This window comes from Cellulosimicrobium sp. CpK407, from assembly GCF_051844275.1.
In the GTDB taxonomy this organism is placed as follows: Bacteria; Actinomycetota; Actinomycetes; order Actinomycetales; family Cellulomonadaceae; genus Cellulosimicrobium; species Cellulosimicrobium cellulans_G.
The window spans coordinates 1-43,947 of the sequence record NZ_JBGNYC010000039.1 but is presented as its reverse complement, the minus strand read 5'-3'; the positions used below and the strand labels follow the sequence as shown (position 1 = coordinate 43,947).

Sequence of the window (43,947 nt, the reverse complement as noted above, 5' to 3'; positions counted from 1 at the left end):
GCCCGCGAACGACAACCCGTCCTCACGATGGCGCCGCGCCAGCTCGTCGTACACCTTCAGCGGCGACGAACCCGTCGCCAGCCCCAGCACCGACTCCGGCTTCGACCGCACCACCTTCTCGATCGCGTCCGCAGCCAGCACCGCCAACCGCTCTGCCGGAGCGATCACGACCTCCATCACTTCACCTTTCGACGGCCGACGAGGGCAGCGCCCACCGCGGCGACGGGGACGTCCGCCGGAGCGAGCGAGACCCGCTCGGCGAGACGCAACGAGGACAGGAACGGGGACGTGCTCGACTGCGCGTCGAGCGCAGCGCGCACGGCGTCGAGGAGCGGCTGCCCCAGGGCGGACACGCCGCCGCCGAGCACGACGTGACGGACGTCGACCGTCAGCTCGAGGATCCGCACCGCCGAGGCGACGGCGGACGCGAACTCGTTCTTGATCCGGATCGCCTCCGGGTCGCCCGCGGCGGCCGCCTCGAAGAGCTCCGCCGGCGCGGGTCGACCGTGGCGCGACGGCCACCGCGCGGACACCGCGGAGCCGGAGGCGTAGACCTCGACGCACCCCCGCTGGCCGCACGCGCACTCGGGCCCGTGCGGGTCGATCGGGATGTGCCCGATCTCGCCCGCCGCGCCGCTCACGCCCCGCCGCAGCTCACCACCCAGCACGATCCCGGCAGCGAGACCGGTCCCCAGCGCGAGGAACGCGAGGTCCGACCCGTCGTCCCCGCGCAGGTGCGACGCACCGAGCGCGGCGACGTTGAGGTCGTTGTCGACCTGGACCGGGACACCACCGAGCTCCGCCGACAGCGCCTCGGCGAGCGCGAAGCGCCCACCCTCGATGCCGAGGTTGACGGCGTGCATGACCGAGCCGTCCTCGGGGTCCACCAGTCCCGGCACGCCGACGCCGACGCCGTCGACGTCCTCGAGCTCGGCACCCGCGCGGCGCACCACCTCGCGGACGGCACGGGCCGCGCTGGACACGACGCCCTGCGGCCCGCGCACCGTCGGCAGGCGCAGGGTCTCCCGCGCGACGCCGTCGGGCCCGAGGAAGGCGGCGAGCACCTTGGTCCCGCCGATGTCGAGACCGACCGCGCTCCCGGTCCCCGAGCCGTCGCACCGCGACGTGTCCTCGGGGCCGGAGCGTCCGGCCAGGGCTGCGGCTGCCTCGCCGTTCAGCGAGGCAGCCGTGCTCAGGTCGCTCACGTCAGCCCTTCACCGCACCCGAGACGAGACCACCGGTCATCCGACCCTGGACGATGAGGAAGAAGACCACCACGGGAACGGCGATGATCACCGAACCTGCCATGAGGGCTCCCCAGTTGGTCGCCTGGGTCGCCTGCTGGAACGTCCGCAGCCACACGGGCAGCGTCATCGACTCGGGGCGGTTCATGATGATCAGCGCCATGACGAACTCGTTCCACGCCTGGATGAAGGCGAACACGCCCGTCGCGACGAGGCCCGGGGCGAGGAGCGGGAACGTGATCTTCCAGAACGCCCTACCGCGCGAGCAGCCGTCGATCATGGCGGCCTCCTCGAGCTCGGCGGGCACGCCGTTGACGAACCCGCGCAGCGTCCAGATCGTGAACGGCAGCACGCCGGACACGTACACGATGCCCAGACCGACGATCGTGTTGAGCATCTGCCAGCCGTCGATGATCCGGAAGATCGAGATCATCATCGCCTCGCCCGGGATCATCTGGACCACGAGGACCGCGATGATGAAGGCGCGACGACCCTTGAACCGGAACCGCGTGACCGCGAGCGACGCGAGGAAGCCGAGCACCATCGCGATGACGAGGGTGAAGAACGTCACCATGATCGAGTTCCCCATCGCCGGCGGCAGCGGGGCGCGCGAGGTGTCGGTCCACGCCGACACGTAGTTGTTCAGGGTGAAGACGTCCGGCGTCGGGAAGAAGTGGAGGTCCGTGCCGCGGATGAGGCTCGACGGCAGGAACGAGGTGTTGATCATCCAGTAGACCGGGAAGATCGAGGCCACGAAGACGATGATCGCGATGATCGCGAAGCCGACGTTGGCGGCCTTCTTGCGCTGCGTCTCGCGGTTCTTGCGCTGCGTCGGCTTGCCCGCGACCGAGGCGTGACGTACCGCGGCCCGGGGGGTGGTCGAGATGGTGCTCACAGTTCTTCCTCCCGGATCGTCTGACGCACGTAGTAGAAGGAGATGGCGAGCATGATGAAGACGAAGATCACCGAGATCGCGCTGGCCAGCCCGTAGTGCCCCTGCGCCATACCCATCTGGTAGATGTACACGCCGATGGTGTTCGTCTTCTCGCGGTCACCGCCCACGCCCTGGAGTGCGTAGATCTGTGTGAACACCCGCAGGTCCCAGATGATCGACAGCACGATGAGCACCGTGATGATGCTGCGCACGTAGGGGATCATGATGAGACGGAAGCGCTGGACCGGACCCGCGCCGTCGAGCTGCGCGGCCTCGAGCACCTCGCCGGGGATCTGCGTCAGGCCCGCGTACATCGTGAAGGCGACGAACGGGACCGCTCCCCAGACGATGACGATCGTGGCGATGAGGAAGAACTGGAGCGGGTTGAGGAGCCACGAGTGGCCCATCCAGTTGTCGCCGGTGATCTTCGTCAGGAGGTTGTTGATCACGCCGTACTGGGTGTCGAAGATCCAGCCCCAGACGATCGTCGCGGCGAGAGCGGGCATGGCCCAGGCGAGGAGCAGGCCGACCGAGACCAGCAGGCGGAAGCCCTTGCCGAGCCGCATCATGAGCAGAGCGATGAGCGTGCCCAGGAGCATCGTGAGCGCGACGCAGACGACCATGAAGAAGAAGCTGCGCATCAGCACGGTCCAGAAGCCGTCGACGTCCGTGAGGACCTGGACGTAGTTGTCGAAGCCGACCCACTCGGCGGGCTGGCCCATGAGCTGGGCCCGCTCGTACTCCTGGAACGACATGACGATCAGTCGGACGATCGGGTACCCGACCAGCACCCCCAGCACGACGAGGCTGGGGACGAGGAGCGTCCAGGGCAGGACCGGTGGACGCCGCTTCTTGGGGGGGCGCACGGGCGCGCCGGGGCGCTCGGTGCGGGGTTCGAGGGTGGTTGAGCTCATTTCCTCACTCCGTCAGGGGTGCGCGGTGGTGCGCGGGGACGTGCCGACGGCCCGTCATGGGAAGGGGTGGGGGCTCCCACGAGGAGACCCCACCCCTGACGGCTCGAGCCTCCGGTGGCGCCCGGACGAGCCGGGCGCCACCGGACGGGCTCAGCTGTTGAGGATCTCCTCGATCTTTGCGTCCAGGTCCTTGGCGACGGTGTTCACGTCGTCACCGTTGGCGATCCGCGTGAAGGCGGTCTGGAGCACGTTCTGCGCCTCGACGTCGGCCCACTTGGGCGACGGCGGGGTGAGGCGCGCGTTCTGCGCGGCCGCGACACCGGCCTGGGCGATCGGGTCCTCCTGCGGCACCTCGCTCGCGAGGGACTTCTTCGCCGGGATCATGTTCGCCTGGGCGAGGATCGTCTGGTACTCGTCGCTCATCATGATCTCGAACGCCTTGTACGCGAGCTCGGGGTTGTTCGACTTCTGGGCCACGGCGATGTTCGAGCCACCGGCGAAGACGGCCGCCGGCTCACCGGCGGTCTTGCCCGGGAGCGGGAACGCCGCGAGGTCGGAGCCGTAGGTCTCGACGCAGCCAGGCGTCGCGTTCGGGTCCTCCGGCGCCTGCGGGGACTTGATCGTTCCGGCGATCCAGGTCGGAGCCGACACGTACGCGACCGTGCCCTCGCAGAACGGCACCTGGAGGTCGGTCTCCTGACCGTCCTTCGGGGCGTGCGACGCCGTGGTCATGAGGTCCTGGACCTGAGCCAGGCCGGCGAGGCCGCCCTCGGTCGAGAAGCCCGCCTCCCACTCGCCCGAGTCGGCGTTCTGCTCGGCGATGAAGCCACCGTTCTCCCAGATGAACGGGAGAGCGTTGTACCAGTCCTGGCCGGGCCAGTACACGCCCGAGACGGTGTCCGTGGTCAGCGCCTTCGCGCTCGCGACGTAGTCGTCGAGCGTCGCCGGGATCTCCGCGCCGCCGGTCACCTGCGGCGTGTAGAACACCGCACGCGAGCCCGCGTAGTACGGCAGGGCGTAGTGCTTGCCGTCCCAGTCGCCGGCCTCGACGAAGCCGGGGAGCAGGTCGTCGCCGCCCAGGGACTCGAACTCCTCCGCGGTGATCTCACGGAAGTAGCCCGCGGACGTGAACGCCGGGGACTGCGTGTTGCCGACCTCGACGACGTCCGGGCTGTCCGACCCGGAGAGCGACGTGGTGAGCTTGTCGACGAGACCGGTCCAGGACTGCTCCTCGATCGTGAGGGTGCTGCCCGGGTTCTCCTTCTCGAAGGTCGTCTTCAGGTAGTCACGGGCGGCGTCGGGCGTGTCCGAGCCGTTGAGCCAGACGCGGATGTCGCCGGTCGCAGCCTCGGTCTCGCCGGAGCCGTTGTCGTCGCTGCCGCCGCCGGTGCTGCAGGCGGTCAGCGCGAGCGCCAGGGTGATCGTCGACGCCACGGAGGCGACGACGAGACGGTTCCTCTTCACTGGGTGCTTCCTCTCGGTGATTCTTGGTGGCGGCGTCGGTGACGCCACCGGAGGTGTGGCAGGAGTCCTGCGTAATCGAGCGCATGCAGGGGTACTGCGTTCCTGGGGGTGCTGCTCTGGGGTTCCCCAGGAGGTCTGAGGGGCTGGGGCGGGCCCGGCCCCGGTCGGGCGGTGGGGGTCAGTCCGAGCGTCGTCGGCTCATGAGACCCCCAGCTGTCCGGACAGGACGAGGACGGCTGCCCCGGCAAGGACGACGTCTTCGTCGAGCGTGGCCATCCGCACCTGGAGCCCGCTGCCGATGACCGGCATCGTGCGGGAGCGGATGGTCTCGAACGCCGCCTCGCGCAGAGGCCCGTCGAGCAGGTCCGCAGGACCGCTGACGAGCACCTCCGCGAGGTTGAGCGCACTGACGACAGGTGCCAGAGCGATGCCCAGCGTCCTGCCCACCGACGCCAGGACGGCGTCGGAAGCCTCGGTGTCGAGCCCGTCCACCGCGCGGCGCAGCGCCGGCACGGACAGGACGGTCTCCAGGCAGCCGCGGCGCCCGCAGGCGCACGGCTCGCCGTCGTCGACGACGGTCACGTGACCCAGCTCGCCGGCCGCGTCCGCGTGCCCGCGCACCCGTGCGCCGTCGACCATGATCCCGGCGCCCACGCCCTCGCCCACGGTGAGGACGAGCAGTCCGTCGCCGGCCGCGCCGCCGAACGTGAACTCGCCGAGCGCGGCGATGTTCGCGTCGTTGGCCACGTGGACCGCGAGGCCGAGCCGCTCGGTGAGCTGCGCGGCGAGCGGGACGTCGTACCAGCGGCGGTTGGGAGCCTCGATGACGCGACCCTCGGCGTCGACGACGCCGGGCGAGCCGATCCCCACGCCGATGACCGGCTGGGTGGCGGACGCGATGAGGCCGCGGCAGAAGCGCGTGAGGAGGTCGACCAGCTCGGTGCCGGTGCGGCCGTCGACCGCCAGGCTCTGCCGGACGACGAAGTCGCCCGTGAGCGTGAGGACGGCGCCGCGCAGCACCTCGTCGTCGGTGAGGTCCACGGAGACGATCTGGTACGCGCTGGTGCGCATCCCGACGAGGATCGCGGGCTTGCCGACGCGCTGGCCCGGGCGGACGCCGAGCTCCTCGACGAGGCCCTCCGCGATGAGCACGGACACGAGGTCCGAGATCGTCACCCGGGTGAGGGACGTGGCGCGCGCCAGGTCGGCGCGCGAGGTGGGTCCCTCGTGGAACAGGTGCTGCAGCACGAGGGACCGGTTGTGGGCCCGAGCGTGCTCGGGCAGCACCTTCGAGGTCGGCCTGAGCCCTGTGCTCAGACGCCTCCTCGGTGCTCCGGTCCCGGTGACTGCCGTTGTCATGTTTGTTAGTAGACTGCCTTTACTAAGTGGCTGTCAACTTTCTCGCGGCTTCGTGACCGAAACGTTGCCGATCGGCCCGCGCTGCGGGACCTGGGTCCCGCCCCAGGTGGCCCGTAGACCCGCCCGTCCCCTCAGGACGTCGCCGCGTCGACCCAGCCCCGCGCGCCCGGATGCTCCACCGAGCGCGAGGCCACGACGACCGCCTGCTCGAGCGCGGCCCGCCACGACGCACCGCGCGACACCGCCGCCGCGAACGCGCCGTGGACCACGTCACCGGCGCCGAGGGTGTCGACGACGCGCTCCGGCTCGGGGACCGCGAGCTCGTAGCGCTCCCCCGCGTCGAGCACCTCGACGGGACGCGGGCCGCGCGTCCGGGCGACGAACCGCGGGCCGAGCGCCGCGACCGCGGCGAGCACGTCCCCCGCCCCGACCCCCGGAGACCGGAAGTCCGCCGACACCACCACCGCGTCGCACAGTCCGATCATCCGGGCCGCGTCCGGCTTCCACGACCCGCCGTCGAGCACCACGGCCGCGCCCCGCTCGCGCGCCTGCCGAGCCATCTCGAGCGCGAGGCCCGGCAGGTGCCCGTCCAGCAGCAGGACGTCACCCGGCCCGACGCCGTCGAGGAGCCCCGGGCCGTCGACCGTGGCGCGGGCGGCGAGATCGTCGAACCCGGACGCGTTGGTGCTCACGACGGCGCGCTCGCCCGTGCCTTCCGTGACGAGCACGGTCGAGACGGCGAGGCGCCCGCCGGCCGCCTCCCCCGCGGCGTCGACCAGGTCGACCCCGCAGTCCGCGAGCTCGCGCCGCACGACCGCGGCGAACGGCCCGCCCCCGACCGCGGTGACGAGCCGCGTGGGGACTCCGAGCGCGACGGCCGTCGCGGCGGCGTTGGCGGCAGGCCCGCCGAAGGTCGCGGACAGCGACCGCGCGACGACCTTCTCGTCGGGACGCGGCAGCGCGTCGACCACCTGGACGACGTCGAGGGTCACGAGACCGCAGCACACGAGCACGCGACCATCCTGCCGTGCCGGGGCTCCGGAGCGCGCCGCCGTCCACGGTCGGGGACGTCGCGCTGCGGTTGGATCACGGCCAGTTCACAAGACGGTCACGATGTCGCGCACGGTGTCCGGTTCGCGCGCTTGGCCCCCTACTCTCGCAGCATGCGGACCACTCGCCCCTTCGCCGTCGTCGTGGCGCTCCTGCTCGGCGGCGCCCTCCTGGCGGGCTGCTCCGCCTCCTCGGGCGACATGGCGTCGTACTCCGTGGACGACGGCGGCGCGGTCTCGGAGGTCGCGGAGAGCGGCGCGGCCGACGGCCCCGGCGACGCGTCCTCGGGGATCGCTCCCGGGGACGAGGGCGCCGTCGCCGCGGCCGACCGGGAGATCGTCACCACGGGGTCGGTCACGGTCGTGGCCGCCGACCCGTCGGCGGCGGCCGACGCGGTCGCCGACCTCGCGGAGAGCGCGGGCGGCCGGGTCGAGGGCAGGCGGCAGTCGGAGCCCGAGGGCGACGCGCGCGCGTCGGCCGAGCTCACGATCCGCGTGCCGTCGGCGCAGACGACCGCCACCGTCGACGCGCTCGACCAGGTGGGCGAGGTGCGCGACCTGTCGATCGAGGCGGTCGACGTGACCGGGACCGCGCGCGACCTCGACGCCCGCGTCGACGCCCTGACGACGTCCGTCGAACGGCTGCGCACGCTCATGGGCGACGCCGCCACGACCGCGGACCTGCTCGCCGCGGAGCAGGAGCTCACGACGCGCCAGGCCGAGCTGGAGTCGCTCCAGTCGCAGCGGGCGGCGCTCACGGACCAGGTCTCGATGTCGACCCTGCACGTCACGCTCGTGCAGGTCGCGCCTGCCGAGCAGCTCGCCCCCGGCGGCTTCCTCGGGGGCCTGCAGAACGGCTGGAACGCCCTGCTCGCCACGCTCAACGGGCTCGTCGTCGTCCTCGGTGCCCTGCTCCCGTGGCTCGTGGTCGCCGGAGCGGTGCTGCTCGTCGTGCGCTGGGTCCTGCGCCGGTCGCGGCGGCGAGCCCAGGACGGCGGCACGCCGCCGGAAGACGCCGACCGCCCGGGGCCCGACGACGGCCCCGACGCTCCCGCGGCGAGCCGCGGGCCGCTCGTCGGTGCGTCCACCCATGACTGACCCGACGATCGCCGAGACCCCGCCGACCGGGCGCGTCGCCCGCCTCTGGCACGACACGGACGACGGCGAGCCGCGGCTGGTCGGGCACCTCGTGACGCGCGTGTGCACGCACTGGGACACCGTCGGCCCGTCCGCCTTCCCGCGGCACGTCAACCCCGAGCCGCGCGTCCAGTGGCGTGCCCACCTCGACGACGCCGACCCGGCCCTGGCCGAGGACCTGTACAGCGACGACCCCGAGGCGCCGCCGCTCCCCCGCGAGGACGACGACGGCCTCGTCGTGCGGGGACGGCGGCTGCGGCTCGAGTGGCTCGACGGCGAGGAGGCGGCCGCCGCATGGGCGCAGCACGGGTGGTGACGGGCGCCCCGCTCCGGGCCACGAAAGGACCCGCTGGACGACGACGGCCCGCACCCTCGAGGGGTGCGGGCCGTTGCCGCAGGGGTGGAGGTGCGGGGAATCGAACCCCGGTCCGGTGACGCCGATCGAGGACTTCTCCGGGCGCAGTCTGCTGTCGTTTTTCTCGGCCCCCGCACTCACGCAGACAAGGTGCGGACGGGCTCAGTCACCTGAAAGTCCCCGCAGCCCCGATGACGAGGACTACGAGCAGTGGCTCTCTAGATGACGCCAGGATCCGAGTCGAGAGCTAGCTCGGGCTGACGGACTTCGGGGCTCGCTCAGGCGGCGAGGGCGAAGTCGGTGCGCTTGTTATCGGCACCTGTGGTTTGCAGACATCGTTAACGAGATAAGCCTGCATCCTCGGCCCGCTTCTCCTCGAAGCACGACCACCGTCGAAACCGATCACCCCCTGTGGAGTTGTCAACCACTGCGCGGCTCCCGGGCGGACCCGGTCCTCGCTCAGCGGGACAAGCCTACGGGATGAACGCCGGCCGCCGCACCGATATTTCCGCACCTCCCGGACGAGGCTCGGTGCGCGTCGCCGGCGCCTACTTCTTGCGGCTCAGCGCGTCCACGAGCAGACCGCCCGCGATCCCGAGGAGGAACACGTCCTTCGCGAGCCCGGTGCCCTGCTCGGTCGGGCGCACGCCGTCCTCGCGCGTCATGCCCGGGGTCTTCAGGTACATGCCCACGAGCCCGGCCGAGAACACGCCCAGGCCCACGGCCACGAGCCCGGTGGGGACGAACGGGGCGACGAGCGCCGCGCCGAGCGCGATCTCCGTGGTCGAGAGCGCCTTGGTGAACTGCCTCGGCTCGACGTCCCCCAGGAACGAGTACGTCCCCGCCGCCATGCCGTGGATCCCCTGCGCGGTCGCCTCGTCCGCGCCGCGCTTGTTCAGGCCGGAGTTGAGGATGTACGCACCCGCCGCGAGGCGCGGGATGTACTGGCGGAGCTTGACCATGGGGCCTCCTGGTTCGTGGTCGACGTCTCGTCCTCGACCGTACGTCGAGGGCGGCGACGCCACCAGCGGGTGAGGCCGTCGTCGGACCCGACGCGCCCGGGTCAGCGCAGCTCGCGCTGCCGCATCGCGCGCTGCGCCTCGCGGTTGTCCTGCTTCTCGCGCAGCGCCTGGCGCTTGTCGTACTCCTTCTTGCCGCGCGCGAGCGCGATCTCGACCTTGGCCCGGCCGTCGAGGAAGTACAGCGCCAGGGGCACGATCGTGTGCCCCTTCTCGCGCGTCTTGGACTCCAGGCGCAGGATCTCCTCCTTGTGCAGGAGCAGCTTGCGCTTGCGCCGCGGCGCGTGGTTGTTCCAGGTGCCCTCGGTGTACTCGGGGATGTGGACGTTCTCGAGCCAGGCCTCGCCGCGGTCGACGGCGACGTAGCCGTCGACGAGCGAGGCGCGCCCCATGCGCAGCGCCTTGACCTCCGTGCCCGACAGGACGATCCCCGCCTCGTACACGTCCTCGATCACGTAGTCGTGGCGTGCCTTGCGGTTGCTGGCGACGACCTTGCGGCCGGTGTCCTTCGCCATCCGTGTCCTACCGTCCTTCGCTGTCGTGTCGTCGCCGGCGCACCAGCGTACGGGTGCCCGACGACGCCCGGTACCGATTATCCCCCGCGCGCGGGGCGGCGGGGGGTCGGGCACGCAGCGCACGACGAGGCGGGCCGGATCAGCCCAGGACCGACATCGGGTCGATGGTGGACCCGTTGACGTACACCTCGAAGTGGAGGTGGCACGCCCCGGACAGCCCGGTGTTGCCCGAGTAGCCGATGACGTCGCCCTTGTTGACCGCCTGCCCGGAGGAGACCGCGAACCGGGTGAGGTGGTTGTAGCTCGTCATGAGGTTCGAGCCGCCGACGGTCCCGTGGTTGATCAGGACCTGGTTGCCGAAGCCGTTGCGCCACTGGGCGTGCACCACCGTGCCCGGACCCGCGGCCATGATCGGGGTCCCGCAGTAGGCGCGCAGGTCGGTCCCCGCGTGCAGGCGGTAGTACCCGAGGATCGGGTGCAGCCGCATCCCGTAGCTCGACGTCACGTACGGCACGGCGGTCGGGAACGAGAGGAAGCTCGAGATGCTGCCGCGGTCTCCCCCCGAGGAGGAGCCGCCGCCACCACCACCGCCGCCCGACGAGCCGCCCCCACCGGAGGACTGCCCCTGCTGCTGACGCCGGGCCTCCTCCTCCGCGGCCTTGCGGTCGCGCTCCGCCTGCTCGGCGATGATCCCCTTGATCTCCTGCTGCAGCGACTGCTGGGCGGCCTCGTTCTCGGCGACCTTCGCCTCGGCCGCGGCCTTGCGCGCCTCGATCGTCGCCTTCTTCGCCTGCTGGTCGACGATGAGCTGCTCGACCTCGGCCTTGCGGTCCGCCGCCGCCTTGCGCGCGGCCTCGGCGGCGACGACGTTCTCGTCCGCCTGCTTCTTCAGGTCGGCGACCGTCTCCCGCACCGCCTGCAGGCGCGCCTCGCGGTTGCGCGCGACCGACTCGGCCTCGAGGAGGTCCTGGAGAGACCGAGACTGGCTGCGCGCCGCCGTCGACGAGACCGCGTACTCCTCGATGAACTCCTCGGTGCTCTGCGCACCCGTGACGATGCCGAGGCTCGAGACGTCGCCCTGACCGCGGTACGCCTGGCGCGCCATCTCCGCGATGCTGGACTTCGCGTCGGCGACCTCGGTCGCGCCGCGCTCGATCTCGGCGCTGATCGCGGCCTCCTGTCCGAGCGCGTCCTCGAGCCGCTGCGCGAGCAGCTCCGCCTCGCGCTGGGTCCGCTCGACCTCGGCCTCGGCGGCGTCCAGCTCGGCCTGGGCGACCGGCAGGCGCGCCTCGATCGCCTGGAGGTCGACCACCGCCTGCGCGAGCTCGGCGTCGGTGTCCTCGAGCTGGGACTGGAGCTGCTCGCGGTTGCCGAGGATCTCGGACTGGCGGCGTTCCGCGGCTGCTCGGCGGTCGTCGATGTCGTCGGCGGAGGCCGACGCGACACTCCCCACGAGGAGCATCGTCGTGGCGATCAGGGCCGCGGTCGCGCGGCGGAGGTCCCGGGTCATCTCACACCCTCGTGTGGCGGTTGAGCGTGACGACCGAGGAGACGGCCGCCAGGAGGAACGCGATACCGACGAGGACGGGCGCGATGCGCAGCACGTCCGACTCGTCGACGTAGGCCACCCACGTCACGGACTGCGACAACCAGTCGGTGACGAGGTACTTCACCCCCACCCACAGCCCGCCGACCGCGAGGAGCGCACCGAGCACGGCCGCGATCGCCCCTTCCAGCAGGAACGGGAGCTGGATGAAGAGATTCGACGCCCCGACGAGCCGCATGATGCCGGTCTCACGGCGCCGGCTCAGCGCCGACAGCCGGATCGTCGTCGTGATGAGCAGCACCGCGGCGAGGAGCATGACCGCGGCGAGGCCGGCGGCGAGGAGCGACGCGCGGTTGAGCGCGAGGAAGAGCGAGTCGAAGATGCGGCGCTGGTCCTCGACGACCTCCACGCCCGGGCGCCCGGTGACGACGTCGTTGACGACCTCGTAGTTCTCCGGGTTGGTGAGCTTGAGGCGGAAGGACGCCTGCATGTCGTCGACGGTGAGCTGCGTGCCGAGGTAGCCGTCCGGGTACCGCTCCTGGAACGCGGCGAACGCGTCGTCCTTGGACTCGAAGTACACGGTCTGGATCTCGTCGGCGAGCTCGGACTCGAAGACGTCCTCGAGGGCGGCGATCTGGTCCGGGGTCGCCTCGCCCGCGGCGCAGGTCGGTGACGGCGAGCCGGTGGGGCACAGGAAGACGGAGACCTCGACCTTGTCGTACCAGTCGTCCTTGAGCTTCCCGATCTGCGCCTGCAGGAGCATCGACGCGCCGACGAACGTCAGCGAGACGAAGGTGACGAGGACGACGGAGACCGTCATCGAGACGTTGCGGCGCAAGCCCTGACCGAGCTCCGCGAGGATGAACTGGAGTCGCACGCCGATCACTCCCCCGCCGTCGCCTCGACGTGGCGGCGCACCGAGCGTCGCGACGGCGGCTCGGCCGGCTCCTCCTCGGCAGCCGACCGAGCCGCAGCCGGCTGCACGCGCGGGACGGCCGTCGTCGGCGCCGACTCGGGCGCCGCGCCGGGCGCGGTGCCCGGGGCGTCCCGGTCAGGGTCCGGGATGACCTGCCCGCGCGCGCCGTAGGCGCCGTGCGCCTGGTCACGCACGAGCGTCCCGGTGTCGAGCTCGATGACGCGACGCCGCATCTGGTTGACGATCTCCTCGTCGTGCGTCGCCATGACGACGGTGGTCCCGGTGCGGTTGATGCGGTCGAGCAGGCGCATGATCCCGAGCGACGTCGTGGGGTCGAGGTTCCCGGTGGGCTCGTCGGCGAGCAGGATCGGCGGGCGGTTGACCATGGCGCGCGCGATGGCGACGCGCTGCTGCTCGCCGCCGGAGAGCTCGTGCGGGCGGCGCTTCTCCTTGCCCGCGAGCCCCACCATCTCGAGCGTCTCGGGGACCGTGATCGCGATCGTGTGCCGCGGCTTGCCGATGACCTGGAGCGCGAACGCGACGTTCTCGAACACCGTCTTGTTCGGCAGGAGGCGGAAGTCCTGGAAGACGACCCCGATCTGGCGCCGCAGCTTGGGCACGTTCCAGCTCGACAGCGACCCGAGGTCCCGCCCCGCGACGAAGACCTTCCCCTTGGTCGGGCGCTCCTCGCGCAGGACGAGGTGCAGGCACGTCGACTTGCCGGAGCCCGACGCGCCGACGAGGAAGACGAACTCGCCGCGGCGAACCTCCATCGACACGTCGTCGACGGCCGGCCTCGCGCCGCGCGCGTAGACCTTGGTGACGTTCTCGAAGCGGATCACAGCGGCACGTTCCTCGGGTCGGGGGTCGATCCGTGGACGAACGAGGTTCGTCGCACGATCCCGAGGGTAGGCACGCGCCTCCGGCCCGGCGGGGCGGACACGCCGCACCCGGGCGCATCGATCCGTTGCTCGGATCAATCGGCCCCGGGGCAGCCGCCGAGGGTCAGGCCTCCTTCTGCACCCCGCGGCGCCAGCGGATCCCCGCCTCGATGAAGTCGTCGATGTCGCCGTCGAAGACCGCCGACGGGTTGCCGACCTCGTGCTCGGTCCGCAGGTCCTTGACCATCTGGTACGGCTGCAGCACGTAGGAGCGCATCTGGTCGCCCCAGCTCGCCTTGATGTCGCCCGCGAGCTCCTTCTTCTTCGCGTTCTCCTCCTCCTGGCGCACGAGCAGCAGGCGGGACTGGAGGACGCGCAGCGCGGCGGCGCGGTTCTGGATCTGCGACTTCTCGTTCTGCATCGACACGACGATGCCGGTCGGGATGTGCGTCATGCGCACCGCGGAGTCCGTCGTGTTGACGGACTGCCCGCCAGGGCCCGAGGACCGGAAGACGTCGACCTTGATCTCCGACTCCGGGATCTCGATCGAGTCGGTCTGCTCGATGAGCGGGATGACCTCGACGGCCGCGAACGACGTCTGGCGACGCCCCTGGTTGTCGAAGGGCGAGATGCGCACGAGACGGTGCGTGCCCGCCTCGACGGACAGATGGCCGAAGGCGTACGGAGCCTTCACCTCGAACGTGGCGGACTTGAGGCCCGCCTCCTCGGCGTAGGACGTGTCGAGCACGGTGGTCGGGTAGCCGTGGCGCTCCGCCCAGCGCAGGTACATGCGCAGGAGCATCTCCGCGAAGTCGGCCGCGTCCACGCCACCCGCGCCCGCGCGGATCGTGACGACGGCCTCGCGCGCGTCGTACTCGCCGGCGAGGAGCGTGCGGACCTCGAGCTGGTCGAGGTCCTTGCGGATCGCCGCGACCTCGGCCTCCGCCTCGACGAGGGTGTCCTCGTCCTCCATCTCCTGGCCCATCTCGACCAGGGTCTCGACGTCGTCGATGCGCTGGCCGAGCTTCTTCACCCGGTCCAGCTCGGACTGCGCCGCGGAGAGTGCCGACGTCACCTTCTGCGCGGCGTCCGGGTCGTCCCACAGGTCGGGGGCCGACGCCTTCTCCGAGAGGTCCGCGATCTTAGCGCGCAGCACCTCCGGGTCGCTCACGCTCTCGATGGACTCGAGCGTGCTGCGCAGCGCCTTGATCTCGGTCGGAAAGTCGATGGTGGCCACGAGGTTCAAGGTTACGCGACACCGCGCGCGCTCCGCGCCGCCGGGCCGGCAGACCCGTGCCCGGCGGCGCGGAAGGTCAGGCCTTCGGCTCGCCCTTCGCGGCGGGCGCACCCGTGCCCGACGTCGCGGGCTCGCTCCCGGCTGCCTGCTGGCGGCCCTCGTCGCGCGCCCGGGCGAGCATCGCCTCGAGACGCTGGCGCCGGCGTCGGCGGTCGTCGCGGACGCCGACGATCAGGACCACGACGATCGCGATCAGCAGGAGCTGCGGCCACGGGACGGCCCAGGTCGTCACGGTGACCGTGACGGGCTCGAGCGGCGCGTCGACCTGGTCGTCGTCCACCACCGTCGGGGTGACGGTGATCGTCGACCGGACCGGGCCGAGCGGCCAGACGTTCGGCGTCTCGACGCGGGATCGCTGCGAGCCGCCCGGCAGGACCTCGGGGATCTGCGTCGCCGAGCGGTCCGTGGACAGCAGCCCGAAGAACCCCGACGTCGCGACGTCGCCATCGGCACCGAGACGGACGTTGCCGTCGTTCGTCACGTCGTAGGAGACGGTCATGTCACCCGCGGCGAACGGGTTCCACGACGGCGTGTAGGACGCCTTGACGTTCTCGACCGTCAGGACCGGCTCCACGTCTCCCGTGACGCGCGTGGAGACACGGAAGCCGACGCGGCTCTCCACGCCGACGCTCGTCCCGCCCTCCCCCGCACCGGTGCTCGTCATCGTCGCGGCGATACCGGCGACGTGGTCGCCGGGCGTGGCGTTGTCCGGGACCGCCACCGTGAACGGCACGACGACCGTCGCGTCGGGCGCGACCTCGACCGAGTCCTGGACCTCGATCCAGGTCCCGGCCCCGGTCGACTCCCGGTCCGACGGCAGCATGTTGAACCGGCCCTTGGGGTTGATGTACCCGTCCGCGGCCTGGATCGAGAAGGTCACGGGCACGTCGCTGAAGTTCGACACGGCGAGATGCTCGGACGCGGATGCCCCGGGGTCGAGCACCAGCTCGACGCGGGACCGCCCGTCCGGGCCGTCCGCGTCGGCGGGCTTGACGCCCCAGGTGATGACGTCCTCGGTGTCGAGCGGCAGGACGCCGCCGGACGCCGCGCCCGCCGGCAGCGCGGGCGCGAGCGCTGCGACGAGCGCCGCTCCGGCCGCGGCGACCCAGCGGGCCGGGCGGCGCAGTCCGTGGCTCAGGTGTGATGCAGGGTTCACGCAGGTGCTCTCTCCGTACGACGGCGGGCCGCCCACCCGATCCGACCTCTGTCGGACGAGTGGAGCGGCCCGCCGTGGACTGCTCGGTCGACGGCCGACCGCGGCCGGCCGTCAGGTCACGAGGACCGTGTGCTCAGTCCTCGAAGAGGGAGAGCGTGATCGTCGAGGAGTAGGCGCCGGCGGCGACGTCCTCGGCGGTGCGGAGCGTGAGGCCCGCGGACGCGGTCCACGAGCCCTCCGGGTTGACCTCGGCCGAGTCGTAGGCCGAGACGAGGAGGTCCTGCTCGACGAGGCCGACGCCACCCTCGAGCTCGGGGTCGACACCCTCGCCGGCCTCGACGAGGCCGCTCTCGCTCCCGCTGACCAGCGACGGCGCCCAGCCGAGGTTCTCCGCCCCGATGGTGCCCGCGTCGCCCGTGAAGTCCTCAGCGACACCGACCACGTACCAGAACGCCCCGGCGGGGACCTCGGTGCGCGTGTCGGTGACCGTGACGTTCGGGAGGTTGCCCGTGAACTCACGGGTGCCGTCGACGGTCGAGTCCTGCTCGGTGAGCGTGGTCGCGTTCGAGGCGACCGAGAGCGCGAGGTTGCCCGGCTCGACGTTCGACTCGATCTCGACGGAGACGTCGACACCCTGGCCGTCGCCCACCTGGTCTGCGGAGGCAGCGGACGCGAGGGCGACCGTGCCGATGAGCATCGCGCCGAGGGCACCCCCGGCGACGAGCTTCTTCGTTGCTCGTGCGTTCATGTTGTAGCTCTCCATCGTTGGAGTTGTTGTCGGACCGGATCACCATAGCGGCGAACCTGGGGTTTTGACAGAGAGGAACCAGAAGTGGCCATCCAAAGTTAAGAAAGTAAACAAAGGCGCGGGAGCATGCTCGCGCGTCGTTGCGTACCGTCCCTTCCTGGATGCTCGTCGTCGAACAGCAACAGGTGCTCACCACGCTCTGGCACGTGACTCTGCACGCACGATGATGCCATCACTCCACGCCTGGGTCACCCAGCTGATCATCGCGGGTCGTGCCCGGGCGGCGAGACGCACCGTCGCGGTGCGGCCGTCGGCGGTCGACGCCTCGGTCACCACGACGTCGTGCAGGCCGTCGAGCGCACCGGGATTCCGGTCCAGGTAGTCCTGGACGTCCGACCGGATCGACGAATCCGTGAGCGTCAGGACGCCGCTCTCGACGGGTGCGGTCGCGGCGCCCGTGTAGAACGACTCGGGCGTCATCGAGTCTGCTGCCGTGAGCGCGAGCGCGTCCGCGAGCGCGTACAGCCGCTTGCGCTCGAGGTGCACCTGCGTCGCGCTGACCACGACCGTGACCAGCAGCAGCGCGAACGCGACGAAGGCCGTCGTGAGGAGCATGATCCGACCGTCCTCCGGACCGTCGCAGGACGTGCACCGTCGCCACGGATCGAGGCGCGCGCGCCTCACGGCCGCCTCGCCGCGTACTCGTCGACGGGCGCGACGTGCTGGGCCTCGACGGGGACCGCGAGGGGCACCGCTGCCCGGACGAACGGCGGGACGAGCGGCAACGGCACCTCGAACTTCACCCGCGCGACCACCTCCGCCCCGGGCTCGAGACAGGGCGTGGCCGAGCACGAGATCGTCAGCACGTCGGCACCGGGCTCGAAGCCCTGGTCGTCGAGCGCGAGCCTGACGGCCGCTTCGGCGAGCCGCGCACCGTCGGCCACGGACGGCGCGGTCACGAACGCGCGCGCCGCCTCCCGCGAGGCGCCCTCGACCGCGAAGGTGGCCGCCTGCAGCCGCCCGACCGTCAGCACGAGGTACGTCACCGGCAGCAGCAGCACGAGCGCGACGCCGAGGAACTCCACGACGGCGCTCCCCCGCTCCGCCCTCCGCTCGCCCCCGGTGAGGCGAGCGAGCAGCGCCCGCAGCCAGCGGCTCACGGCGCTTCCTCGAGCGCGTGCCCGTCGACGGTCACCACGCCCGCCGGACCGAGGAGACCCACCACCGGGAGCGGCGCGGAGACCGTCACCTCGACGACCGGGAGGCCGTCGACGACCGTCTGACGCGCCACGACGTCCTGCGCGTACCGGGACGAGAGCGCGGCCGTGATCAGGTCGCGCGTTCGGGCAGCTCCGTCCTGCGGGCCACGGTCGGCACGGCCTGCGACCCGAGCACCCTCTGCGGCACAGTCCACGAGCGTCGCCCGCACGTGGACGGCGAGCGCTACCTGGACGACGCCGAGGAACAGCACGAGCACCAGGACGGACACGAGGGTGAAGTCGACCACCGCCGACCCGCGCTCGGGGTCCGTCGTCACCGTGCCGCGACCGACTCCGTGCGCCACCTCAGGGCGCGCCCACGCTCGAGATCGCGTTGCTGAAGGCCTGCGTCAGCGCCGGACCTGCGACAGCCCACAACGCGATGACGAGGCCCGCGGTCATCAAGGTGATGAGCACCCACCCCGAGACGTCGCCGCGTTCCGCGTCCCCGCCCACCAGGCGTCCGAGCGCCTCGCGCCCCGCTCGCCGTGCCTCCGTCGTCCTGCGTCCCGACCCCTGCATGGTTTCCCCTCGTTCGTCCGTCGTGAGTCGTGTCGTACGTGAGCTGTGGGGGCGCCGGACGCGCCCTAGGAGCCGCGCGCTCAGAACCCGAGCCGCAGCGTGGCGAGCGACGGAAAGACGGCGAAGACGACCGTCACCGGGAGGATGAGGAAGACGACCGGGATCATCATCGCCACCTCCTTCTTTCCGCCCGCCTCCATGAGTGCGCGACGCCCGGACTCGCGCACGTCCTGCGCCTGGGCGCGCAGGACGTCGGCGAGCGGAGTCCCGCGCTCGACGGCGACGGCGACCCCCTCCGCGAAGCGGGTCAGGCTCGGCAGGCCCGTCCGGTCGGCGAGCTGCTCGAGCGCCCGCGCGAGCGGCGTGCCGGCGCGCACGGACGCGAGCATCGCGCGGAGCTCGCCCGAGAGCTCTCCGTGGGCCGTCGTGGCGACCCGTTCGAGCGCCGCCACCGGGCCCTCGCCGGCGTTCACCGCGAGGGCGAGCAGCTCCGCGACGGTCGGGAACTCCGCGAGCATGCGTTCCTCGCGGCGTCGCACGGCGCGCGTCAGGGCGTGGTCGCAGGCGAGGACGCCACCCACCCCGCACAGCAGCGCGAGCAGGACGAGCAGCACGACGGACGAGCCCCGCGTCGCGGCGAGGACCACCGCGACGAACGTGCCCAGCGCGAGCCCGACGACGCCCCACACCAGCTGGCGGGCACGGAACTGCTCGACGCTCTGACGCCGGCCCGCACGCTCGAGCCGACGGCGGACGTCGGAGGACGTCGAGCCGAGCCGTTCGAGCGCCCGACCCGCGTCCGCGAGCACCGGGGCGACCAGACGCTCGACCGTCGGGAACGGCGTCCGGGTCGGCTGGTCGCGGAGCAGCACCGACGTCCGGTCGTGCGTCCGCAGGTAGGGCGCGAGGCGCTCGTCGAGCCGGATCGCGCGGCCGCGGACGCCCGCGACGACGAGCAGCAGCCCCACGGCGCCGAGCGCGCCGATCGCGGCTCCCGTCAGCGACACGTCGAGCGCGTTCATCGGAGCACCCTCTCCTCCTCGGGCAGCCGCCCGATCCGCAGCATGAGCTGGTACGCCGCGGCCGAGCAGGCTGCGCCGACGCCGAGGACGAGCGCACCCGACAGCGAGTTGTACGCCGCCGCCGTCTCGGGTCGGGTCGCGAGGAAGCCGAGCACCACCCACGGGCCCGCGACGGCGAGCCGCGCACCGTTGACCGTCCAGGACTGGCGCGCCTCGAGCTCGCCGCGGGTCCGCGCGTCCTCGCGCAGGAACGTCGAGAGGGTGCGCAGGAGCCGCCCCAGGTCCGTCCCGCCGACGTCGCGCGTCAGCCGGAGCGCCTCCACGATGCGGTCGGCCACCGGGTCCGCGAGGCGGTCCTTGAGCCGGTCCAGGCACTCCCCGAAGCGCCCCGACGCCCGGTAGTCGACCGCGAACCGGACGAACGGCTCCCGCAGGTCCGCCGGGCCGCGCTCGCCCAGCTGTCCGACGGCCTCGGGGAGCGACAGGCCCGCACGGACGCCGGAGGCGAGGTGGTCCAGCACCTCGGGCCAGACGTCGCGCAGGCGCGCCCTCCGGCGCCGGGCACGGGAGCGCACGACGAGCGCCGGCACGGACGCGGCGATCGCACCGAAGCACGTGGCGATCGTGACCGACCCGGCCAGGACCGTCGCGACGAGGAGGATCACGAGCCCCAGGCCCACGCTCGTCGCGACCAGCGCGCCCGGCGTCACGGACGGCGCACCCGCCTGCACGAGGAGGTCCTGCGTGCGCGCCGTCCAGCCGTCCGACCGGCGCTCCCGGCGCGGGCCCGGCGTCCAGAACGACCACCAGACGCAGAACAGGCCCGCGCCGAGCAGGAACCCCACGACGACGCCCACGTCAGCTCGCCCCCGACCACGCCGTGCTCGCCGAGGCGCTCCCCGAGCCGGCGGGGACGCGCGAGCGCTCCGGGTGGAGCACGGCTGCCAGGTCGATCCCCGCGCGCGCGAACCGGTCCGCGCCCGGCGGGAACCCGTCGGCACGCACCAGCCGGTCTCCCGTCCGGACGAAGATCTCCGCCGCCTCGACCACGCCCTGCTCGACCCGGCCCGTGACCCCCAGGATCTCGCGCACGACGCGCCGCCCGTCGGCGTCGACGCCGAGGTGGACGACCACGTCGATCGAGGACGCGACGGTCGGCACCACGAAGCGGTCCGAGACGTTCTCGCCCGCGAGCAGCGGCAGCGTGCACATCTTGGTGATGGCCTCGCGGGCCGAGTTCGCGTGCAGGGTGCACATCCCGGGAACTCCAGCGTTGAGCGCGACGAGGAGGTCGAAGCTCTCCGCCTCGCGGACCTCCCCGATGACGATCCGGTCCGGGCGCATGCGCAGCGCCTCCTTGACCAGACGGCGCAGCGGGATCTCGCCCGTCCCCTCGAGGCTCGGCTGCCGACACTGCATGGAGACGACGTCCCGCACGGCGAACCGGAGCTCGAACACCTCCTCGCACGTCACGACGCGCTGCGTGGGCGGCACCGAGCCCGCGAGGGCGTTGAGCATCGTCGTCTTGCCCGCCTGGGTGGCGCCCGCGACGAGGATGTTCAGCCCCGCGCGGACGGAGGCGTCGAGGAACGTCGCCGCCTGCGGGGTGAGCGACCCGAGCCGGACGAGGTCGTCGAGGTGCGACGCACGGACGACGTGCTTGCGGATGTTGACCGCCCAACTGCTGCGCGTGACGTCGGGGATGACGACGTGCAACCGCTCGCCACCGGGCAGCGAGGCGTCGACGAACGGGCTGGACAGGTCCAGCCGGCGGCCGGACGAGCGCAGCATCTGCTCGACGAGGTCGCGCACCTGCTCCGCGGTGAGGATCGTCGTCGTGAGCTCGGACCGGCCGCCCCGCGCGACGAAGACCTGCGAGGGCGCGTTGATCCAGATCTCCTCGATCTCCGGGTCGTCGAGGTAGGGCTGGAGCGGCCCGAGGCCGGCCACGGAGTCGACCACCGCGCGACCGGCGGCCGTCGGGTCGGCGAGCGGCGCGACGGCTCCGAGCGCGCTCCGCGTCTCGTAGTCCGCGACCACCTCGCGGACGAGCTCGTCGACCGCCGCGCGGTCGCGCACGGGGTCCACCCCGCGGCGTCGGACGAGCTCCCGCACCTCGCCCTCGAGCACGCCGACGGCGTGCGTGTCCGTAGACATGTCGAGCATTCCCCCTGCTCTGCTGGCCGGCTGCCCCGCCGGACCGAAAGACCTGACCGAGAGAGTAGGGCATCCGCGCGGCTCGCGGGAGTGCCCTGTGGACACCCGTGCCCGGAGCCTCGGGATCTGGGCCGTACCCCTCGGTGAAACCCGCCCGCGCCGTCCCACATCGTGGGCGCGGGCGCCGATAGGGTCGGGTCATGACCGACCTCCCGCCCGGCCGCTGGCAGGCCGCCGCCCGTGCCACCGGCCTCCTCGGCGCGGACGGCGCGGTGGCGGCGACGGTCTTCGCCGAGATGACGGCCCTCGCGCACCGCACCGGGGCGATCAACCTGGGGCAGGGGTTCCCCGACGTCGACGGCCCGGCGACGGTCAAGCACGCCGCGGTCCGCGCGATCGAGGAGGGCCACAACCAGTACCCGCCCGGCCCGGGGATCCTCGAGCTGCGCAACGCGGTCGCGAGCCACCAGTACCGGCACTACGGGCTCGACCCCGACCCGGAGACCGAGGTCCTCGTGACGACGGGCGCGACGGAGGCCCTCGCCGCGACGATCCTCGCGCTCGCCGGCCCGGGGGACGACGTCGTGACGCTCGAGCCGTTCTACGACTCCCACGCCGCGTGCATCGCGCTCGCGGGGGCGAACCACGTCACCGTCCCGCTCGTGCCCGGCCCGGACCGCTTCCGCCTCGACCTCGACGCCCTGCGCGCGGCCGTCACCGACCGCACGCGGCTCATCCTCGTGAACTCGCCCCACAACCCGACGGGAACGGTGCTCGACCTCGACGAGCTCGACGCGATCGCCTCCGTCGCGCGCCGCCACGACGCGGTCGTCGTGACGGACGAGGTCTACGAGCACCTGACGTTCGACGACGCCCGGCACGTGCCGATCGCCACCCTCCCCGGGATGCGGCAGCGCACGGTCACGATCTCCTCGGCGGGCAAGACGTTCTCGTTCACCGGCTGGAAGATCGGCTGGCTGCACGGGCCGGAGCCGCTCGTCACCGCGGTGCGCACGGTCAAGCAGTTCCTCACCTACACGTCCGGCGCGCCGTTCCAGCCCGCCATCGCCGACGCCCTGTCCGACGACGAGACCCCGCGCGCGCTCGCCGACTCGCTCGCCGCGCGTCGGGACCTGCTGTGCGAGGGCCTCGTCCGGGCCGGGTTCGACGTCGTCGTCCCCCAGGGCACGTACTTCGTCATCGCCGACGGCGCCCCGCTCGGCGTCGAGGACGGCGTCGCCCTGTGCCGTGAGCTGCCCGCCCTCGCGGGCGTCGTCGCCGTCCCCGTGAGCGCGTTCTGCACGCCGGGGTCGACGACGGCCCGCGCGCTGGCCTCGCGCGTGCGGTTCACCTTCGTCAAGCGCGAGGACGTGCTCCGCGAGGCGGTGGGCCGGCTCGCCCGCCTCGGCGCCACGCGTCGCTCCTGACCGCGCCCCGACCCGTCACCGGGGCGGCTGCCGGACCGGCTCAGCCGCAGACGCCGGGCTGCAGCTCCTCGACCGGGGTCTCCGGCGTCGTGCCGGGGTCCGTGGTGCCAGGGTCCGTCGTGCCCGCCCCCGGGTCGGTCGCGCCGGGGTCGGTCGCGCCGGGGTCGGTCCCGGTCCCCGGGTCGGTCGTCCCGCCCGCGGGCGCCGTCGCGTCGTCGCGCGGGTCGGCGACGGCCTCGTGGCCGGGCGGGGGCGCGTCGTCGATGAGCCGCTGCCAGATGGCGTCCGCCTCCGACGTCCACTCGACGCGGTTGCGGTCGCTCGCCGCCTCCACGACGGGGACCTGCGTGAAGACGACCTCGGAGGGCTTGATGGCGCGGAGGCTGAACGCGAGTCCCGCGAGCGCCGTCGGGTCCGCGATCGTGGGGTCGGCGCTGATCGAGCCGAGCACCGCCTCGATGACGCCGTAGAGCTGGGGCGAGTTGGTGATGATGTTCTGGGAGAGCAGCTCGCGCACGGCCGAGTCGATGAACGCCTGCTGGCGCGCGATGCGCGTGAGGTCGGACCCCATCTCGAGCCCCATGCCCGTCCCGTGGCGCGCCCGGAGGAAGCTGATCGCCTCGTGGCCGTTGAGCGTGTACTCCCCGGCCGGCAGGTCGAGGGTGCCGTACCGCGGGCTCTCCTTGACGGGCTCCGGGAAGCACATGGTGACGCCGTTGATGGCGTCGACGACACCGATGACCCCGGTCATCTTGACGACGACGTGGTTGGTGATCGGGACGCCCGTGAGGTCCTGCACCGCGGTGATCGTGCACGCGGCGGCGTAGGTCATGTCGTCGACGCCGCCCGACCCGATCTGGAACGCCTCGTTGAACATCGTGTTGCGCCGCGGGCCCGACATCGACCCGTCGGGCAGGTTGCACGCCGGCAGGTCGACGAGCGAGTCGCGGGGGATGGACACGACCTCCATGCGCGTGCGATCACCGGACACGTGCACGATGAACGTCGTGTCCGAGCGCATGCCCTCCTCCTCGCCGGCGATCGCGGCGTTCTCGGCGTCGCGGTAGTCCGTGCCCATGACGAGGATGTTGAGCGACTTGCCCGCGAACGGGTCGGACGGGTCCTTCGGCGGCTCGACCGTCGGGCCGCCGACGACGAGTCCCGACACGTCGCTCACGGTGATCTTCGACTTGAGATCGAGGTAGACGGCTCCCGCTCCGACGGCGACGAACACGAGGGCGCCGGTGAGGACGAGCCCGACGGCCCGTGCGACGCGGTGCGTGCGCAGCGCGCGCGCATGGTGCGGGCCGCCGGAGGGCTTGTCCTCCCCGCCCTTCCGGGAGGGCGTCGTCGGTGTCGCACGGGGCCGCGAACGCGGGGACGACGAGGCGGGAGCGGTCGTTGGCACGGTCCGAGGGTAAGGGGTCCGGCGTGGACGCGTGCGCAGAACCAGCAGGAGGACGTGTGAAAGGGCGGCGAAGGCCGGCCGTGGCGTCAGACCGGCGTGTGCCAGCCGCCGCGGCGGAACGCCGGCGTGGCGAGGGCGAGCACGAGCAGGGACGCGACGACCGCGCCGAGCATCACGGTCGCCATCGCGACGGCGTCGCCCCCGAGGACGCCGACGAGCGGGCTCACGAGCCCGGCGACCCCGGACTGGAACGCCCCGATGACGGCGGCCGCGGTCCCGGCGATCTCGCCGTGCCGGGTGAGCGCGAGCGCGGAGGCGTTCGCGGGGATCATGCCCTGCATCGACAGGACGAGGAACAGGGCGGCGACGATCCCGACGATCCCGCCCGCGCCGGTCACGGCCACCACGAGCAACCCCGCGGCGAACACCCCCTGCACGACGAGCGCGGTCCGGAGCAGCCGCACGGGCGCGACGCGCCGGACGAGGGCGGCGTTGGCCTGCGCGGAGAGGACGAGGCCGATGCCGTTGACCGCGAAGAGGAGCGCGAACTGCCCGTGGCTGAGCCCGTACCCCTCCTGGAGCACGAACGGCGACCCCACGACGTAGCTCATGAGCACGGCCTGGCCGAGGCCGGGCAGGACGGCGAGCGCGACGAAGTGGCGGTCGCGCAGGAGGCTCGCGTAGCCGCGCAGGACGGTGCGCGCACCGGCGGGCCGCCGCCGCTCGACGGGCAGGGACTCGGGCATCCAGAGCAGCACGATCGCCCCGAGCGCGATGCCACCCAGCGCCAGCACCCAGAACACCGCGCGCCACGTCGCGTGGGCACCGATAAACGAGCCGATCGACGGTGCCAGGAGCGGGGCGAGCCCGATGACGAGCATGAGGCGCGACAGGATGCGGGCGGCGTCCGAGCCGGTGAAGCGGTCCCGGATCGCGGCGATCGCGACGACGGAGGCGGACGCGTTGAAGAACCCCTGCAGCACGCGCAGCCCGATGAGGATGCCGATGTTGGGCGCGAGCGCGCACAGGAGCGAGGTCACGACGTGCAGCGAGAGCCCGACGAGCACCGGGAGGCGCCGGCCGTAGCGGTCGGAGAGCGGCCCGATGACGAGCTGGCCGACCGCGCCGCCGAGGAGCATCCCGGACAGCGTGAGCTGCGCGAGCGAGTCGGGCGCCCCGAGCTCGGCGCCCACCTCCGGCAGCAGCGGGAGGTACATGTCGACCGTGAGCGCGGGGAGCGTGGCGAGCGCGCCGAGGAGCAGCACCCAGCGGGCGGACGATCTCGGTCGGGGCAGGGCGGGGTCGACCGAGGACGAGGACATCTGTCCATCGTATCGATTCGATCGGGCCGGACCCGGCCGCGCGGGAGTGAGCCTCCTCTCCCCGGCTGCGGCCCGCGCACGGCCCTGCCGACCCCCATGACGCCCGCGCCCCGCGTGTGGGTGGCGTGCGGCAGGCTGGAGGCATGTGCGGACGCTATGCCTCCTTCCGGGACGCGCAGGACCTCGCGGACGAGTTCGCGATCGCGGACGTCGCCGACGACGCGCGGCTCCTCCCGCCGTCGTGGAACCTCGCGCCCACGGACCCGGTGCGGATCGTCGTCGAGCGCGCCGCGAAGGACACGGGCGAGGTCCGGCGCTCGCTGCGGGTGGCGCGCTGGGGCCTCGTGCCGTCGTGGTCCAAGGACCCGAAGGGCGGCGCGCGCATGATCAACGCGCGCGCGGAGTCGATCCTCGACAAGCCGGCGTTCGCCAAGCCGTTCGGCGTGCGGCGCTGCCTGGTCCCGGCGGACGGGTACTACGAGTGGCGCGTCCTGCCCGACGGCGCGTCGCCGGCAGGGTCCGCGGGCGCGTCGCCGCGCCGGGGGAAGGTCCCCAAGCAGCCGTACTGGATCGCGCCGAGCGGCGGCGAGAGCGCCGCGTTCGCCGGGCTCTACGAGTTCTGGCGCGACCGGACCAAGGCCGACGACGACCCCGACCGCTGGCTCGTCTCGACGACGATCGTCACGACCGACGCCGCGCCGTACCTCGCCGAGATCCACGACCGCATGCCGCTGGTCCTCCCCGCCGACGCGTGGGACGCGTGGCTCGACCCGGCGGTCGACGCGCGCGGGGCGGCCGACCTGCTCGGCCTCGGCGGCCCGCACGACGACGTCCCCCTGGTCGCGCGCGAGATCTCGACCCTGGTCAACTCCGTGACGAACGACGGGCCCGGACTGCTCGAGGCCGTCTGACGACCCGGCCTCGGGACGCGAGCGCGGCGGTCAGCCGCGGTAGGCCCACTGCAGACGCACGGGCTCGATCGTGCCGAGCCCCTGGACCTCCGTCTCGGGCTGCGCCGTGAGCGCGAAGCGCTGGTCGCCCGCGAGCAGACCCGCGGTCTCGCGGTCGACGAGGACCGTCGTCGGCTCCGCGATGTCGACGAGGCGGGCGGCGAGGTTGACGCTCGGCCCGAACACGTCGCCGAACCGCGAGAGGACCCGGCCCCACACGAGGCTGACCCGGACGGGCGGGACGTCGACGTCCTCCTCGCGCCCGCCGGCCTCGGCCAGGCCGAGCGCGACCCGCGCCCCGGTCGCGACGTCGTCGGCGACGTAGAGCACCGCGTCGCCGATCGTCTTGACGACGCGCCCGCCCGCGGCGGTGATGACGTCGCGCGCGCTGGTCTCGAAGAGCTGCACGAACTCGGCGAGCTCGCTCGACCCCAGCCCGCGCGTGCGCTGCGTGAACGAGACGATGTCCGCGAACCCGACGGCCCGCGGGAGCGGGAGCTCGTGCTCGTCGACCGCGGTGGCCCGCGCGTCGGAGAACTCGACCGCGAACCTCCCCGCGACCGCGGCGAGCTGGCGGCGCCACGCGTGCAGGAGCTGCTCCTCGAGGACCGGGGCGAGCTCGGGGAGCCGGTCGAGGACGAGCAGGCGCGCGCTCGTGTCGTCGAGGTCGAACCGGCGCGTCAGGTGCTCGACGAGCGCCTCGACCTGCCAGAGCACGAGCCGCTCCGTGGTGTGCCCGGTGGACCGGATGAGCGTCGTCAGCGCGCGCTCGTCGAGCCGCTCGGTCGCGGCGAACGCGAACACGTCCGCGAGCGCCTGCGCGTCCTTCTCCGTGAACGCGTGCTCCTCGCCCTCGGTCAGGGGGAGGCCGAGCGCCTGCCAGTAGGCGCGCACGCGGTCCGTCCCGACGCCCGCGCGCTCGGCGAGCCGCTCGACGGTCAGGGTGCGGGGCCCGCCGAGGAGCGCCTCGTCGAGCACCGCCTCCGTCGCCTCGGTGTCCGGGGCCGGCTCGCCGCCCTCCCCGCCGTCCGGAGACGGGGTGGTGGGGACGGGCACGTTCTGCTCAGGGTCCACGGGCACCCGGCGATCCTATTCCTCGGCCCGGGCCGGTGAGATCGGCGGTCGTGACCGAGATCGGCAGTGGCGCGCGAGATCGGCGGTCGTGACCGCCGACGTCGTCCCGGACTGCCGATCTCGGCCGGAGCCCGTCACCCGTGCGGGCGCAGGTGGTGGACGTCGCCGCTGTGGTGGACGCTCGTCGTGCCGTCGTCCTCGCGTACCACCAGTCCGCCGTCGGGCGCGAGCGCGGTGGCGAGCCCGACGACGTCGCCGCCCGCGACGCGCTCGACCCGCACGCGCGTGCCGAGCGTGGCGCTCACCTGCGCGCAGTCGGCGTCGAGCCCGGCGGCGTGCGCGTCGCCGCCGGCGTCCTGCCAGCGCGCGAGGACCTCGCCGAACGCCTCGTGGAGGGCGACGAGCAGGACCTCGCGGTCGGTCGTCGCGGCACCCGCCAGGGCGAGCGAGGTGGCCGTGGGGACGGGCAGCTCCGCGCGCTCCTGGGAGACGTTGAGCCCGACGCCGACGACGACGCCGCCGTCGGGCAGCACCTCCGCGAGGATGCCGGCGACCTTGCGCAGGGGCGGGTGGCCGCCGACCGCCGGCGTCGCGACGTCCTGCGGAACGGGCGCGGCGCCCGGGTCCGGCACGAGGACGTCGTTCGGCCACTTGACGACGGCGTCGACCCCGGCGGTCGCACGCAGCGCGCGGGCGGTCGCGAGCCCCGCGAGGAGCGGGAGCCAGCTCAGCGCCTCGCGCGGCACCTCGGGGCGCAGGAGGAGCGAGCCGAGGAGCGCGGCGCGCGGCGGCGTCGTCCACGAGCGCCCCAGCCGGCCGCGACCCCCGGGCTGGTGCTCGGCGACGAGGAGCGCCGGCGCCGGCCAGGCGTCCGGGTCGGCCGCGACCGCGCGCGCGAGCTCGGCGTTCGTCGACGCCGACTCGGGGACGACCTCGATCCGGGCGAGGGGCCCTGCGGGCGCCACGAGCAGCTCGCGCAGGAACTCCGCCCGCAGCGGGGGCCGCCCGTCGCCGTCGGGCCTGGTCTCGTCGTCGCGCGCGCTCGCCATGCCCGCCATCCTCCCGCACGCCGACGGCCCGGCACGAGGGACGCACGGCCGGTCGGACGCCGCGGACGGACGTCACCGGCGCGCCGCCGGGTTTGTCGACACCCACCAAGACCCGCCCCGGGCGTGCTGGCGTCGCCCGCATCGAGTTGGCGCCACCCGCCAACTAGGCTCGGGTCCGTGACGGACTCTGCGACCACCTCGCCCGCGACGCCCGAGGCACCCCCGACATCGCCCGACGCGCCCCACCTCGTGGGCACCGCGGCCAAGCTCGCCGACCTCGACCGTCGCCGCGCCGAGGCGACCGAGCTGCCCGAGCAGGCGGCGCGGACCAAGCAGCACGCGCGCGGCAAGAAGACGGCGCGCGAGCGCATCGAGGCGCTGCTCGACGAGGGCAGCTTCGTCGAGCTCGACGCGTTCGCGAAGCACCGCTCGCACAACTTCGGGCTCGAGAAGAAGCGCCTCGCGGGCGACGGCGTCGTCGTCGGGCACGGCACGATCGACGGCCGCCAGGTGTGCGTGTACTCCCAGGACTTCACGGTGTTCGGGGGCAGCCTCGGCGAGGTCCACGGGCAGAAGATCACCAAGGTGCAGGACCTCGCGCTGCGCACGGGCGTGCCGTTGATCGGCATCTCCGACGGCGGCGGCGCGCGCATCCAGGAGGGTGTCGCGGCGCTCACGCAGTTCGCGGAGATCTTCCGCCGCAACGTCGCGTCGTCGGGCGTGATCCCGCAGATCTCGCTCATCCTCGGTCCCAGCGCGGGCGGCGCGGTGTACTCCCCCGCGCTGACCGACTTCATCGTCATGGCGGACAAGACGTCGAACATGTTCATCACCGGCCCGGACGTGATCCGCGCGGTGACGGGCGAGGACGTGGGCTTCGAGGAGCTCGGCGGCGGCCTGACGCACAACGAGAAGTCCGGCGTCGCGCACTACCTCGGCGCGGACGAGGACGACGCGATCGACTACGTGCGCCACCTCGTGTCCTACCTGCCCCAGAACAACCTCTCGGACGCGCCGTCGTTCCCGCCCGACGACGTCGACCTCGACGTCACGGAGGAGGACCTCGAGCTGGACGCGCTCGTGCCCGACTCGGACTCGCAGCCGTACGACATGCGCACCGTGATCGAGCACGTGCTCGACGAGGGCGCGTTCCTCGAGGTCCAGCCGCTGTTCGCGAAGAACGTGCTCGTCGGGTTCGGGCACGTGGAGGGCCAGTCGGTGGGCGTCGTGGCGAACCAGCCGCTCGCCATGGCGGGCACGCTCGACATCGACGCCGCGGAGAAGGCGGCGCGGTTCGTGCGCACGTGCGACGCGTTCAACATCCCGGTGCTCACGCTCGTGGACGTCCCCGGCTTCCTGCCGGGCGTCGACCAGGAGCACCAGGGCATCATCCGGCGCGGGGCCAAGCTCATCTACGCGTACGCCGAGGCCACGGTCCCGCTCGTCACCGTCATCACGCGCAAGGCGTACGGCGGGGCGTACATCGTCATGGGATCCAAGCAGCTCGGTGCCGACGTCAACCTCGCGTGGCCGACGGCGCAGGTCGCGGTCATGGGCGCGGGCGGCGCGGTGAACATCCTCCAGCGGGCGGCGCTCAAGCGCGCGGCCGACGCGGGCGACGACGTCGAGGCGGAGCGCGCCCGGCTCGTCGCCGAGTACGAGGACGCGATCGTCAACCCCTGGGACGCCGCCGAGCGCGGCTACGTGGACGCGGTGATCCGCCCGTCCGAGACGCGCGTGCAGGTGGTGCGGGCGCTGCGGGCGCTGCGCACCAAGCGCGCGACCCTGCCGCCCAAGAAGCACGGCAACATCCCGCTGTGACCGCGAGCGAGCCCCAGCACCCGACGAACCTCGCGAGGGAGGACCACGCATGAGCCACGACGACGCCACGCACGGACCCGTGCCGCTCGGGTCCGTGGACCCGGCGCCGCTGCACGCCGCGGTCGACGCGCTCACGGCGGCGCTGCACGAGTACGTCGAGACCGCGGTCGGGGTGCGGGCCGAGTTCGGGGCGTCCGAGGCGGACGAGGACCCGCGCGTGCTCGCGCTCGAGGGCCGCATCGGCACGCTCAACGCGCGGCTGTTCGACGAGCTGCACGGCGCACTCGGCATCCACGCCGACCTCACGACGTCGGTGTGGGACCCGGGCGCCGACGAGGAGGTCGACGACGACGCCTCGCCGGCGGACGTGCAGGACGACACCTTCACGCTCGACTACGTCGTCATGACGCACCCCGGCGGCCCGGACCTCGACGACGTCGTCGGGCTCCTGGACCGGTGGGGCCACGAGGCGCGCGAGCGGCTCGTCGAGGCGGGCTACGCCGTCCCCGAGTGGGGCGTGGGGCGCGGGGCGGACGACGACCACGACCACGACGAGGACGACGAGTGAGCACGGCGGGGTCCGGCGCTCCGAGCGTCCGCGTCGTGCGCGGCGCGCCGGACGAGCTGGAGGTCGCCGCGCTCGTCGCCGGCCTCGCCGCGGCGGCCGCCGCGAGCGGGCTGCCCGACGACGTCGCGCCCGTCGACGAGTGGACCAACCGGGCGCGCGGGCTGCGCGGGACCGGGGACGGCGCGACCGCGAAGAGCTTCGGCGGGCGCTCGGGCCGGCACAACGCCGACTCGTGGCGCTGGAGCCTGCGGTCGTGACGACGCCGAGCGCGTCGCCCCGCACGCGCCGCCTGCCCGAGCGGGGCGTGCTCGTCGAGCTCCCCGCGACCGCCGACGAGGTCGAGACCGACCCGACGAGCCTGCCGGGCGTGGAGCCCGTGCCGGGCTGGCGCCGCTGGGCGTGGGCCGTGGCGTTCGTGCCGACCGTCGCGCTGCTCGTCTACCAGCGCCTCGCGTCGGGGCGCGGGTGGTCCGTGCCGGACGCCGTCGTGGTCGTGGCGACCCTCGGGCTGCTCGTCACCGCGCTGCTCGCGCTCGTGCGCTACCTCGACGACCGCGTCGTGGCCGGGCTCGCGCGCGGGCGGGACGCGCTGCTCGCCGCGCCGGTCCGGGCGACCGGGACGCTCGTGCTCCCCGGCGTCGGTGCCGCGGACCTCGCGGCGGGCACGGCGGAGGGCTCCACGGAGGACACCGCCACGGGCACGCGGACGACCGGGCCCACGGTCGTCCCGACGACCCTGGTCGTGACCACCGCGTCCGGCGCGCGGACCGCACGACCGGCGCGCGTCGTCGTGCCCGACGGCGTGGCGGGCCCGCGCCCGGGCGACCCGGTCGCCGTCTGGCACGCCGCGGACGACGCGGACGCGTCGGGGGTGCTCCTGCTGCGCTACCACCGCGCCTGGGCGGACGACCTCGTGGCGGCGCTGCGCGGCCGCGCCGGCGCCGCTCCCGACGCAGGACCGCCCGGGGACACGCCCGGCGCGCCGACCGAGGAGGACCGCGGCGAGAGCCCGGAGAATCCGGCAGACCCGCGTCCGGGCGCCGAGTAGTCTCGTCCGGGTGAGCGACACCACCACCACACCCGCCGGCGCATCCGCCGGGACCCCCGACCGCACACCCACGCCGATCGACGCCGTCGCCGAGGCCTACGTCACGCGGATCGCCGAGCTCGACCCGATCGCCGCGACCGCGATGGGCCTGTCCGGCTACGACCACCTCGTCTCCGACCTCTCGCCCGCCGGGCACGACGCGCGGGCCGACGCCGACCGCGCGGTGCTGCGCGAGCTCGAGGGCCTGGAGCCCGTCGACGACGTCGACCGCGTCACCCTCGCCGCGATGCGCGAGCGCGTCGGCCTGCAGCTCGAGCTGCACGAGGCGGGCGAGCCGCTCGCGAGCCTCAACAACATCGCGTCGCCGGTGCAGGAGCTGCGCGACGTCTTCGACATCATGCCGACCGGGACGGTCGAGGCGTGGGAGAACATCGCCTCCCGCCTCAACGCCCTGCCCACGGCGATCGACGGATACATGGCCTCCCTCACCGAGGCGGCGGCGCGTGGCAACGTCGCCGCGATCCGCCAGGTGCGGATCGGCGTGCAGCAGTCGCGCGAGCTCGCCGACGCGAAGGGCTCGTTCTTCACGACGTTCGTCGCCGGCCCCGAGGCGAACGCCGTCCTCGACGACTCCTCGGCGTGCTCGCTCGTGCGCAAGGAGCTCGAGCACGGCGCCGCCGCGGCGCGCGAGGCCTACGGCCGCCTCGCGGACTTCCTCGAGACGACGCTCGCGCCGCAGGCACGCGAGCAGGACGCCGTGGGCCGCGAGCGCTACGGGCTCTTCTCGCGCACGTTCCTCGGCGCGCAGGTCGACCTCGACGAGACGTACGCGTGGGGGCTCGAGGAGCTCGCGCGCGTCGTCGCCGAGCAGGAGGAGATCGCGCGCCGCATCGCCGGGCCGGGCGCGAGCGTCGAGGACGCCGTCGCCGCGCTCGACGCCGACCCGGCGCGCACGCTGCACGGCACGGACGCGCTGAGGTCGTGGATGCAGGAGACGTCGGACGCCGCAATCAGCGCGCTGAACGGCGTCCACTTCGACGTCCCGACGCCGGTGCTCGACCTCGAGTGCATGATCGCGCCGACGCAGACGGGCGGGATCTACTACACGCCGCCGAGCGACGACTTCTCCCGCCCGGGCCGCATGTGGTGGTCCGTGCCGTCGGACGTCACGGAGTTCAACACGTGGCGCGAGAAGACGACGGTCTACCACGAGGGCGTCCCCGGCCACCACCTGCAGTGCGGCCAGGCCGTGTACGCGCGAGCGACGCTCAACACGTGGCGCCGGCTCGCGTGCTGGGTCTCGGGCCACGGCGAGGGCTGGGCCCTGTACGCCGAGCGCCTCATGGCGGACCTCGGGTTCCTCGACGACGACGGCGATCGACTCGGCATGCTCGACGCGCAGCGCATGCGTGCGGCGCGCGTCGTGCTCGACATCGGCGTGCACCTCGGCCTGCCCGCGCCCGAGCAGTGGGGCGGCGGGACCTGGGACGCGGACAAGGCGCTCACGTTCCTGCGCGCGAACGTCAACATGCCCGACTCGTTCGTCCGGTTCGAGCTCGACCGCTACCTCGGCTGGCCGGGTCAGGCGCCGTCGTACAAGGTCGGCCAGCGCCTGTGGGAGGCCACGCGCGACGACGCGCGTGCGGCAGCCGCGGCCCGCGGCGAGGCGTTCGACGCCAAGGCGTTCCACGCGCGCGCGCTGAACCTCGGCTCGGTCGGTCTGGACGTGCTGCGCGACGCGCTCTCCTCGTGACCCGGTCGTCCGCCCGGCCCGGGTCGGCCTCGCGCCGGCCCGGGCGGGGCGGGCCCGCCCTGGGGAGCTGACGCGTGGGCGCCGTCCTCACCGGCTTCGCCATCATCGCCGTGGTCGTGGCGGCCGGGTACGTCACCGCGCGGCTCGGCATCGGGGGCCCCGACGCGAGGACCGCGCTCAACCGCATCGGGTTCTTCGTCGCGAGCCCCGCGCTGCTGTTCACCGTGCTCGCGCGGGCGGACGTCGGCGCGCTCTTCCAGGCCCCGCTCGCGGTCGCGGCGGTCTCCGCCGTCGTGACCGCGGGCGCGTTCGTGCTCGTCGACCGGCTGTGGCTGCGGCTCCCCGCCCCCGAGGCGACCATCGGGGCCGTGGGCTCCGGCTACGTGAACGCGAACAACATCGGCCTGCCCGTCGCGGTGTACGTGCTGGGCGACGCGACCGCCGTCGTGCCGGTGATCCTGCTCCAGCTCCTCGTGCTCGCACCCGTCGCGCTGCTCGTCCTCGACGCGACGACGAGCGGGCGCCTGTCCTGGCGCTTCGTCCTCGCCCAGCCCGTGCGCAACCCGATCATCCTCGGGTCGTTCGCGGGCGCCGTCGTCTCGGTGACCGGTTGGACCCCGCCCGTCGCGGTCATGGCTCCGCTCGAGATCCTCGGGGGTGCCGCCATCCCCATGATCCTGCTCGCGTTCGGCATGTCGTTGCACGGCACCAGGCCGCTGCGGCGCGGCGAGCCCCGCGCGGCCGTCGGGGTGGCGAGCGTCGCGAAGCTGCTCGTCATGCCCGTCGTCGCGTTCGTCGTCTCCCGGCACGTCCTCGGGCTCGACGACGCCGCGGTCGCCTCGGCCGTCACGCTCGCCGCGCTGCCCACCGCCCAGAACGTCTACAACTACGCGGCACGGTTCGGGCGGGGCGAGATCCTCGCGCGCGACACGATCCTCGTCACGACCCTCGGCTCGCCCGTCGTGCTGCTCGTCGCGGCGCTGCTGGTCGCGTAGGACCGCTCGGCGCGCGCCGTCCGGCTCGCCGGTCGCGCCGGTGCTCGACGGGTAGTCTGCGCGGGTGCTCCGACTCGTCCTCGCCTCCCGCTCCCCCGCCCGCCTCGCGACGCTGCGCGCGGCCGGCGTCGAACCCCTCGTGCGCGTCTCGGGGGTCGACGAGGACGCGGTCCTGCAGGCCGCCGCCGCGGAGCGCGGCGGGCTCGACCCCGTGGACGCGGTGCTCGTCCTCGCCCGCGCCAAGGCCGAGGAGATCGTGCGCACGCTCGCCGACGACGGGACCGGCGCGCCGGTCGACGACCCCGCGCTCCTCGTCGGGTGCGACTCGATGCTCGAGCTCGACGGCGAGGTGCTCGGCAAGCCCGTCGACGCCGACGACGCCCGTGCGCGCTGGCGCGCGATGCGCGGCCGGGCCGGCGTCCTGCACACCGGCCACTGGCTCGTCGACCTGCGTCCGCTGCCCGACGGCGGGACGGGCACCGCGACCGGGGCCACCAGCTCCACGACGGTGCACTTCGCCGACCTCACGGACGACGAGATCGACGCGTACGTCGCGACGGGCGAGCCCCTGCACGTCGCGGGCGCGTTCACGGTCGACGGCCTCGGCGGGCCCTACGTCGAGCGCATCGAGGGCGACCACCACGGCGTCGTCGGGATCAGCCTCCCGCTGCTGCGGACGCTGCTCGGCGAGGCCGGGGTCGCCTGGCACGAGCTGCGGTCCTGACCCGACGGGGCCGCCGTCCGTCGTCGGCGCTCGCCGTGGTGCCGTTGTGGGTGCCGGACAACCCCAGGCGCCGGGCGAGGCCCAGGGGCGCGCCGCTATGGAGGTTTCCTCCAACCACCCTCCGCGCGCCTTGGCTTCTTCTCCAATTTTGTCCGGTACCCGGCCCGGGAGCGTGAACGGCGCCCCGCGCACGCGTTACCGTGAGCCGTGCCCGCGAACCCCACCCGCCCCCTGAGCAAGGTCCTCGTCGCCAACCGTGGCGAGATCGCCGTCCGGATCGTCCGTGCCTGCGCCGACGCCGGCATCGCGTCCGTCGCGGTCTACGCCGACCCGGACCGGCAGGCCCTGCACGTGCACCTCGCCGACGAGGCGTTCGCGCTCGGCGGCGCCCGGGCGGCCGAGACCTACCTCGACATCGCGAAGCTGCTCGACGTCGCACGCCGCTCCGGCGCCGACGCGGTGCATCCCGGGTACGGCTTCCTCGCCGAGAACGCGGAGTTCGCCCAGGCCGTCCTCGACGCCGGCCTCGTCTGGATCGGGCCCCCGCCGGCCGCGATCGACGCTCTCGGTGACAAGGTGAGCGCACGCCACATCGCGCAGCGCGCCGGCGCTCCGCTGGTCCCCGGCACGCCCGACCCCGTCGCCGACGCGAGCGAGGTGCACGCCTTCGCCGCCGAGCACGGGCTGCCCATCGCGATCAAGGCGGCGTTCGGCGGCGGCGGGCGCGGCCTCAAGGTCGCCCGCACCGCGGACGAGATCGACGAGCTCTACGAGTCCGCGGTCCGCGAGGCCACGGCCGCGTTCGGGCGCGGCGAGTGCTTCGTCGAGCGCTACCTCGACACGCCCCGCCACGTCGAGACCCAGTGCCTCGCGGACGAGCACGGCACCGTCGTCGTCGTGTCCACGCGCGACTGCTCCCTCCAGCGCCGCCACCAGAAGCTCGTCGAGGAGGCCCCCGCGCCCTACCTCAGCGCCGCCCAGGAGGCCGAGCTCTACAAGGCGTCCGAGGCGATCCTGCGCGAGGCCGGCTACGTCGGCGCGGGCACGTGCGAGTTCCTCGTCGGGGCCGACGGCACCATCTCCTTCCTCGAGGTCAACACGCGCCTCCAGGTCGAGCACCCGGTGTCCGAGGAGGTCACCGGCATCGACCTCGTCCGCGAGCAGCTGCGCATCGCCGCGGGCGAGCCCCTCGGCTACACGTCGACGCAGGTGCGCGGCCACTCGATCGAGTTCCGCATCAACGGCGAGGACCCCGCCGCGAACTTCCTCCCCGCCCCCGGCCGCATCTCGCGCCTGCGCTTCCCGTCCGGGCCCGGCGTGCGCGTCGACTCCGGCGTCGTCGAGGGCGACACGATCTCCGGCGCGTTCGACTCCATGATCGCCAAGGTCATCGTCACCGGCGCCACGCGCGAGCAGGCTGTCCAGCGGGCCCGCCGCGCGCTGCGCGAGCTCGAGGTCGAGGGCATCCCCACGGTCGTGCCGTTCCACCGCGCCGTGCTCGACGCCGAGGCGTTCGTCCCCACGGACGACGCGCCGTTCCGTGTGCACACCCGCTGGATCGAGACCGAGTTCGCGGACCAGCTCGCCGCGCTCGCGCCCGCCCCGGCCGCCTCCACCGACGAGGACGACGAGCCCCTCGCGACCGAGCGCGTCGTCGTCGAGGTCGGCGGCAAGCGCCTGGAGGTCGTCCTCCCCGCCGGCCTCGGCATGGCCGCGGGCCGTGCCCGCACGGCGAACGCCGCGCGTCGGCCCGCGCGGCGGAGCACCGGCAAGGCCAACGGCGGCGCCTCCGGCACGACGCTCGCCTCCCCCATGCAGGGCACCATCGTCAAGGTCGCCGTCGCCGACGGCGCCCAGGTGGCCGAGGGCGACCTCGTCGTCGTGCTCGAGGCCATGAAGATGGAGCAGCCGCTCCTCGCCCACCGCGCCGGCACCGTCCGCTCGCTCTCCGCCACCGCCGGCGCGAGCGTCAGTTCCGGCACCGCCATCTGCGAGATCGTCGACTGACCCTCCGCGCCGCCGTCGGGCTCGGTGCACGACCCGCGTGCTCGCGGCGCCGGGCTGCGCCGGCTTCACGACCCGCGTGGTCGGGTTGGGTGGCCGGGGTGGATGGCGCGTTCGGGCTGCCGCGCCGTCGCCTGGGTCTGTCGGGTGGCACTTCTCGGAGCGCGGCTCTGACGCCCTTCACACCCCACCCACCCCGGCCCGGCTTCGGCCCACGTCGCGCAGCCCCTTGCCCGACGACCGTCGCGCCCGCCGCGCTGTCGGCGCACCACGCTCGTGGGTCATGCGACGAGCCCGCGCTCGCCCTGGCCGTTGGCCTTCCGGCCGCCCGGCGCATGACGGCGAGGCGTCCAGCACTGGTACGCGCCGGCCTCCGCCCGGACCGAACGGGACCGCCGGACCGGGCCGAGGTTCGTGCGGTGACGGCCAGGACGAGCGGTGGGGTCGGACCGTGTGCGAAGGACGTCAGAGGCGCACTCCCAGAACTCCCGCCAGACAGACCAGGGTGACGGTGCGCCAGTCCGAGCACACGGTCCGACCCCACCGCGGACCCGACCCTGCGGGCCGTAGACCCGACCCCGACCCGCGACGAGGCGGGTGCTAGTCGTGCTGGGCCGCGGCACGGATCGCGCGGCGACCGGAGGGCAGGGCGACGGCGACGGTGATGACGAGGAACATGAGGATCCCGGAGACGACGAGGAGCGACTCCACGGTGAAGCGGTCGGCGAGCGGGCCGAACACGACCATGCCGAGCGGCATCGAGACGGCCATGACGATGCCGACGAAGCCGAAGACGCGGCCCTGGCGCTCGGGCTCGACGGTCTCCTGCAGGACGGTCATGGACGTCGTCGAGAACGGCGGCACGGAGAGGCCGAGCAGGAACATGAAGACGAAGAACACCCACATGTTCGTCGAGAGACCCATGGCGACGGACAGGACGCCGAACACGAACGTCGACCCGACGATCATGGCGATGCGGTTCTTGAGCCCGCCCCAGGTGGCGAGGAGCACGCCGCCGAGCAGCATGCCGACGGAGAACGCGACCTCGTTGACGGTGAGCTTCCAGACCTCCTCGCCGAAGGTCCGCGCGACCATGAGCGGGGTGAGGTACGACGGCGCGACGATGAGCAGGAACACGACGGCGTAGAGGCCGAGCACCCACCGGACGAACGGGTGCGAGCCGAGGTAGCGGAAGCCCTCGACGAGGTCGTCGAAGTACCCTGCTCGCTCGCCGGCGGCGGCGTGCGCGAGCGTCGGGACGGGCACGAGCAGGAGGAGGCCGATCCCGATCACGGCGGTGACGACGTCGACGAAGAACACGGAGACGATGGACGTGCTGGCGTAGACGGCCGCGGCGACCGCGGGGGCGAGGAGCATCATCGCGGACTGGATCGACTGGTTGATCCCGTTGACGCGCAGCAGCTTGCTGGTCGGGACGATCTGCGGGAGCAGGGCCGCGACCGCGGGGGTCTGGATCCCGGCGCCCGTGGAGCGGATCGCGAGCGCGGCGTAGATGAGCCAGAGGTCGTCCGCGCCGCCGAGCATGAGGAGCGCGAGCGCGAGGGTCGTCACGGCGATCGTGCCGTCGGCGGCGATGACGAGCGCCTTGCGGTTCACCCGGTCCGCCCACACGCCGCCGAAGATCGAGACGACCGCCTGCGGCAGGAACCCGAAGAGGGTGCTCAGCGCGAGCACGGCCCCGGACTTGGTCTCGATCGTCAGGTGCCACATCACGGCGTACTGGACGAGCATCGAGCCGAACAGGGAGACGGTCTGCCCGGAGAGGAAGATCGCGGTGTCCCGTCGCCACCGGGGCTTCGCGAGCGTGTCGTCGACCGGGGCGTCGTTCTCCACACCGTCGGAGAGGTCGTCGGCGGTGGGGGCGTCGGTGTTCTCGTACGGCGTATGGCTCACCCGCACATCCTGACGGCCGCCACCCACACGGTCCACGGAATTCGCCGTCGGCGGACGGTCAGTCGGCCGCGGGGACCTCGCCCACGTGCGCAATGTGCCCGAGCTGGCGCCACACGAGCGCGAGCGTGACGCCCGCGCCGACGAACGCGAACCAGAACGGTGCGGTGATCCCCCACGCCTGGGCGAGGACGCCGCCCAGCGCCTGCCCGACGACGCTGCCGCCGAACACGCAGACCATGTAGACCGAGCCGACGCGTCCCTGGAACTCCGTGGGGACGGCACGCTGCCGGATCGTGTTGGACACCGTGCCCCACACGAACGCGTACGCACCGAAGACGACCATGATCGCGAGCGCGACCCAGCCGGTCGTGGTGAGGGCGAGCGCGAGGTGCATGAGGACCTCGAGCGAGAGGCACACGCGCATGAGGGTCGACAGGCGCACGTGCCGCTCGAGCCACCCGAACGACGCGATGCCCACGACGCCGCCGACGGCCGACGCCGTCGTGAGGAGCCCGAACCCGACCTCACCCATGTCGAGGTGGTCGAGCGCGTACTTGACGAGGACGCCCCACGGCGCGGCCCAGGTCACGTTGAAGGCGAGGATGACGAGCGCGAGCGTCCGCACCGGGGCGTTCCCGAGGATCCACCGCACGCCCTCGGCGATGTCCTGGCGGAGGTGGGTCTGCGTCTCGCGCACACCGCCCGGTGTGGTCGCGATCCGTCCCACGAGCACGACGGCGAGCGCGACGCACACGACCTGGACGACGAACGGCCAGACCATCCCGAGCGCGAAAAGGAACGCGCCGACCGGCGGTCCCAGCAGCTGGTTGGCGGTGAGGAACCCGGCCTGGAGCCGGGCGTTGCCCGTGCCGAGGTCGCGCGGCTCGACGAGCATCGGGAGCAGGGTCTGGGACGCCGAGTCCGCGAACACCTCGGCGACGCCGTACAGGAACATCACGGCGAGGACGACGCCGATGCTCACGTGCCCGGTCGCGATGAGGACGCACAGCGCCACGACGACGACCGCGCGCAGCGCGTTGGCCACCATGACGACGACGCGCCGGTCGAGGCGGTCGGCCAGCGCCCCGGCCCAGAGGCCGAACAGGAGCCAGGGCAGCCGCTGCAGCAGGGCGGCGAGCGCGACGAGGAACGCTGAGTTGGTCTGGGACGCGACGAGCAGCGGCCCCGCCGCCAGGGCGATGCCGTCGCCGACGTTGCTCGTCCACGACGACGACAGCAACCAGCGGAAGCCGGTGCCCATGCGTCGCGGTGCGACGACCTCTCCGATCCTGCTCACAAGCGGACCAGCGTACGCCGCGCGGTGGTCCACCCGGGCAACCTTTTTCCGGGGCGTCCGCGGTGGGATCCGGCGCCGCGCGGCGCGCCGGCCTGGCAGCATGGGCCCCGTGACCATCCCGACCGCGCCCCGCGATCCCGGCGACCCGCCCCCGCGGCTCCCTCGCCACCTCCAGCCGGGCGACGGCTGGGTGGAGTGCGAGTGCGGCCGTCGGCACTGGGGTCTCTTCGGCGCCGCCGGGCTCCTGCTCGGGCGGCGCGACCGCGCGGGCCGCCTGACCGACGTCGTCCTGCAGCACCGCGCGCCCTGGTCCGACCAGGGCGGGACGTGGGGAGTGCCGGGCGGCGCCGTCGGGCCGGACGAGACCCCGGCCCAGGGAGCCCTGCGCGAGGCCGAGGAGGAGGCGGGCATCGACCCCGCGCACGTGGACGTCGTGGGCGAGCGTGTGCTCGACCACGGTCCGTGGCGCTACACGACGGTCCTCGGGGAGATCGCGGACGGCGCGGAGGTCGACCCGCGCGCGACGGACGCGGAGAGCGTCGAGGTCCGCTGGGTCCCGGTCGACGACGTCGCGACCCTCGACCTGCTGCCCGCGTTCGCGGACGCGTGGCCGAGCCTGCGCGCGGCGCTCGACCAGGGGGCTCCCGAGGCCTGACGGCCTGCCCGCGCGGGACCTTCGTCACCGATCGGTGGTGGACCCGCCTCGCGGCCGGTCCGCCGGCGTCGGTCCGGGGCACGATGGCGTCGTGCCCGAGGACACGTCGACCACGTACCGCGCGCTCGCGTCGTCGAGCCGGCTGACGCTGCTGCACGCGCTCCAGGAGCGCGGCCCGATGACGGTCGCCGACCTCTCGCGCGAGGCGGAGCTGTGTCCGAGCGCGACGCGCGAGCACCTCCAACGGCTCGCGGACGCGGGGTTCGTGCGCAGCGCCCCCGAGGTGCGCACGACGCGTGGACGCCCGCGCATCCTCTACGAGGCGATCGCGGGCGAGGACCCGCCGCGGGACGACGGCGCGACGCGGCGCCTCGGCGAGTCGCTCGTCCGGGCCGCGCTGACCCGCACGGTGCTCGGTCACGGCGACGCCGCCCAGGGCGCCGCGCACGACGACGCCGCGCACGGCACGCGCGACGACCTCGCCGGGACCGCGCGCGTGGCGGGCCGGCGGCTCGTCGACGTGCTCCGTTCCCCGGGCCGCGACGCGCCCGAGCCCACGCCGGAGAACCAGCTCGCCGCGCTCGACGACCACCTGCACCAGCTCGGGCTCGACCCCGAGCTCGAGGAGGAGCGGCTGCGGTTCCATCTCTACCGGTGCCCGTTCCTCGCGCTCGCGGCGGACCGCGAGGACGTGGTCTGCGCCGTCCACCTCGGCCTCGTCCAGGGCGTGCTCGCGGGCGTCGGCGGGCCCGTCCGCGCGGAGGCGCTGCTGCCCTTCGTCGAGCCGCACCACTGCGTGCTGCAGCTCTCGCGCGCGAGCTGATTATTCACGGTCCGCGGCCCGCCGCGGCTCCCGTCCGCCGGGTCATGCTGACGGCACACCGGGTACGGACCCGGCGTCACGACGTCGGTGTGGTCGTGACCTGCGACGACGGGAGGACGACATGACCGCCCCTGCCACCACCAGGCCGCCCTCGCTGCTGCGGGCGGTGCGCACGCCGTCGAGCGTGGACCTGTCGACGTGGGACCCCGAGGACGAGTCCCGCTGGGACCGCCGGTTCGCGTGGCGCACGCTGTGGATCACGACGTACAACCTCACGCTCGCGTTCTGCGCGTGGTACCTCGTGAGCGCGGTCGCGCCCCGGCTCAACGACGTCGGCTTCGACCTCACGACGGCACAGCTCTACTGGCTCACGGCCGTCCCCGGCCTCGCCGGCGGGCTGTTCCGCATGGTCTACATGTTCCTCCCGCCCGTCGTCGGCACGCGCACGCTCGTGGGCGGCACGGCGACGCTCGTCCTCCTGCCGATGCTCGGCTGGACCTTCGCCGTGCGCGACGCGAGCACGCCGTACGCGGTGCTCATGCTGCTCGCGGTCGCGGCGGGGATCGGCGGCGGCGCGTTCTCCGGGTTCATGCCCTCGACGAGCTACTTCTTCCCCCGGCGCATGGCGGGGACGGCGCTGGGGCTGCAGGCCGGGATCGGCAACTTCGGCGTGAGCCTCATCCAGTTCCTCACGCCGTGGGTCGTCGGCTTCGGCCTCCTCGGCACGGCGGCCCTCACGCCGCAGCAGACGGCGACGGGCAGCCATCTCTGGCTGCACAACGCAGGCCTCGTCCTCGTGCCGTGGACCGTGCTCGGCGCTGTGCTCGCCGCCCTGTACCTGCGCCGGGTCCCGGTGAGCGCGAACTTCCGCGAGCAGCTCGACATCTTCGGCAACAAGCACACGTGGATCATGACGGCGATCTACCTCATGACCTTCGGCGCGTTCAGCGGGTTCGCGGCCCAGCTCGGGCTGCTCATCGTCGCGGAGTACGGCGGGTTCGAGAACGCGCCCGACCCGCTGCGCTACGCGTTCCTCGGCCCGCTGCTCGGCTCGGCCGCGCGCGCCGGGTTCGGGCCGCTGTGCGACCGGTTCGGCGGTGCGGTCTGGACCCTCGTCGCCGGGATCGGCATGACGGTCTCGACGGTGTTCTCGCTGTTCTTCCTCGACCCGCACGACGTCGGGCAGTTCGGCTGGTTCCTCGCGGGGATGCTCGCGGTGTTCACCTTCGCCGGGATCGGCAACGCAGGGACGTTCAAGCAGATGCCGATGATCTTCCCGCGCCGCCAGGCGGGCGGGGTGATCGGCTGGACCGCCTCGATCGCCGCGTTCGGCCCGTTCCTCGTCGGCATCGGGCTCTCGCTCGTCCCCGCGCGGTCGTTCTTCGTCGGGTGCGCCGTGTTCTTCGCCCTGTGCACGTGGCTCACGTGGCACTACTACGCCCGGCCGGGCGCCCCGAACCCCTCCTGACCACGACCGGGAACGCCGGCGACGCGTCCGCCGTCCCCGCCCCAGAGAACCCGAGGAGCTGTCGTGCCCCCACTCGACGAGCGCACCCCCCGTGACCCGGCCGACGCCCTGCTGCGCCTGGGCAGCCGCCTGCGGCGCGGGCACGTGTCGGAC

41 protein-coding genes, 1 other RNA gene and 2 pseudogenes are annotated in these 43,947 nt (G+C 73.4%); 15 read left to right on the top strand and 29 right to left on the bottom strand.

Annotation, left to right across the window (positions count from 1 at the left end):
* The 7 genes and pseudogenes from ABWU78_RS15645 to ABWU78_RS15615 form a co-directional block, all read right to left on the bottom strand.
* A pseudogene (locus ABWU78_RS15645) lies at window positions 1–177 on the bottom strand (glucosamine-6-phosphate deaminase); the annotation flags it as partial.
* The gene (locus tag ABWU78_RS15640) at window positions 177–1,205 is read right to left on the bottom strand and encodes an ROK family protein (protein WP_353708033.1); all 1,029 of its coding nucleotides are present in this window, start codon (window positions 1,203–1,205) and stop codon (window positions 177–179) included. The gene ABWU78_RS15640 and the pseudogene ABWU78_RS15645, both read right to left, overlap by 1 nt.
* Before the next feature lies 1 nt (window position 1,206).
* Window positions 1,207–2,139, bottom strand: coding sequence for a carbohydrate ABC transporter permease (locus ABWU78_RS15635; RefSeq protein ID WP_374614528.1), 933 nt, complete (start codon window positions 2,137–2,139; stop codon window positions 1,207–1,209).
* A complete protein-coding gene (locus tag ABWU78_RS15630) occupies window positions 2,136–3,092 on the bottom strand; it encodes a carbohydrate ABC transporter permease (protein WP_353708032.1) in 957 nt (318 codons plus the stop codon). The genes ABWU78_RS15635 and ABWU78_RS15630 overlap by 4 nt, the downstream gene beginning before the upstream one ends.
* A gap of 150 nt (window positions 3,093–3,242) precedes the next feature.
* Window positions 3,243–4,556 (bottom strand): extracellular solute-binding protein, encoded by a 1,314-nt coding sequence (locus ABWU78_RS15625; RefSeq protein WP_253051149.1) that lies wholly within the window; start codon window positions 4,554–4,556, stop codon window positions 3,243–3,245.
* Between the two features lie 198 nt (window positions 4,557–4,754).
* Window positions 4,755–5,915 (bottom strand): ROK family transcriptional regulator, encoded by a 1,161-nt coding sequence (locus tag ABWU78_RS15620; RefSeq protein WP_082141568.1) that lies wholly within the window; start codon window positions 5,913–5,915, stop codon window positions 4,755–4,757.
* A 131-nt stretch (window positions 5,916–6,046) separates the two neighbouring features.
* A complete protein-coding gene (locus ABWU78_RS15615) occupies window positions 6,047–6,922 on the bottom strand; it encodes a PfkB family carbohydrate kinase (protein WP_439158901.1) in 876 nt (291 codons plus the stop codon).
* A 156-nt stretch (window positions 6,923–7,078) separates the two neighbouring features.
* Between ABWU78_RS15615 and ABWU78_RS15610 the strand changes: the two genes are divergently transcribed.
* Both ABWU78_RS15610 and ABWU78_RS15605 read left to right on the top strand, forming a co-directional pair.
* On the top strand, window positions 7,079–8,062 hold the full coding sequence (locus ABWU78_RS15610; protein WP_439158898.1) for a DUF4349 domain-containing protein: 984 nt from the start codon (window positions 7,079–7,081) through the stop codon (window positions 8,060–8,062).
* A complete protein-coding gene (locus tag ABWU78_RS15605; RefSeq protein ID WP_253051146.1) occupies window positions 8,055–8,417 on the top strand; it encodes a hypothetical protein in 363 nt (120 codons plus the stop codon). Before ABWU78_RS15610 ends, ABWU78_RS15605 begins: the two co-directional genes overlap by 8 nt.
* Before the next feature lie 82 nt (window positions 8,418–8,499).
* Here the strand turns inward: ABWU78_RS15605 and ssrA are convergent.
* From ssrA to ABWU78_RS15525, 16 genes and pseudogenes are all read right to left on the bottom strand, one after another.
* Window positions 8,500–8,866, bottom strand: a transfer-messenger RNA (tmRNA) gene (gene ssrA, locus ABWU78_RS15600).
* Between the two features lie 138 nt (window positions 8,867–9,004).
* Complete coding sequence (locus tag ABWU78_RS15595) at window positions 9,005–9,418, bottom strand: hypothetical protein (protein WP_253051145.1); 414 nt, start codon at window positions 9,416–9,418, stop codon at window positions 9,005–9,007.
* Window positions 9,419–9,519: 101 nt separating this feature from the next.
* Entirely contained in the window at window positions 9,520–9,990 is a 471-nt protein-coding gene (smpB, locus tag ABWU78_RS15590; protein ID WP_047234045.1) for an SsrA-binding protein SmpB, read from the bottom strand.
* Window positions 9,991–10,129: 139 nt separating this feature from the next.
* Window positions 10,130–11,500, bottom strand: a complete 1,371-nt coding sequence (locus ABWU78_RS15585; protein WP_353708028.1) for a peptidoglycan DD-metalloendopeptidase family protein — start codon at window positions 11,498–11,500, stop codon at window positions 10,130–10,132.
* 1 nt (window position 11,501) lies between these two features.
* Window positions 11,502–12,413 carry a permease-like cell division protein FtsX gene (ftsX, locus tag ABWU78_RS15580; protein WP_047234060.1) on the bottom strand — a complete coding sequence of 304 codons (912 nt, stop codon included), beginning with the start codon at window positions 12,411–12,413 and terminating at the stop codon, window positions 11,502–11,504.
* 200 nt (window positions 12,414–12,613) lie between these two features.
* Window positions 12,614–13,294 (bottom strand): annotated as a pseudogene (gene ftsE, locus ABWU78_RS15575) (cell division ATP-binding protein FtsE); the annotation flags it as partial.
* 163 nt (window positions 13,295–13,457) lie between these two features.
* A complete protein-coding gene (gene prfB, locus ABWU78_RS15570) occupies window positions 13,458–14,570 on the bottom strand; it encodes a peptide chain release factor 2 (RefSeq protein ID WP_253051142.1) in 1,113 nt (370 codons plus the stop codon).
* Window positions 14,571–14,646: 76 nt separating this feature from the next.
* Complete coding sequence (locus ABWU78_RS15565) at window positions 14,647–15,786, bottom strand: COG1470 family protein (RefSeq protein ID WP_353708027.1); 1,140 nt, start codon at window positions 15,784–15,786, stop codon at window positions 14,647–14,649.
* 133 nt (window positions 15,787–15,919) lie between these two features.
* Window positions 15,920–16,534, bottom strand: coding sequence for a hypothetical protein (locus tag ABWU78_RS15560; RefSeq protein WP_353708026.1), 615 nt, complete (start codon window positions 16,532–16,534; stop codon window positions 15,920–15,922).
* Between the two features lie 189 nt (window positions 16,535–16,723).
* Complete coding sequence (locus tag ABWU78_RS15555; RefSeq protein WP_253051139.1) at window positions 16,724–17,149, bottom strand: hypothetical protein; 426 nt, start codon at window positions 17,147–17,149, stop codon at window positions 16,724–16,726.
* Between the two features lie 65 nt (window positions 17,150–17,214).
* Window positions 17,215–17,694, bottom strand: a complete 480-nt coding sequence (locus tag ABWU78_RS15550) for a TadE/TadG family type IV pilus assembly protein (protein WP_253051138.1) — start codon at window positions 17,692–17,694, stop codon at window positions 17,215–17,217.
* Window positions 17,691–18,071, bottom strand: coding sequence for a TadE/TadG family type IV pilus assembly protein (locus ABWU78_RS15545; protein WP_253051137.1), 381 nt, complete (start codon window positions 18,069–18,071; stop codon window positions 17,691–17,693). Before ABWU78_RS15545 ends, ABWU78_RS15550 begins: the two co-directional genes overlap by 4 nt.
* 28 nt (window positions 18,072–18,099) lie before the next feature.
* Window positions 18,100–18,315, bottom strand: a complete 216-nt coding sequence (locus ABWU78_RS15540; RefSeq protein WP_439158897.1) for a hypothetical protein — start codon at window positions 18,313–18,315, stop codon at window positions 18,100–18,102.
* A gap of 80 nt (window positions 18,316–18,395) precedes the next feature.
* Window positions 18,396–19,337 carry a type II secretion system F family protein gene (locus tag ABWU78_RS15535; protein ID WP_253051135.1) on the bottom strand — a complete coding sequence of 314 codons (942 nt, stop codon included), beginning with the start codon at window positions 19,335–19,337 and terminating at the stop codon, window positions 18,396–18,398.
* Window positions 19,334–20,194 (bottom strand): type II secretion system F family protein, encoded by an 861-nt coding sequence (locus ABWU78_RS15530; RefSeq protein WP_353708024.1) that lies wholly within the window; start codon window positions 20,192–20,194, stop codon window positions 19,334–19,336. Before ABWU78_RS15530 ends, ABWU78_RS15535 begins: the two co-directional genes overlap by 4 nt.
* A gap of 1 nt (window position 20,195) precedes the next feature.
* Window positions 20,196–21,494: a CpaF family protein gene (locus ABWU78_RS15525; protein WP_353709597.1), complete on the bottom strand. Its 1,299-nt coding sequence runs from the start codon at window positions 21,492–21,494 to the stop codon at window positions 20,196–20,198.
* 200 nt (window positions 21,495–21,694) lie between these two features.
* Between ABWU78_RS15525 and ABWU78_RS15520 the strand changes: the two genes are divergently transcribed.
* Window positions 21,695–22,921 carry a pyridoxal phosphate-dependent aminotransferase gene (locus ABWU78_RS15520; RefSeq protein WP_353708023.1) on the top strand — a complete coding sequence of 409 codons (1,227 nt, stop codon included), beginning with the start codon at window positions 21,695–21,697 and terminating at the stop codon, window positions 22,919–22,921.
* 40 nt (window positions 22,922–22,961) lie between these two features.
* On the opposite strand, the gene ABWU78_RS15515 is transcribed toward ABWU78_RS15520, so the two are convergent.
* Together ABWU78_RS15515 and ABWU78_RS15510 are read right to left on the bottom strand one after the other, a co-directional pair.
* Window positions 22,962–24,329, bottom strand: a complete 1,368-nt coding sequence (locus ABWU78_RS15515; protein ID WP_253051132.1) for an LCP family protein — start codon at window positions 24,327–24,329, stop codon at window positions 22,962–22,964.
* A gap of 86 nt (window positions 24,330–24,415) precedes the next feature.
* On the bottom strand, window positions 24,416–25,651 hold the full coding sequence (locus tag ABWU78_RS15510; protein ID WP_353708022.1) for a multidrug effflux MFS transporter: 1,236 nt from the start codon (window positions 25,649–25,651) through the stop codon (window positions 24,416–24,418).
* Window positions 25,652–25,794: 143 nt separating this feature from the next.
* On the opposite strand from ABWU78_RS15510, the gene ABWU78_RS15505 reads away from it, so the two are divergent.
* A complete protein-coding gene (locus ABWU78_RS15505; protein ID WP_353708021.1) occupies window positions 25,795–26,562 on the top strand; it encodes an SOS response-associated peptidase in 768 nt (255 codons plus the stop codon).
* A 30-nt stretch (window positions 26,563–26,592) separates the two neighbouring features.
* Here ABWU78_RS15505 and ABWU78_RS15500 read toward each other — a convergent pair whose 3' ends face one another.
* A complete protein-coding gene (locus tag ABWU78_RS15500; protein WP_439158896.1) occupies window positions 26,593–27,681 on the bottom strand; it encodes an adenylate/guanylate cyclase domain-containing protein in 1,089 nt (362 codons plus the stop codon).
* Between the two features lie 128 nt (window positions 27,682–27,809).
* Window positions 27,810–28,724, bottom strand: coding sequence for a biotin--[acetyl-CoA-carboxylase] ligase (locus ABWU78_RS15495; RefSeq protein WP_439158895.1), 915 nt, complete (start codon window positions 28,722–28,724; stop codon window positions 27,810–27,812).
* Window positions 28,725–28,973: 249 nt separating this feature from the next.
* Here ABWU78_RS15495 and ABWU78_RS15490 point away from each other — a divergent pair, with 249 nt between their 5' ends.
* The 8 genes from ABWU78_RS15490 (at window position 28,974) to ABWU78_RS15455 (ending at window position 37,640) form a co-directional block, all read left to right on the top strand.
* Window positions 28,974–30,545, top strand: a complete 1,572-nt coding sequence (locus tag ABWU78_RS15490; RefSeq protein ID WP_439158900.1) for an acyl-CoA carboxylase subunit beta — start codon at window positions 28,974–28,976, stop codon at window positions 30,543–30,545.
* 49 nt (window positions 30,546–30,594) lie between these two features.
* Complete coding sequence (locus ABWU78_RS15485) at window positions 30,595–31,113, top strand: hypothetical protein (RefSeq protein ID WP_253051128.1); 519 nt, start codon at window positions 30,595–30,597, stop codon at window positions 31,111–31,113.
* The gene (locus ABWU78_RS15480) at window positions 31,110–31,370 is read left to right on the top strand and encodes an acyl-CoA carboxylase epsilon subunit (RefSeq protein WP_253051127.1); all 261 of its coding nucleotides are present in this window, start codon (window positions 31,110–31,112) and stop codon (window positions 31,368–31,370) included. The genes ABWU78_RS15485 and ABWU78_RS15480 overlap by 4 nt, the downstream gene beginning before the upstream one ends.
* The gene (locus ABWU78_RS15475) at window positions 31,367–32,161 is read left to right on the top strand and encodes a hypothetical protein (RefSeq protein WP_439158894.1); all 795 of its coding nucleotides are present in this window, start codon (window positions 31,367–31,369) and stop codon (window positions 32,159–32,161) included. The genes ABWU78_RS15480 and ABWU78_RS15475 overlap by 4 nt, the downstream gene beginning before the upstream one ends.
* Window positions 32,162–32,171: 10 nt before the next feature.
* Window positions 32,172–33,914 carry a DUF885 domain-containing protein gene (locus tag ABWU78_RS15470; protein WP_353708018.1) on the top strand — a complete coding sequence of 581 codons (1,743 nt, stop codon included), beginning with the start codon at window positions 32,172–32,174 and terminating at the stop codon, window positions 33,912–33,914.
* A 74-nt stretch (window positions 33,915–33,988) separates the two neighbouring features.
* Window positions 33,989–34,909, top strand: a complete 921-nt coding sequence (locus ABWU78_RS15465) for an AEC family transporter (RefSeq protein WP_253051124.1) — start codon at window positions 33,989–33,991, stop codon at window positions 34,907–34,909.
* Window positions 34,910–34,973: 64 nt separating this feature from the next.
* On the top strand, window positions 34,974–35,633 hold the full coding sequence (locus ABWU78_RS15460; RefSeq protein ID WP_353708017.1) for a Maf family protein: 660 nt from the start codon (window positions 34,974–34,976) through the stop codon (window positions 35,631–35,633).
* 207 nt (window positions 35,634–35,840) lie between these two features.
* Window positions 35,841–37,640 (top strand): acetyl/propionyl/methylcrotonyl-CoA carboxylase subunit alpha, encoded by a 1,800-nt coding sequence (locus ABWU78_RS15455; protein ID WP_353708016.1) that lies wholly within the window; start codon window positions 35,841–35,843, stop codon window positions 37,638–37,640.
* 597 nt (window positions 37,641–38,237) lie between these two features.
* Here the strand turns inward: ABWU78_RS15455 and ABWU78_RS15450 are convergent.
* Together ABWU78_RS15450 and ABWU78_RS15445 are read right to left on the bottom strand one after the other, a co-directional pair.
* Window positions 38,238–39,551: an MFS transporter gene (locus ABWU78_RS15450; protein WP_253051121.1), complete on the bottom strand. Its 1,314-nt coding sequence runs from the start codon at window positions 39,549–39,551 to the stop codon at window positions 38,238–38,240.
* A 58-nt stretch (window positions 39,552–39,609) separates the two neighbouring features.
* Entirely contained in the window at window positions 39,610–40,812 is a 1,203-nt protein-coding gene (locus ABWU78_RS15445; protein ID WP_439158899.1) for an MFS transporter, read from the bottom strand.
* Window positions 40,813–40,957: 145 nt separating this feature from the next.
* On the opposite strand from ABWU78_RS15445, the gene ABWU78_RS15440 reads away from it, so the two are divergent.
* The 3 genes from ABWU78_RS15440 (at window position 40,958) to ABWU78_RS15430 (ending at window position 43,794) form a co-directional block, all read left to right on the top strand.
* A complete protein-coding gene (locus tag ABWU78_RS15440) occupies window positions 40,958–41,503 on the top strand; it encodes an NUDIX hydrolase (protein WP_374614510.1) in 546 nt (181 codons plus the stop codon).
* A 91-nt stretch (window positions 41,504–41,594) separates the two neighbouring features.
* Window positions 41,595–42,326, top strand: coding sequence for a helix-turn-helix transcriptional regulator (locus tag ABWU78_RS15435; RefSeq protein WP_439158893.1), 732 nt, complete (start codon window positions 41,595–41,597; stop codon window positions 42,324–42,326).
* 121 nt (window positions 42,327–42,447) lie between these two features.
* Window positions 42,448–43,794, top strand: coding sequence for an MFS transporter (locus tag ABWU78_RS15430; protein ID WP_253051119.1), 1,347 nt, complete (start codon window positions 42,448–42,450; stop codon window positions 43,792–43,794).
* Window positions 43,795–43,947: the final 153 nt, after the last annotated feature.

Bases quoted from the DNA above. Each gene is read 5' to 3' on its own strand.
- ABWU78_RS15485 (WP_253051128.1), top strand. From the start codon at position 30,595: ATGAGCCACGACGACGCCACGCACGGACCCGTGCCGCTCGGGTCCGTG.
- ABWU78_RS15535 (WP_253051135.1), bottom strand. From the start codon at position 19,337: ATGAACGCGCTCGACGTGTCGCTGACGGGAGCCGCGATCGGCGCGCTC.
- ABWU78_RS15595 (WP_253051145.1), bottom strand. From the start codon at position 9,418: ATGGTCAAGCTCCGCCAGTACATCCCGCGCCTCGCGGCGGGTGCGTAC.
- ABWU78_RS15520 (WP_353708023.1), top strand. From the start codon at position 21,695: ATGACCGACCTCCCGCCCGGCCGCTGGCAGGCCGCCGCCCGTGCCACC.
- ABWU78_RS15510 (WP_353708022.1), bottom strand. From the start codon at position 25,651: ATGTCCTCGTCCTCGGTCGACCCCGCCCTGCCCCGACCGAGATCGTCC.
- ABWU78_RS15540 (WP_439158897.1), bottom strand. From the start codon at position 18,315: ATGCAGGGGTCGGGACGCAGGACGACGGAGGCACGGCGAGCGGGGCGC.
- ABWU78_RS15585 (WP_353708028.1), bottom strand. From the start codon at position 11,500: ATGACCCGGGACCTCCGCCGCGCGACCGCGGCCCTGATCGCCACGACG.
- smpB (WP_047234045.1), bottom strand. From the start codon at position 9,990: ATGGCGAAGGACACCGGCCGCAAGGTCGTCGCCAGCAACCGCAAGGCA.
- ABWU78_RS15495 (WP_439158895.1), bottom strand. From the start codon at position 28,724: ATGGCGAGCGCGCGCGACGACGAGACCAGGCCCGACGGCGACGGGCGG.
- ABWU78_RS15620 (WP_082141568.1), bottom strand. From the start codon at position 5,915: ATGACAACGGCAGTCACCGGGACCGGAGCACCGAGGAGGCGTCTGAGC.
- ABWU78_RS15560 (WP_353708026.1), bottom strand. From the start codon at position 16,534: ATGAACGCACGAGCAACGAAGAAGCTCGTCGCCGGGGGTGCCCTCGGC.
- ABWU78_RS15525 (WP_353709597.1), bottom strand. From the start codon at position 21,494: ATGTCTACGGACACGCACGCCGTCGGCGTGCTCGAGGGCGAGGTGCGG.
- ABWU78_RS15630 (WP_353708032.1), bottom strand. From the start codon at position 3,092: ATGAGCTCAACCACCCTCGAACCCCGCACCGAGCGCCCCGGCGCGCCC.
- ABWU78_RS15505 (WP_353708021.1), top strand. From the start codon at position 25,795: ATGTGCGGACGCTATGCCTCCTTCCGGGACGCGCAGGACCTCGCGGAC.
- ABWU78_RS15555 (WP_253051139.1), bottom strand. From the start codon at position 17,149: ATGCTCCTCACGACGGCCTTCGTCGCGTTCGCGCTGCTGCTGGTCACG.
- ABWU78_RS15430 (WP_253051119.1), top strand. From the start codon at position 42,448: ATGACCGCCCCTGCCACCACCAGGCCGCCCTCGCTGCTGCGGGCGGTG.
- ABWU78_RS15610 (WP_439158898.1), top strand. From the start codon at position 7,079: ATGCGGACCACTCGCCCCTTCGCCGTCGTCGTGGCGCTCCTGCTCGGC.
- ABWU78_RS15445 (WP_439158899.1), bottom strand. From the start codon at position 40,812: ATGGGCACCGGCTTCCGCTGGTTGCTGTCGTCGTCGTGGACGAGCAAC.
- ABWU78_RS15605 (WP_253051146.1), top strand. From the start codon at position 8,055: ATGACTGACCCGACGATCGCCGAGACCCCGCCGACCGGGCGCGTCGCC.